We start from the raw sequence: 55362 nt of genomic DNA, 5'->3' as shown, positions 1-55362 counted from the left end.
TGAGGTGAAGACCGAGTGCGGCAGCCAATTTCGCGAGCAGCGCATCCTCAGAGGCTCTGGCCGTTAGACCATTGGTTTTACCGCGCATCCCGTGAACCGGAGGCAAACCGGCGTATTGACACGCGCCGGCCTATGGGTCACCGGAGACGCACTTCGCCTTCCCGCCAACAGACCTGACGCATTCTCCGGACTGAATTCAATGAACCATGATCCGGGTCGTTCCAAGCCTGCCGTGGTCGAGCGGACACATTGGCGCTCCATTTCGGCGGCGGTAGCCTCGATCAGCGTCGTCGGCATCGCCATCGGCCTGGGCACACCGCTGCTCAGCGTAATCCTGGAATCGCGCGGTCATTCGGCGAGCATGATCGGGCTGAACACAGCGATCGCCGGCATCGCCTCGATCGTGGCGGCGCCACTCGCCACCCCGCTTGCTATACGCCTGGGCGTGGTCTGGACCATGCTCGGCATGATCCTTGCCGGCGCGGTCGCTTTCCTCGGCTTCTATTTCGCGCCATTCTGGGCCTGGTTCCCGCTGCGCGCGATCCTGCATGTCGCGCTTACGATCCTTTTCATCCTCTCCGAGTTCTGGATCAGCATGTCGGCTCCGCCCCATCGGCGCGGCTTCGTGCTTGGCATCTATGCCACCGTGCTCTCGCTCGGCTTCGCCTTCGGCCCGTGGCTCTTCTCGAAAATGGGCAGCGGCGGCTTCCTGCCCTTCGGCGTGACGTTCGCGATCGTTCTCCTCGCGGCGATTCCGGTGCTGATCGCGGCCGGCGAAAACCCGGAGATCCATTCGCCCGAGGAAGAGCCGGTGGGCTTCTGGCGCTATATCTGGCTGGTGCCGACGGCGACGGCGGCGGTCTTCATCTTCGGCGCCGTGGAGACCGGCGGGTTCGCGTTGTTTCCGGTCTATGGCAACCGCATCGGCTATTCGGAATCCGCGGCGGCCTTGCTGCTTTCGATGATCGGTCTCGGCAACGTCATCCTGCAGATACCACTCGGTCTGGTCAGCGACCGGGTCCGCGATCGGCGCGGCCTGCTTTTGGGCTGTGCAATCGTCGGACTGGCCGGCATGCTGGCGCTGCCTCTTTATGTCTCGAACTGGTACTTCACCGCGGCGGTGCTATTCGTCTGGGGCGGCGTGGTGGCCGCGCTCTACACGATCGGGCTCGCCCATCTCGGCTCGCGACTTACGGGTCGAGAACTTGCGTCGGCGAATGCCGCATTCGTTTTCTGTTACGGCTTCGGAATGCTGATCGGTCCGCAGGTAATCGGCATCGGCATGGACATGCTCGGGCCGCCTGGGTTCAGCTACACGCTGGCGATGTTCTTCGCGCTTTACATCGTGCTTTCGGCAATTCGCATCTGGCGCGTGCCCAAGCGGGGTTGACTTTCCAGGCACGATCTTTATCTGTCGCGCCAGTTTTCCGCTCAAGAGTGCCGCCTGCCGGCATCATACGGCGGCACCATCAGCCTGACAACGGACCCGAACAATGGCCAAAGCAGCCAACATCAAGATCAAGCTCCTATCGAGCGCCGATACCGGCTTCTTCTATGTGACCAGCAAGAACAGCCGTACCAAGACCGAGAAGCTGTCGTTCCGCAAGTACGACCCGATCGCCAAGAAGCACGTCGAATTCAAAGAGACGAAGATCAAGTGATCTTTGCCGGCTTGCGAAGGTGACTCGCCGCCTTCGGGCGGCGATCGCATTTCTGCGCCCGATTCAGCCAATTGTACAACTGATTTAGGAAATCGGGGCCCTAAAGGGGGCCGGTCGGCAATCTGGCAGCGGTACGAGGAGGCCACTGTGCGCCAGCGCCGGCCGGCCGACCCCACGGACCCAGGAGATGCGGCGGACCTGAGCATCATGGGGTATATCGGGCCACCTGGCGAGAGCACCTCGCGCCGGGCAGCACCTGAGTTTCCACACGCACAGTTGCGCAAGAGCGATTGAAAATCAACCGTTTCTTAACCACGGCGGGCGAATCGCGTGAGTTAAGGTAAACGGCGCTTGCGTTTCGTCAGTCGGCTAAAGCACGGCAAATCATCAGGCCGCCTTCGCAACGACGCGGTTACGGCCGCCGGTTTTGGCCTCATAGAGAGCTACGTCGGCCCGCTTCATCAGCTCTGAAACCGAGTCCGGCCCGTGCTTGACCGACGACACGCCCACGCTGACCGTCACCTGGATCGTCGCGCCATTCTTCCCGACGGCAAAGGGCGTCTTCTCGATCTCGGCACGAATGCGCTCGGCCACCTTCTCGGCAATATGGGCCTCCGTGTCGGGCATGACGACGACGAATTCCTCGCCACCATAGCGGCAGGCAAGGTCGATGCCGCGCACGTTCTTGCGCAGGCGGCGAGCGAACTCGCGAAGCACGTCGTCGCCGCCATCATGGCCGTGCTCGTCGTTGATCGACTTGAAACGATCAAGGTCGGTGATCATCACCGAGAGCGGGCGGCGGCGTGAGACGGCGCGATCGAACAGCGTCTGCAGATGACTGTCGAGATAGCGCCGATTGTGCAGCCCGGTCAGCCCATCGGTGACGGCCATCTCGATGGTTTCGGCCACGCTCGCGCGAAGCTGGTCGTTGTAGCGCTTGCGGCGGACTTGCGTGCGCAGCCTCGCAATCAGTTCCTGCTGGTCGATCGGACGCACCAGAAAGTCGTTGATGCCGAGTTCCAGCCCCCGGATAACGCGATCGTCCTCTCCCTGGTTTACGACGAGGATGATCGGGAGGAATCGGGTGCGATCAAGTGAACGCATCTGCGAACAAAGCCGAAGCGGATCGAGATTGGCGAAGTCCGCCGAGACGATGACGCATTCATAGGGTGTCTCGGCCGCCTGAAAAAGGCCGGCATGCGGGTCCGTCGAAACGTCGAGCTCAGCGACCTGTCGCAGCATCTTCTGGATTCGCTGATAAGAACTCTCGCGCTCGTCGATCAGGAGCACCCGCGGCGGCGTCTTCTCGTCGGCAAGCTTACGGCTCAACAGCTCCTCGATGCCGATGTTGCGAGTCGTCGCGGCGCGCAGGCGAAGCTCGTCCGTCAAGGTTTTCAGCCGTACCAGGCTTTTCACCCGCGTCATCAACTGCAGGTCGTTCACAGGCTTGGTAAGGAAATCGTCGGCCCCGGCCTCAAGTCCCTTCACGCGGTCCGAAACCTGATCGAGGGCCGTGATCATTATCACCGGAATGTGCGAGGTCGAGGGATCGGCTTTCAGCCGGCGACACACCTCGAAGCCGTCCATGCCGGGCATCATCACGTCCAGAAGCACCACGTCGACCTTGCCGTTCTCGCAGGCTTCGATCGCATCGGGTCCGGTCGTTGCCGTGAGAACGTCGAAATACTCGGCAAGCAGCCGCACTTCGAGCAGCTTCACATTTGCCGGGACGTCGTCGACGACGAGGATTCGGGCAGTCATGGCTTGTTGTTCCCCCGGGGCATTCGTCTACATCAGGCGTCGCCGAGATAGGATTTGATGGTCTCGATGAAGCGCGGGACCGAGATCGGCTTGGAGATGTAGGCCTCACAGCCCCCTTGGCGGATGCGCTCCTCATCGCCCTTCATGGCAAACGCAGTGACGGCGATGACGGGGATAGTGTGGAGTTCGTCATCCTCCTTCAGCCATTTGGTGACTTCGAGCCCCGACACCTCGGGAAGCTGGATGTCCATCAGGATGAGGTCCGGATGGTGCGCACGCGCAAGATCGAGCGCTTCGAGCCCGTTGCGCGTGCGCACCGTCTCGTAACCGCTCGCCTCGATGAGATCGCGGAAGAGCTTCATGTTGAGCTCGTTATCCTCGACGATCATCACTTTCTTCGGCATTTTCTTCCGCCCGGCATGCACCTGTTCAGGGTTGTAACGCCTTCACGCCTGCCCTGCGCCCATGAATCCCGTTCTAGATACTAGCGTAACTTAATTTATGAAACGGTAATCGATTTACGCGGGCTTTCCGTATTCGGGTGCCCGCAGCGCCACGCGCCGACGCGGCTTTCGCCGGCGGGCAGTAGGCGGTACTGATGAACCACACGAATTGTAACACTGAAATCTCGGTAAGGTCATGGTAAATCCAAGTGAGACGCGCGAGGGCGCAGAGGAAATAGCGGTCGCCGCGCTTGGTTTCGTCGCGGCAGATCCCGCCCTGCTCGGTCGCTTCCTGTCGATCACCGGCATCGAGCCGGAGGCGATCCGCTTGGCAGCACGCGAGCCGGGGTTCCTGGCCGGCGTGCTACAATTCATCATCGCTCATGAGCCGACGCTGATCGCCTTTGCCCAAACCGCCGGGATAGATCCCGCCTCCGTTGCCGAAGCGATGCGCAACCTCCCGCAGGGCGACGACCGCTACGAAGCCTCGACCTGAGCCGGCAGAGAGCTGCAGATCATGAGCGAAGATCCCGAAACCGCACGCCAGATCGCCGAGCTTTCGCGTGACACCCGCCCGCTTCTCGTGCTCGACGTCGATGAGGTGCTGCTCGAATTCGTGCGCCCCTTCATCGGCTTTCTCGGCTCGCAAGGGCTGCGGTTCGATGCAATGGCGTTTCGCCTCAACGGCAACATATCCGAGATCGAGACCGGCGCCGTTGTCGGCAACGACCGGGTAGCTGCACTGCTCGACGGCTTCTTCGCGGCCCAGGCCGATTGGCAAATCGCGGCGACCGGCGCAGGCGAGGCAGTCGAAATGCTAGCCGGAGGTGCCGAAATCGTCATGCTGACGGCGATGCCGCATCGCCACAGGTCAACGCGACGGGCCCTTCTCGATGCGCTCGGGTTCCCCTACCCTCTCATCACCACGGAAGCCGCAAAGGGCCCGGCAATTCGCCGACTTCGAGGCGAGCACCCTCGCCCCGTCGCCTTCGTCGACGATATCCCGCTCAACCTCGTCTCGGTGCGCGATTCGATGGCCGACACGCATCTGTTCCACGTCATGGCACATGCCGAGATGCGCAAACTTTTGCCGCCGCTGCCGGACGGAATCGTGATCGCCAAGGATTGGCCCGACGCCGGTCCGAAGATCGCTGCGGCGCTAGGAATCTAGGTCGAAGTCAGTTCAGCGCGTCCGACCCAATCGCCATCGGCTGCTTCTGGAGCGAGAGCGCATATTGGCCGCGCATTCCCTCCAACACGCGAAAGCACACACGGGGCGTCCAGAGGCAGTAACGCTGCCTCTGGCCTACTGATCGATGTGGTCTTGCTACCAGGCAGTAAAGCCGCCATCGACGGTGACGTTCGAGCCGGTCATGTAGGACGAGGCGTCCGAGGCGAGAAAGCGGATGACGCCGTTGTATTCGTCGATCTCCGCTTGCCGGTTCATCGGAACGCGCTGCAGGAACGCGTCGATAAACTCCTTGTCGAAGTTCGCGGTCTTCACGCCCCCGAACGAAATCAAGTTCACCCGCACCTTCTTGGGAGCCCAATAGGTCCCCAGGTAACGGGTGAGGTTCACGAGGCCGGACTTCGAGGCGGCGTAGGAAATGGCCTTGACGAAGGGCACGCCGTCGCGCTTCTCGCGATAGGCGTAGAGCGCCTGGTTGGGCGAGACCACGCCATAGATCGAACCGACATTGATGATCGAGCCTCGCTGCTCGTTCGCCATGTAGGTGCCCACCACCTGGCTGGTGAGCATTACGCCGGTGAGGTTGGTATCAATGATCTCGTCCCAGTACTTCTGGGGATAGACCTCGAATGGCGCGTTCTGCTCGGCCGAGCCGCTCGGCTTGGAGTCGATGCCGGCATTATTGACCAGGATGTGCGGCACGCCCCAGTCGGCGATCAGCTGGTTCGTCGCAGCTTCGAGCTGAGCCTTGTCGGTGACGCTCGCCTCATAGACGCGGATATTGTCAGCGAGGCCGGGGAATTTCTCCTCAACCTGCGCGCGGCTGAACGGTCGGCGCGAATAGATCGCGACCTTGGCGCCCGCCTCGGCGAGCGACTTGGAAAATTGCGTGCCGAGTTGGCCAAGCCCACCGGTCACGACCGCGACGCGGCCTTCTACGCTGAAGGGATCCTTCATTTCATAACTCCCAAAATGATTGATTCAGGCGCTCTTGGCGGCGGTGTCGATGGCTTCGCGGACTCGCTGGTAGCCCTGGTTGAGGAACATCACGTCGTTGCCCATGATGATCATGTCGACGCCCTTCTTCTGGAGCGCCGTGACGCTCTCCGCGACGGGCGGGATGCAAGGAGCCATCACCTTTATGCCGCGTGCATGGCATTTCTCGATGAGCTCCGAGAGCTTCTCGTCGACCTCGGCATTCTTCATCGAATAATCGATCGGGATCTGCCGCGAGATCGAGTAATCAGCCGGGCCAAAATTGATCACGTCAATGCCCTCGACCTCCAGGATCTCGTCGATGTTGTCGAAGAACTCGAAGCTCTCCGCCATCGGGATGACCAACTTGGTTGCGTTCTCGTGTTCCATGTATTTGGACCACTGAAAGCCTGGACCCGCGAAGCCGGCGGCTCGACAACCCGCATCACCGCCGCGGCGGCCGATCGGCATGAATTTGGCCGCGCTGACACAGGCCCGCGCCTCTTCGGCCGTCTTCACGTAAGGGATGATGACGCCGGTCGCGCCCATTTCGAGCGACTTGCGAATGTCCCACTGGTTGACCCCGCGCACGCGCACCAGGGGCGCGATGCCGCACAGCAGCGAGGCCATGACGAGCTTTTCCATGTCACGATCGACATTTGTAGGAGTGTGCTCGGCGTCGATGAAAGCGAAGTCGAGCCCCCAATTACCGGCGATCTCGAGCGGAACGGTCGATCCGGAATAGAAAGTCGAACCGAAGACGGATTGGCCGCGTTTCATCTTTTCGACGAGTGTGCGGTTCTCGGGTACTGCCAATTGAAGCTCCTCTATCTGGCGATGCTTGACTATTTGAGGTTGGGCGCGACAAAGCTCCTGAGCTCCGGCGTCCGCGGATTGGTGAACAGCTCTTCGGAGGGGCCTTCCTCCCAGATGCGGCCTTCGTTCATGAACACCGTGCGGTTGGCGACCTTGCGGGCAAATCCCATCTCGTGCGTCACGAGAACCATGGTCATCCCGGCCTTGGCGAGCTCGGCAATGGTCTTGAGCACTTCGCCGGTAAGTTCGGGGTCGAGGGCCGAGGTCACCTCATCGAACAGCATCACCTTGGGCTTCATGGCGAGCGAGCGCGCAATGGCGACACGCTGCTGCTGGCCGCCGGAAAGCTCGTCGGGATAGGCGCCCGCCTTTTCTGCCAAGCCAACCCGGCTCAGCACGTCATGCACCAGCCCGGCCATCTCGGTGCGCGGCAGGTTCTTCACCACCCGCGGGGCAAGGGTGATGTTCTCTGCCACGTTCAGATGTGGAAACAGGTTGTAGCTCTGGAAGACCATGCCGACTTCCTTGCGCAAAGCGCGCAGGGCAGCGGTCGATGCACTGACCTTGTGGCCGACGACTTCGATCGAGCCGGACTCGAAGTGCTCGAGCCCGTTGATGCAGCGCAGCATGGTGCTCTTGCCTGAGCCGGAACGGCCGATGACGGCCACGACGTCGCCTTGCTCTACGCTCAGGTCGATGCCCTTGAGCACCGGCACCGCGCCATAGGACTTCTTGAGGTTTTCAATTCGCAACGCGGCCGGCACTTTTCTTCTCCTTGAGCTGCTCGCTCCACCACGACAGCGGAAAGCACACGAGGAAGTACATCGCGGCCACCGTCAGGAAGACGTGGAAGGGTTGGAAAGTCATGTTGTTCAGCAACTGCCCGGCGCGCGTCAGTTCGACAAAGCCGATGAGCGCTGTGACAGACGTGTTCTTCACGATCTGCACCATGAAGCCGACCGTCGGTCCCGATGCGATGCGCAGTGCCTGCGGCAGGATCACGTAGCGCAGCTTCTGTATGCCGCTCAGTGCGAGGGCATCGGCCGCTTCCCACTGCGTGCGCGGAATCGCCTCGATACAACCGCGCCAGATATCGGCAAGGAAGGCCGTGGCGTAGACGGTCAGCGCGATCGCCGCCGCCGCGAAGGGCGGGAAGTAGAGGCCGAAGAAGCTGAGCCCGTAAAAGAACAGGAACAGAAGGATGAGCAGTGGCGTAGCCTGCACCAGCTGGATGTAGCCGGCGATAGTGGCCTTGACCCAACTCGGGCCGAGCGAGCGACCAATTGCGAAAATCAGGCCGAAAATGCCGCCCGAGATGAACGTCATCACCGACAGTCCCACTGTCCACAACAGGCCCTGCAGCAGGAACTGGACGCTTTGCCAACCGAAAGACTGGATCATGCTTCCGCCTTTCCAGGAGCGAGCATCATGCTCTTGGAGGCATCGCCCGCAGGGACGCGGCGGTGAAACAGCCATAGGCCGATCGCCCAATAGAGCAGCCGAAACGCGAAGGCCATGGTGATGTAGAGCGCGGCGACGATCAGGAAGGTTTCGAGGCTGCGGAAGGTCTGCGACTCAATCATCGAGCCGGCGAGCGTCAGGTCGGTGGCCGATATCGCCGAGACCAGCGATGTGCCCAAAACGGTAAGCGTCAGCTGGCCGGTCAGCGCCGGGTAGATGACGCGCAGCGCTGGCACGATCACCACGTAGCGCATCACCTGCAGGCGCGACAGGCCGAGTGCCAGGCCCGCCTCGATCTGCGTCTTCGGAACGGCCATGAGGCCGGCGCGGAAAATCTCGGTGGAATAAGCCCCCAGGTTTACCGAGACGGCGATCACGGCTGCGTGGTTGGCACTCAGCCGCAGCCCGGCATAAGGCAAGCCAAAGAAAAGAAGGAAGAGCTGGACGAGCAGTGGCGTGTTGCGAAACGCCTCTACATAGATCGAGCCGAGCAGCTTGGCCCAGCGGGGGCCATTGACGCGGACGAGCGCCACGGCGAGTCCGATTGAAAGGCCGATGGCGATGGACTGCCCCGAAAGCGCCAGTGTGTCGACGGCGCCGTGGAGCAGTTCGGGAAGCCGGTTCAGCACCGGCCCGAAGGTCATTTCATAGGCCAATCTTGGTCTCCGAGATCTTCGTCAGATCCTGCTGGGCCGGCAGAGATGAATGCGCCGGTCCAGCCACTCGAGAGAGTCTGCGCGATCAGAAGGTCGGCAGTTTACCGCCGGGGATCGGGGTACCGATCCACTTCTCGTGCAGCTTGCCGAGATTGCCGGTGATCTCTTGGTAGTAGATGAAGTTGTTCAGCCACTGATGGAGCTCGGTGGCGTCATGACGCACCGCCATGGACCAGTACAACGTGAAGATCGGCAGCTCGGTTTTAACTTCCAGATTGCTGAGGTTCTGCTTGGCGATCACGTCGTTCGCGACAGCAGCTACGGCGGCGGTCGCGTCCACCTGGCCCGAGATCAGCGCCTGCATGGCCAGAGCATCGTCGTCGAAGCGCACCACCTCGAGACCTTCGATGCCATAGCCCGAGACAGCGATGTCCTGAGTCGAGCCCTTGGGCACCGACACGCGCTTGCCCTTGAGATCGTCGAGCGTGGTCAGCTTGAGGTCCTTGGCTGCCACGAAGCGCATGTCGTAGGCACCATACGGATTGGTCATCAAAAAGGTCTTGGCGCGGGCCGGTGTCGCCGTCATGTGGGCGATCAGCATGTCGACGCGCCCGGATTCGAGAGCGGCGGCGCGCGACGCATTGTTCACCGGCACGACCTCCAGTTCGACTTCGAGAGCCTTGGCGACTTCGCGGGCGAGGTCGACGAGGAAGCCGTCCGTATTGCCGTTGGCGTCCACGGTGTCATAGGGCGGGATGCCAGTGAGCACGCCAATGGCGATGCGGCCCTTGGCGCTAATGTCGCCGATCGTCTGCGCCATGGCGGCACCGGTAAGCACGGCCGAAACCGCCACCGCGGCGGCCACGCCGCGGACCAATTTTCCGATCATAGGTTTTCCTCCTTCGAATGCGTCCTCGGCGACCGTTCCGGTCCCCTGGGCGCTTCATTCTCCACTGCTGCACCCCTTGTTGCCCTCGGACTGGCCAAGGGCAGCAAAGCGCCTTGGAAACCAGCAGTGCACAACCCCGTCGATCCAGCTCTTGACATATGACTTATGACATAAGTAGGAGTCAAGCGTTGTCACGTCGATGAATTTGCACTGCCGACGAGCGTCGGAGGTGCTTGGATTGACAGCGAAAATGCGGCCTGCTGGTCTCGGCAACGAGGGGATGCCACGTCATGAAGACCACTATTCCACGGCAGCGCGACAAGCTTCGTGTGTCGGTAGCCGGCGACTTCGAGTCCCGTATCCTGTCGGGCGCACTGGGCGTCGGCGAGCAGCTTCCATCGGAAGCGGACATCGCCCGCGACTACGGTGTTTCGACACGCTCCGTGCGCGAGGCCATGCAGATCCTGGAGACCAAGGGCCTTGTGCGGCGCCGGCATGGGGGACGCACAACCGTCGTTCGCGACGATGTCGCGCAATATCTCGGTACCCTAACGGTCACCGTCCGGCAGCTTTTCTCTACCGACTCCGAGTATCTCGAGCAGCTGATGGCGGTGCGCCGGATGATCGAAACTGAGGTCGTCGAGCTTCTGACCGCTGGCGGCGGCGCCATGAACGACGACGTGCGGGTCGCCCTTGATGCCATGCGTGCCGCGCGCAATTCAGGCGACTTCTCGAGTTTCGTCGACGCGGACGCCGCCTTCCATCTGGCGCTCGTGCACTCGGCCGGCAATCAGATCCTCGCGGTATTCTACGACAACCTCTACGGGCTGATCACCGAAGTCATTCAGATCACCAGCCGCGTGCCAACCAAGTCGCTCGAGGATGCCTATGCCGAGCACGCCGATATCTACAACCGCATTGAGGCCCGCGACGAAGCCGGCGCCAAGGCACTGATGCGGGCTCAGATCGACAATAGTGCCGCGTATTTGCGCGTCGCGATCGACAAAGCCAAAACCAAGGATAAGGCTAATGATTAAGTTCGACTATTCCGATACCGACTGGGCGTCCATCGAGCGGCTCAAGAAGTGGTACTCGGGTGACGTGCATGACAGCATGGAGAGCCTCGGACTTTGGGGCCATCTCGATGGGATCTCGCTGCTTGGTGCGCTTGAACCGGGACAGGTGGTCTGCGGCCCTGCCGTCACCGTCCTCTTCGAGCAATCCGACCGCAAGGGTGAGCCGCAGGACGTCTATCACAACGCAATCGACAATGCTCCAAAGGGCGGCGTTCTCGTCTGCGACGCCTCCTGCGCACCAGGCTCGTGCTCGGGTGAACTGATGAGCTCTGGCGCCAAGACTCGTGGTGTAGCTGCGACGGTCGTTCATGGCACGGTCCGCGACCTCGCGCAGGTCAGGGCCCTCGGCTACGCACTGTTCGGCAGCTCAGCGAGCCCGGTGGGCGTCACCGGCAAGAAGGAGCCCAAGCAGTCCCAGGTACCCCTCACCATAGGCCGCGCTGTGGTGCGCCCGGGCGACGTCATTTTTGGTGACATCGATGGCGTGGTGGTGATCCCCAAGGAGCGCGTCAAGGACGTAGCCGATGCCGCCGACACTCTCGGCCGGCATGAGGCCGCTGCTCGAGACCGTATCCTCTCGGGCGAGAAACTGCAGTCCATCTGGCCTGCCTGAGGCATGAACTCAATGGCTGCGAGCATTCGGATCGATGTCACTTCGATATAGAAGGTGCCAAGCCCGCATCTGGCGTAAGCTCCTCGCTTCCGATCACGAGAGCATAGGGCAGGAAACTGCCTAGCGCGGCCCTCGGCTGGGTCTATGCTCAGAGCGATCGGGCCTGTACCGGCCTTGACGTCTGCACCCCGGAGACGGCAACCACCTGCGTGGGCAAGTAAGCTTGCGCTTAGGCAGCGGGCGGCTCGATCGCCCGCCGCCGGCCTGATTCGGGGCAAGAAGCAGCGACGATCGCACTTGGAATTCAGTTCGAAAGGAGCGTCCAATGGATGCTCCATCCGGTCCGTCCCGAGACTGGAGCGATCGCGCCAGGTAGCGCGGATATCCTCAAATCCGTCACACTAACATGCTCTATGGGTGCTTGCGGGAAATCGCGGCTAGCGAAAGGAACCCCTCGCATGGCTGCTGCTTGCACGAATGGTCTCGACACCGGATTCGTGGCGCTCGGCTACGGCAAAGTGGCACTTCTCGGGATCCTGCAAGGAATCACGGAACTCCTTCCGATCTCTTCGACGGCCCATATGCGCATCGTGCCGGCCTTTCTCGGCTGGCAGGACCCGGGCTCGGCCTTCTCCGCTGCCATGCAACTTGCCGCGCTTGCCGCGGTGGTCAGCTATTTCTGGCAGGACGTAAGGGACGTCACCTTTGGAGCGATTGCCTCGGCCGTAAAGGGCGACGTCGACTCGTTCGAATTTCGTTTCGCCGTCGGCATTGTCATCGCCACCATCCCGATTGCCATAGCCGGCATGCTGCTATCGCGGACACTGAATGCATGTGGGTCGCCACTGCGCGGCATCGGTGTGATCGGGATTGCTTGCGTCGTCATGGGCCTCCTTCTTGCCTGGGCGGAACTCGCCTCCCGCCATCGCCGAATTCTAAAGGAGGTCAGGCTGCGTGACGCGCTTATTGTTGGGCTCGCCCAAATAGGCGCTCTCATCCCCGGCGTATCGCGGTCTGGCTCGACCTTGACGGCGGCGCTTTTTCTCGGCTTGAAGCGCGAGGATGCGGCACGCTATTCCTTTCTTCTCGGCCTGCCGGCAATCGCACTTGCCGGCCTCAAGGAACTCTATGAGCTCCGGCATGCTGGACTAGACATGCACGGGTGGGGGGTACTGGCCATCGGGCTCATTACCGCCAGCCTCTCGGCCCTGGTCGCGATTTGGGGCCTGATGCGCATCCTCGAGCGCTTCTCCGCCTGGCCTTTTGTGATCTACCGGATCCTGCTCGGCGTCGTGCTCATCTGGGCGGCCTTCAATGGCACCTTCCAGTAACGCGCTGATCAAGCTAATCAAGATGAGGGAATCCGCGGATCGAGAACGAGATAGAACACGTGTTTCGGCATGAAATCCGTAACCAGAAACGAGAAGCTGACCGTTTCCAGCGGGTCGACCTTGCCGTGATGAAAGCGTAGCCGATCATACGGCTCGAACTCGCGGGTGAACTTCGCAAAGCCGTCGGAGGAAATCGCTTCCGGTCCTGCTGACTGCGTCTGGTCAAAGGACAGCCCGTCCCCGAAATCACTTGGTTCGCCACGGCGGGACTGCAGTTCGAACTCAAATTCGATCCACGCGAGCGCGCTGTTGTTGAGCGCTGAAACGCGAAAGTAGATCGACTGCATAGCATCGCCGGGAATGAGACGCACCGGAACCAGCGAGCGGATGGTCAAGGTCACCGGGCTGGCCGACTCCAATTCGACAGTCACCGACAAGGGATCGGATCTCGTTCCAGTTCCCGCGGCAGATATCAGCTTGAACCCGCCGAGTTCATCCGAAAGAGCGTAAATTCCAGCGTAAGCGATGCCCGTTTGCAAGTCGCCACACTCAGCTCCTGTCGTAAACAGGAACAGCAAGATGACCGCACTTGCGCATGCCGCAGCCACGCCGGCGCGCAGGAACAGCAGCTTCATGCATGGCAATATGAACGCAAATCTCACCCTCGGAAAGCCGGAGCTGGCTCGTCGCAGCCTGCGCGCCTTGTAGGGCGGGTTGATGCGTCGATCGGGAGCATAGGCAGACCGGCCGCCATCAAATAGGTGCAACGCGATGACACAGGCCAACCGACCCACAATTGCTGACGACCCTCAGCCAAAGACCGAGGCTTTCAGCCGGCCGCCATCCTGACACCTGTCTTCTGGCGAACACCAACATGCGTGCTGAACCCAATGCGATAACCGGAACCACTCATGTCAGTTGAACACTACGTGCAGCTTGTCATCGACTTCGTGCGTGCACAGCATGCCTGGGCTGCCCCTGTCGTTTTTGTGCTCGCCTTCCTGGAGTCGATCGTCTTCTTTTCCCTTCTCATTCCGGCCTGGAGCGCATTGGTCGGGATCGGTGCACTGATGGGGGCAAGCGGCATTTCGTTCTGGCCGGTCTGGATTGCAGGCGCAGTTGGCGCCGCTCTCGGCGACTGGGTTTCCTATTGGATCGGCTACAGATTCAAGGCCTCAATCGCCACGGTCTGGCCGCTGTCGCGCCGGCCCGATCTCCTGCCTCGAGGCCATCGGTTCATGAGCAGATGGGGAATGCCCGGCATTTTCATCGGCCGCTTCTTCGGACCGCTGCGGGCTTCGGTTCCCCTTATCGCCGGAATTGCGGAAATGCCCTATTGGAGCTTTCAGCTGGCGAATTTCACGTCGGCGTTTGTCTGGGCCTGGATGCTTCTGATGTTCGGAGACTTCGGATTCGGCCTTCTTGCCGGCCTCATCCGAACTTACTTTTGAAAACTTGCGTAGCTCAGAGAAGCAAAAGTTCAGCCGACCTGCGCTCGACATATAGCTGCAGCAGAACGCGGGTTCCCGCATTGTCGATCGCCCCACATCCTGACCTATAGTTCCGGTAGTTCCAGCCTCATCAGCGGCCGGCCAGGCTTGCGCCGCGTTGCCGGCTTGAAGCCGGCTTTCTCGAAGACCCGCGTCGAGCCGACATAGAGGCCGAGCGAGCGCGAATCGCGCGACTGGTCGATCGGGCAGGCTTCGAGCAGGCGCGCGCCGTTGCGGCGGGCGTGATCGATGCCGCTGGCGACCAAGCGATGAGTCAGCCCCTGCCCCCGTGCCTTGGTCTTCACGAAGAAGCATGAGATCGCCCAAACGGTGGGGTCGGACGCGTCGGCAGGGTCGAGCGGCGCCGAGGCACGGCCCTTGTTGTTGAACTCCGGCACATCGAATCGCGGGCCGATCTGCATCCAGCCTTCGGCAATGCCGTCGCGAATGGCGAGCAATCCGGGCGGCGGACCTTTATCGATACGCGCCTTGATATGATCCTTGTTGCGTTCGCGGTTGCTGTCGCGCCGCGCCGCCGGCGGCAGGCGGAAATAGGTGCACCAGCAGCCATAGCAGGCCCCTTGCTTACCGAAGAGCTCTTCGAAAACCGGCCAAAAATCCGGCGTCAGAGGGACGATCTCATGTGTCATCGTACAACCCTCTTCAGGTAGCGCGATTGCCAGCGCCGTGGCGCTGGAATACGATTTTGGATGTTCTCTTTATGTTCGCATCGATGCATGCATCTGTCAACGATCTGACGCACGGTTTCTGCAGGGACTGCCGTAAGGTGCAGAGCCGTGCCGGTTCACGTTGCGAAGCCTGCGGCAGCCCGCGCCTCACCCGGCATGCGGAGCTCGGCAAGCTGCACCTTGCCCATATCGACTGCGACGCCTTCTATGCGTCGATCGAGAAGCGCGACAATCCCGAGCTGAGGGACAAGCCGGTCATCGTCGGCGGCGGCAAACGCGGCGTCGTCTCGACGGCCTGCTACATCGCACGCATCCGGGGCGTGCGCTCGGCGATGCCCATGTTCAAGGCGCTCGAGGCCTGCCCCGACGCAGTCGTAATCCAGCCGGACATGGAGAAATATGTCCGTGTCGGACGCGAGGTGCGCGCCATGATGCAGGCTTTGACTCCACTGGTGGAACCGCTCTCCATAGACGAGGCATTCCTCGACCTTGCCGGGACGGAACGCCTGCACAAGCGTCCGCCCGCGCTGGTGCTTGCGGAATTCGCCCAAGACGTCGAGCGCAAGATCGGCATCACAGTCTCGGTCGGGCTTTCCTACTGCAAATTTCTTGCGAAGGTTGCATCGGACATGATGAAACCGCGCGGCTTTTCGGTGATCGGCGAGGCCGAGGCACCGAGCTTTCTCGCCGGCCAGCCGGTCACGCTGATCTGGGGCGTCGGCAAGGCGTTCGCCACGACGCTCGAATCGGACGGCATTCGCACGATCGGGCAGCTGCAGCGGATGGAACATGGCGAGTTGCTGCGCCGCTACGGGGCAATGGGCGGCCGCCTCTATCACCTGTCCCGCGGCCAAGACGACCGCGAGGTCGATCCGGACCGCGACACCAAGAGCATCTCGGCGGAAACCACGTTCGACACCGACCTCGCGTCGGGCGCCGATCTGGTGCCGATATTACGCGGCCTTTCCGAGAAGGTATCGACGAGGCTGAAGAAATCCGGCCTTGCCGGTCGAACAATCGTGCTCAAGCTCAAGACGCAGGACTTCAAGATCCGTACGCGAAACCGTCAACTCGGCAGCCCGACGAGGCTCGCCGACCGCATTTTCCAGACCGGGCTGCATCTGCTCGAAAAGGAAACCAACGGCACCTACTACCGGCTGCTCGGCATCGGCGTCAGCGATTTGACCGATGGCGGCAAAGCCGATCCGCCCGACCTCGTCGACGAGACGTCGCGCAAGCGCGCAGCTGCCGAAGGAGCGATCGATGTCCTGCGCGAGAAGTATGGGCGCAAGGCCGTCGAGACCGGCTACACCTTCGGCAAAGGCGGCAGCACACAACCGCCTGAACCTGTCGAAGAATAGACCGCGCTGTTCCGCAGTAGCGCCGTCCTCGTCGGCATAGCCCTCATCTGGCCCAGTCGAATGCGTGGACTAGCAATTGCGGCAGTGGCAGCCACCTGCGACAGAGCGCGATATGGATCGGGAACCATCTAATCTCAAAGCCGCGCTGTGGATGGGTGGGTCGATCACCTCGTTTCTCGTGATGTCCGTCGCGGGCCGCGCCACAACGTCGGTGCTGGACGTCTTCCAGGTTATGGAGATGCGCTCGGTGATCGGCTTCGTGATGCTGCTGCCGCTGGTCTTTCTGGCCGGCGGCTTCGCCGCCATGCGCACGCGGCGTCCGTGGCTGCATATCGGCCGCAACGCCGCCCACTATGCCGGCCAGTTCGCCTGGCTCTATGCCCTCACCATGATCCCCCTCGCCCAGCTGATCTCGATCGAGTTCACGACTCCGATCTGGACGGCACTGCTTGCGGTCTTTTTCCTCGATGAGAAGCTGACGCGGCCGAGACTGACGGCGATCCTGCTCGGGTTGATCGGTATCGTCATCATCGTGCGGCCGGGGCTCACGACTGTCCAACCCGGACATGTGATCGTGCTCGGCGCGGCAGTGGCCTTCGGCATTTCGCTCGTCATGGTGAAGTCGCTGACACGCACCGACAATGTCGTCAGGATCATTTTCTGGATGCTGATCATCCAGTCGGCAATCGGGCTCCTGCCGGCCATGTATGTGTGGCAGACACCTCCGGCAGGGCTCTGGCTCTGGATCCTGCTGATCGCCTTCACCGGCACCTTCTCGCATTACTGCCTGGCGCAGGCGCTGGCTCATGCCGACGCAACCCTCGTCTCGCCGATCGATTTCCTGCGCGTGCCGCTTTCGGCACTGATCGGCTGGCTCCTGTACCAGGAACAGATCGACATATGGACAGCTGCGGGCGCGATTCTGATACTTGCCGGCAATCTCCTCAACCTGCAGGTCAGGCCTTCGCGCGAAGCCGAGCCCGTAGTGCCATAGTTTGACTCGCGCCGTTGGCAGTGCACAGCTAATGACACTAGGTTGATGCTGCGACTGAGAAGGAGCGCATGATGGTCACTCGCGGATTTGGAGGTCGCCGCCCTTCTGCGGACGTTTCTGGCCGGCTGCCGCCTGGACAGTTTCTGACCGAGGATTTCCCCGTCCTCTCGGCGGGTCCAACGCCGCGCGTCGACACCGCCGGCTGGAAGTTCACGTTGAAGGTTCGCGCCAAACCGGTGGCGGAGTGGTCGTGGGCCGAGTTCAATGCGTTGCCCCAATCGAAGATGACCCGCGACATCCACTGCGTGACGGCATGGTCGAAGTTCGAAACAGCCTGGGAGGGCGTGCTGGTCGACGACATTCTAGCCGCGGCCGGCATCGAGGCGCCGACCGGCTTCACGCTCGCGCATTCCTATGACGGCTACACCACCAACGTGCCGACTGCAGACCTCACGGGCGGCAAAGCGATGGTCGCGCTGAAATATGAGGGCAAACCGATTCCGGCGGACCATGGCGGGCCTGCGCGGCTGCTCGTGCCGCACCTCTATTTCTGGAAGTCGGCCAAGTGGATCAACGGCTTACAGTTCACCGACACCGACACGCTCGGCTTCTGGGAACTGCGCGGCTACCACGCTTATGGCGACCCATGGCGCGAACAGCGCTACACGGATGACTGATATCTCAACGCCGGAGCCTGCTTATGGGCGGCCGGCGCGCTGGCAGCCGGCGACGATAACCGGCATTACCCGGCTCACGCCCCGCGTAATGAGCTTCCGCTTCCTGCCCAGCCAACCCTTCGCCTATCGCGCCGGCCAGCATGTCGATGTGCGGCTGACCGCGCCGGACGGCTATACCGCCCAACGCAGTTATTCGATTGCCTCCGCGCCGGAAGCCGGCGAGGAGATCGAGCTGACCATCGAGAAGCTCGAAAATGGCGAAGTGTCGCCCTTCTTCCACGATGTGGCCGCCATTGGCGACGAGATCGAGATCAAAGGGCCGCTCGGAGGGCATTTCGTCTGGAGCGTCGACCAGTCCGGACCGCTGGTGCTGATCGGCGGCGGCTCGGGCGTCGTGCCCCTTATGAGCATGGTTCGCCATCGCCACGCCAGCGGGTCGCAGGTGCGGCTTGCGCTGCTCTACTCTTCCCGCGAATGGAACGAGGTCATCTTTCGCGAAGAGCTGCTCGCGCTCGATGATCTACGCGACGGCTTCGACTTGATCCTGACGCTTACCCGTGAGGCGCCGAAGCGGCGCAAGGATTTCGGGCGTCGTATAGACCCGGCGATGATCGAACGCACCCTGTCGACGCTGCCCCGGCGCCCTGCCCTCGCCTATGTCTGCGGCGCGAATGCCTTCGTCAGCGCAGCCTCTGACGCGCTGATTGCTGCGGGCGTCGCAGCGGAGCGGATAAGAACGGAGCGCTACGGGGTTTAAGCGAGGCCTATTGCAGGCCGAGCCCGATCACAGTTCCCGCACATTGTCTCACGTTCCCGCGAACGGCCTTGCCGGGCCACAGCGCACGCCCAAGTTCGCAAATGGTTTGCGCTGGTACCATGCGTTCGCAGCCAAGCGTGGGCGCGGGGGTGCTAATCATGAAGGAGAGCTAAGCAGATGGCCGCTTTCACCCTCAACGGCGAGGCGCGAACCCTCGACGTCGACCCTGACATGCCCCTGCTTTGGGCGATCCGCGACGTGATCGGCTTGACCGGAACCAAATTCGGTTGCGGCATGGCGCAGTGCGGCGCCTGCACCGTTCACATGGACGGCACGCCGATACGTTCATGCCAGACTTCCGTCGGCGACGCGGAAGGCTCAAAGATAGTCACAATCGAAGGACTGTCGGGCAAGGTCGCCGAAACCGTGCAAGCCGTTTGGATCGAGCTCGATGTGCCGCAATGCGGCTATTGCCAGTCCGGGCAGATCATGTCGGCCACGGCTCTGCTGACAGACACGCCGAAACCCACTGACGACGACATCGATTCAGCGATGACCGGCAATCTTTGCCGCTGCGCCACCTATCATCGCATCCGCGCAGCGATCCACGAAGCTGCCCATCGGCTGGAGATCTGATCATGCTGTCGCATCGAATCGAATTGTATGCGAGCCGGCCATCCCGCCGCCAGTTCCTGATCGGCGCGGCTTCCGCTGCGGGGCTGGTGATCGGCTACCGGTTGATCGCAACCGAACCGGTAGACGCCCGGGCCGCCCCGGCTGGGCCTCAAACCAACCCGTTCCAAGCCTATGTCGAAGTCACCCCGGCGAACCGGATCGTGATTCACTCTTCCCAGTTCGAGATGGGGCAAGGCTCCTATTTCGGTATAGCGACGCTCGTCATGGAAGAGCTCGAGGGCGACTGGGGCCAGGTCGACGTCGTCGGCGCTTCGGGCAATCCGGCTCTCTACGGCAATCTGGCCTGGGGCGGTGCCGCACAAGGGACGGGCGGCTCGACCTCGATGGCATCGTCCTGGGAGCGCTATCGCAAGGCCGGCGCCGCCGCTCGCGAAATGCTGATATCAGCTGCGGCTCGGGCCTGGGGCGTAGCGGCAGGCGAAATCACGGTTGCGTCGGGAATCCTTTCCCACCCGTCCGGGAAACGAGCGAGTTTTGGGGAATTGGCCGAAGCTGCGGCAAGGATTCCCATTCCGGATGATGTGCCGCTGAAGTCGAGTGACGAGTGGAAGCAGATCGGATCGGAAACGCTCAAACGCTTCGACACCGCCGCCAAAACGAACGGCACCCAGACCTACACCATCGACCTGAAGATGGACGGGATGCTGACAGCGGTCATGATCCATTCGCCCAAATTCGGCGCAGCCCTCAAGGCCTTCGATGCGGCCAAGGCAAAGGCGCTCGACGGGATCGTCGACGTCGTGGAGACGCCACGTGGTGTCGCGGTCGTCGGTCGGAACATGTGGGCAGCGCTGAAGGGCCGCGACCTTGTGAACGTCCAGTGGGACGAAGCGAAGGCTGAGCAGCGCGGGACCGATGAGATCATCGCCGAATACAGGAAAATCGCGGCAGGTCCGGCCAAGGCCACCGCTCGCGATGACGGCGACGTCCAGCGGGCGCTTGCCACCTCGGCCCAGACGGTCGAGGCGCTGTATGAGTTCCCGTATCTTGCCCATGCGTCTCTGGAGCCGCTCAACGCGGTCGCGCGAATGAGCGATGACGGTGTGGTCGAGGTCTGGGGCGGACATCAGGCTCCCGACCTCTATCAGGCCGCCGCGGCCAAGGCGGCCGGCGTTACGCCCGACAAAGTTCGGCTGCATGTCATGAAAACTGGCGGCAGTTTCGGCCGGCGGGCTGTCCCGGATGCGGATCTGGTGGTCGAAGCGGTGGCGACCGCGAAGGCGCTTGGCTGGAAGGCGCCGGTCAAGGTGCAGTGGACGCGCGAGAACGACATGCGTGGCGGTCGCTATCGGCCTGCCTATGTGCATGCCTTAAAAGCCGGCCTCGACGAGCAGGGCAAGGTGGTGGCGCTCTACGATCACATTGTCGGCCAGCCTATCAGCGAATCGGGCGGCGCCAAGGGAGGGATCGATCGGTCTTCGGTCGAAGGCGCGGCGAACCTGCCCTACGCCATACCGAACCTGAAGGTCGACTTGACCTCGACCCATGTGAACATTCCCGTGCTCTGGTGGCGATCGGTTGGTTCGACCCATACCGCCTATGCGATGGAGACATTCATTGATGAACTCGCCGCGGCCGCCAAGCGGGACCCGGTCGAGTTCCGCCTATCGATGCTCAACGACCATCGCCGGCACGCCACAGTGCTGAGGCTCGCCGCCGAAAAGGCGGGTTGGAATGAGCCGCTGCCGGACGGCCGCTTCCGCGGCGTGGCCCTGCACGAAAGCTTCAACACCTATGTTGCAGAGGTGGTCGAGATCACTACCAAGGGTAGCAGTGACTTTACGGTCGACCGGGTCGTCTGCGCGGTCGATTGCGGCACCGCGACCAATCCCGACCAGGTCCGCGCCCAGATGGAGGGCGGGATCGGTTTCGGCCTCGGGGCGATCCTGCAGGAAGAACTGACATTGACGAAAGGCGCGGTGGACCAGGGCAATTACGACAGCTACACGCCGCTGCGCATCGAGCAGATGCCCAAAGTCGAGGTCTACATCGTCGATTCCGACGAGCTACCGACCGGTGTCGGCGAACCGGGAGTGCCGCCGATCGGACCCGCCGTCGCCAATGCGCTCAGGGCAGCGACCGGCAAGACCATCCAAAGGCTGCCCATCAAGAAAGGCCTGTCGGCGTGACATGCGACGACCCTATCGGATGTGAGGCGCGACAATCCGCCCGCGCCTCGCGCCAGTATATTGGACCAAATCTCAATTCGTGTTATATATGACCAAATAGTTGGTCACATGGTCATGAGAACCGTCAATCTAGCCGAAGCCAAAGCCCATTTGAGCGAGTTGGTGGAGCAGGCAGCCGCCGGTGAAACGGTGCAAATCTTGCGCCGCGGCAAGCCGGTAGCGCACCTTGTGCCTGCCGAGCGGAAGCGGAAGCCAATCGATCTGGAAGAGTTACGAAAACTCACCGCGAAGATGCCGTATCAAGAGCAGTCCGCAGGTGATTTCATCCGCGAAATGCGCGATAGCGAGCGCTATTGACATTTTACATCGACACATCGGTGCTCGTATCGGCTCTGACGTCGGAGGCCGCAACCGACCGGGCACAACGATGGCTCGCTGGACAGCAACCCGAGAATTTGGCTGTCAGCCATTGGACTGTCACAGAATTTTCGTCTGCGCTATCGATCAAGCTGCGCACCAGGCAAATCGATGAAGCAACCCGGGCTGCCTCCCTAAGCGCCTTCGGACGTTATGCGAAGGATGCGCTGAAGACACTTCCGGTCCCGGCGAAGACATTTCAAGCGGCTGCTCAGTTCGCCGATCAGTACAGGTTGGGGATAAAATCGTCAGACGCCCTCCATCTGGCGGTTGCTGCGGAATTTGGAACGACCATCGTCACATTGGACAAGCGGTTTTGCAGTGCGGCGCTGGAGTTAGGAGTCGCAGCCGAGCTGCTGTAGCTTGCCTTAGACCAGCTCCACCTCCACAACGCCGGGAACGGCGCGCATAGCCGAGGCGACGCGAGGGGAGATGGCGTAACGGTCGGGCAGCGCGATCTCGACTTCGCCCTGGCCGCCTTCCTTGATCAGCACGAAACTCACCTGCCCTTCACCCTTCGTTCCGAGCTGGGTGGCCAGCGTGTTCACCGGGCCGGCGTCGCGCAGGAAGATGCGCAGTGACTTCTGCACGCGGCTCGCCTCGTGCTCCAGCGACTGCACAGTCTGAATTCGCAGGTTGATGCCTTCCGGCCTGTCCTCGGCCGCCACCGTGATGACGACCGATTTGCCGGGCTCCAGCATGTCGCGATATTGCGCGAGCCCTTCGGAGAAGAGCACTGCCTCGTATTGTCCAGAGGTGTCCGAAAACTGCACGACGCCCATTTTGTTGCCGGTGCGCGTCTTACGCTCCTGCTTGGCCGTCACGGTGCCGGCGAGCCGGCCGGCCGCCGCGCCACGCTTCACGGCAGCCGAGAATTCGCCCCAGGTCTGCACCCGCATCTTCGCCAGCGCCGTCTTATACTCGTCGAGCGGATGGGCGGAGAGATAGAAGCCAACCACCTGGAACTCGCGGTGCAGCCGGTCGGCCGGCAGCCACACTTCCGTCGTGGGGAGACGTATGGCTTCGGGACGGCGCGTCGCAGTTCCGGCGCCGAAGATATCGATCTGGTCGCTGGTCGCGCTCGCATGCGCGAAGGCAGCTGCCGCCATGATCGCTTCGACACCCGCCATCATCGCGGCGCGGTCCCTGCCGAAGCAATCGAGGGCGCCAGCCATGATCAGGCTCTCGAGAACACGCTTGCCTACAATCTTCGGATCGATGCGTTGCGCGAAATCTTCCAGGCTTTCGAAGGGCTTGTCCGCCCGCTTCTCGACGATGTGCTCCACCGCCGCGTCGCCGACGCCCTTGATGGCGGCGAGAGAATAGAAAATGCGATTCTCGCCGACTTCGAAATCGCGGTAGGAGGTGTTCACGGACGGCGCCACGACATCGATGCCGAGACGCATCGCATCCGCGCGGAAATCGGCAAGCTTGTCCGTATTCGACATGTCGAGCGTCATCGACGCGGCCAGGAACTCGACCGGGTAATGCGCCTTCAGATAGGCGGTCTGGTAGGAAACGAATGCGTAGGCCGCCGCATGGCTCTTGTTGAAGCCGTAGTCGGCGAATTTCGCCAGAAGGTCGAAGATGAACTCGGCCTGCGGCTTCGTCAGTCCGTTCTTCAGTGAGCCATCGACGAAACGCGTCCGCTGCGCGTCCATCTCGGCCCTGATCTTCTTGCCCATGGCTCGGCGCAGAAGGTCTGCTTCGCCGAGCGAGTAGCCGGCAAGCTCCTGCGCGATCTGCATCACCTGCTCCTGATAGACGATGACGCCTTGAGTCTCGGCCACCAGATGATCGATCTTCGGATGGATCGAGGCGACTTCTTCTTCCTTGTGCTTGCGGGCGTTGTAGGTCGGGATGTTCTCCATCGGCCCCGGGCGATAGAGCGCGACCAGTGCGATGATGTCCTCGATACGGTCAGGCTTCATGCCGATCAGCGCCTTGCGCATGCCCGCACTTTCAACCTGGAACACGCCGACGACCTCGCCGCGCGACAGCATCGAATAGGTCTTCTCATCGTCGAGCGGGATCTGCGCGAGGTCGATGTCGATTCCGCGCCGGCGGATGAGCTTCACTGCACGGTCAAGCGTGGTGAGCGTCTTGAGGCCGAGGAAGTCGAACTTCACCAGCCCGGCCTGCTCGACATATTTCATGTTGAACTGCGTGACCGGCATGTCGGAGCGTGGATCGCGATACATCGGAACCAGCTCGGGCAGTGGCCGGTCGCCGATCACGATGCCCGCCGCGTGCGTCGAAGCGTGACGGAAAAGGCCCTCGAGCTTCTGCGCCGTGTCGAGCAGCGTCTGGACGATCGGCTCCTTCTCGGCTTCTTCCGCGAAGCGCGGCTCGCCTTCGATCGCCTTGGCAAGGCTCACAGGGTTAGCCGGGTTCTGCGGGACCATTTTGCAGAGCCTGTCGACCTGGCTGTAGGGCATCTGCAGCACACGGCCGACATCGCGCAGCACGGCGCGGGCCTGCAGCGTTCCAAAGGTGATGATCTGCGCGACCTGGTCGCGGCCGTATTTCTCCTGGACGTAGCGGATCACCTCCTCACGGCGATCCTGGCAGAAGTCGATATCGAAGTCCGGCATCGACACGCGTTCGGGATTGAGGAAGCGCTCGAAAAGCAGCGAGAAGCGCAGCGGATCGATGTCGGTGATGGTGAGAGCATAGGCGACGAGGGAGCCGGCGCCCGACCCGCGCCCAGGGCCGACCGGAATGTCATGAGCCTTGGCCCATTTAATGAAGTCGGAAACGATCAGAAAGTAGCCGGGAAATTTCATCCTCTCGATGATCGAGAGCTCGTAATCGAGCCGCTTGCGGTAGTCGTCCTCGGTGTAGCCCGGCGAGAGGCCACGTGTGGCGATACGCATCGCCAGGCCTTCGCGGGCCTGGCGGGTCAACTCCTCGGCTTCGGCCCTGACGGCGGCCTCCGCATCGGCAGCGTCGCGCGCGGCAAAGCGCGGCAGGATCGGGCTGCGGTTCTTCGGATAGAAGGAGCAGCGGCGGGCGATCTCGACGGTGCTGTCCAGCGCCTCAGGCAAATCGGCAAAAAGCACTGCCATTTCCGCCTGGCTTTTCAGATAGTTGTCCGGCGTGAGCCTGCGGCGATTGTCTACGGCAATGACCGTGCCTTCCGCGATCGCGATCAGGGCGTCGTGCGCCTCGTAATCCTCTCGCTTCAGAAAGAATGCCTCGTTGGTGGCGACCAGCGGCAGGTCGTGGCGATAGGCCAAATCGATAGTAGCGGCCTCGAGCGCTCGGTCATAGCCAGCCAGACGCTCGATCTCGACATAGAGTCGGTCACCGAACAGGTCGATCAGCGACAGCAACCGCTCTTCGGCCTGTGATGGATGATCGCCCTTCAGCGCGCGGCCGATCGGCCCGCGCGGGCCGCCGGTTAGGCAGATGATCCCCTCGGCGTAGCCGTCGAGGATTTCCAGCGGCAGGTGCACAGGGGAATCGTTTGGCGTGCCCAGATAGGCCCGGCTGACGAGCTTGGTCAGGTTGCTGTAGCCGACCTGGTTCTGCGCGATCAGGACCAGCGGGAAAAGCTCGGGACCGTGACTCCGCGCGGTGTGGCGCGCGCCCTCGTCGCGACTGTCGTTGAAGGCGAAATCGAGCTGGCAGCCGATGACGGGCTGCACGCCTTCCTTGACGGCCTTCTGAGAGAATTCCAGCGCGCCGAACAGGTTGTTGGTGTCGGTCACCGCAATCGCCGGCGTGGACTCCTTCGCGGCCCAGCTGACGATCTTCGAAAGCTGCAGCGCGCCTTCGAGCAGCGAATAGGCGGAGTGGACGCGCAGATGAATGAAGTTCCGAGCCTGAGCCGCAGGTGCTGCTCCTTGCCGGGCCGCGTTCAGGATCGGATCGCGCGTAGAGCTGTCGCTTGCCATCAGTCCGCCTGTTGCCACTCTGTATCTTTATTGGCGCTTCGGGCTGTCCGAAGACCGCTGCGCAGTTTTCGCTGATGCGGTCCCTCGGTTCGGTCCGATGCTCGCGTTGAGTCTCTCGCCCGAATCTATTGTCTGGAGCGACATGGTTCCAGCGTGCATCGGCGAAACACACAGGGACTGCCACAAAGGCAGGGAGTGCCATGGCTCGAATCAGGCTGGACCGAGCACCGCTCGAACGAGATGCGGCAGCTCCTCAGGCCGGTTTGCGATCCGCGCCGCACCGGCGCCTTCAAGCTCGGACCGATCGCCATAGCCCCACAGCACCCCAATGGCTGCAACGCCGTTGGCGCTGGCTCCCACAACGTCATGCGATCGATCGCCGATCATGACGGTGCTCGTTGCATCGATCTGTTCGGTTGCAAGGATGTGCCGCACGAGGTCGCCCTTTGCCGCGTTGCGGCCGTCGAGCTCGGATCCATGCAGGACATGAAAGTATCGGCGCAGCTCGAAGTGATCGATGATGTCGCCCGCGTAGGTCTTGAGCTTGGAAGTAGCGATCGACAGGAAGTATCCCTCGCCGGCCAGTGTCGCCAGCATCTCTGGAATGCCTTGAATGAGGCTGTTCTCGAATTTTCCGACCACAGAATAGCGCTCCCGATAGAGCCGCACGGCGGCGTCCGTCGCCGTATCGTCATCCGTGTCTAGAAGCGTCCTGAACGCCGATTTGAGGGGCGGGCCGATACACCAGCGAAGGTCGTCCGCGGCAGGCACCAGTCGCCCGAGCTTCTCCATCGCGTATTGGATGAAGCGGGTGATGCCGACGAACGGATCGGTCAACGTTCCGTCGAGGTCGAACAGTAGTGCAGGTCGCGGCGCTGGGATAGACACTTCAGGCAAACTCCATGATGACCGCGTCGAGGGCCTGGCTGTCGCTGGCCCGGCGTACACGACTAGTCGGGCGGGAACACAAGGTGTTCGCCTTCAGCTCCGGGCTTAAGAAGCCGCCAGCACTCTCTCGACACGCCGTCCGGGAAAACAAGGAGTGTCCGGTTGTTGGCGAACGCAATCGTCAAATCTCCCGTCGTCTTTTGGTCAACCGACAAAACAACATAGTTATCGTCGTCGACCGTCTAGCCGTATTTGCCTTCTCCTCTCCGAAAGAGCCGATCGAAGGAATCATCCTGCACGCTTTCGCCGTCTTCATATCTCCAGCCTTCCGGCTGAGGATGAGTTCCCCCGTATTCCCAAAGATCATCTCGGCCGACGATCGTGTTGTTCAGGTCTTCCAGCCGCCACGGCCCCTGAATATGAAGTGCAATTTGTCCAACATCGCCCTTACCTGATCGATGCAGGACGACTTCGCCAAAGTGAAGAATAAGCATGTCTGCCGCACGGCGAACAATGGAAAGGCGAAGTCCAACAATTTCGTCAAAGGTTGGCGGCTGAGGCAAGCTTACTTCGTCTGCCATTCACGCGAACTCCATGATCACCGCATCGACCGCCAAGCTATCACCGGGCTTGGCGTTGATCTTGGCGACGATCAGGTCGCGCTCAGCGCGCAGCACGTTCTCCATCTTCATGGCTTCGACGATCGCCAGCGTCTCGCCTGCCTTCACTTCCTGTCCGACGGCGACCATTACGGAGATGACCAGCCCCGGCATCGGGCAGAGCAGCAGCTTCGAGGTATCAGGCGGCTGCTTCAGAGGCATCCGTCGGTCCAGCTCCGCCGTGTTCGGCAGCATGGGAAGCGCTGTTATCGCGATCCCGCGCCAGTCGATGCGAATGCCGTTCAGCACAGGCCTGATCTGGGCCGATATCTTCTGACCGCCAATAGTGCCGCGCCAGACAGGGTCGCCTTGCTGCCAGTCGGAAGAGAGCTCCAGAGCTGCTCCGCCGTTAACGGAGAAGCCGATTCGCATCGGGATGGAGGCATCTCCTTCCACGATCGAGACGGGAAGATAATCGCCCTCCAGCTTCACCACCCAGTCGCGCTTGGGCAGGCCGGAATGCGGCGCAAGCCGGCCCGCGAGTCTATCCAGCCGGTCGCGGCGAACGAGCTCGATCGCCGTGGCAACCGCCGCCAATACTGCCTTCTGGCCGTCGTCCGGCCTGACCGGCTTGAAGCCTTCCGGAAACTCTTCTGCAATGAAGGCGGTCGACAGCCGGCCGTCGCGCCAGCGCGGATGCTGCATCAGCGCCGACAGGAATGGGATATTGTGCGCAATGCCGTCGATAACGAACTCGTCCAGCGCATCCGCCATTGCCTCGATCGCCGCAGGGCGGGTCGGCGCCCAGGTGCAGAGCTTGGCGATCAGCGGATCGTAGAACATCGAGATTTCCGAGCCTTCCGTGACCCCGGTATCGTTGCGCACGACGACACTGTCGAAGCGCCCCTCCGCCGGCGGCCGGTAGCGCGTCAGCCGGCCGATCGAAGGCAGGAAATTGCGGTAAGGATCCTCGGCGTAAATCCTGCTTTCGACCGCCCAGCCCTCGAGCTTCACCTCCTTCTGGCGGATGCCGAGCTTCTCGCCGGCGGCGATACGGATCATTTGCTCGACCAGATCGATCCCTGTCACCAGCTCCGTCACAGGGTGCTCGACCTGAAGCCGCGTGTTCATCTCCAGGAAGTAGAAATTGCGGTCCTTGTCGACGATGAACTCGACCGTGCCGGCACTCTGGTAATCGACGGCCTTGGCCAGCGCCACCGCCTGCTCGCCCATCGCCTTGCGAGTCTTCTCGTCGAGGAAGGACGACGGAGCCTCTTCGACGACCTTCTGGTTGCGGCGCTGGATTGAGCATTCGCGCTCGCCGAGATGGATCGCGGTACCATGCGCGTCGGCGAGTACCTGGATTTCGATATGGCGGGGGTCGATGATGAATTTCTCTATGAAGACGCGGTCGTCGCCGAACGAGCTCAAGGCCTCGGAGCGTGCCCGTTCCAAGCCCTCCCCGAGCTCGGCTGCATCCCAGGCAATCCGCATCCCCTTGCCACCCCCGCCGGCGGAGGCCTTGATCATCACGGGGTAGCCGACCTCGGCGGCGATCTTTTCGGCATGCTTGGTGCTCTCGATCACACCAAGGAAGCCGGGCACGGTGCTCACCTTGGCAGCATTGGCGAACCTCTTCGATTCGATCTTGTCGCCCATGGCTTCGATCGCCTTGGGTTTCGGGCCGATGAAGACGATGCCTTCCGCTTCCAGTGCAGCGCAGAAGGAAGCACGCTCCGAAAGGAAGCCGTAACCAGGGTGGACGGCCTCTGCACCGGTCGCCTTGCAGGCCTCGACAATCCTTTCGGCGACGAGATAGCTCTGGGCGGCGGGCGGCGGGCCGATATGCACGGCTTCGTCGGCCATCTCGACATGAACCGCATCGCGGTCGGCATCGGAATAGACCGCGACCGTCGCGATCCCCATCTTCTTCGCCGTCCTGATCACGCGACAGGCGATCTCGCCGCGATTGGCGACAAGGATCTTATTGAACATGCGCGGAACGGCCCTCCAGACGTGCAGTTTCGTTTTATGTGCTCGCCAGCGTGGGTCAAGACACATGCTTCGAACGACATGCTTTAGGCCTCCTTGATCAAGCGGGGAAAGTCTGAAAGTTTGCCGCGCTAATCATTGGGAGAATGCTGACGATGAAAACCCGTGCCGCAGTCGCCGTCGCTGCCGGAAAACCGCTCGAGATCATGGAAGTCGACCTCGACGGGCCGAGGGCAGGCGAGGTTCTGGTCGAGATCAAGGCGACGGGAATCTGCCACACGGATGAATTCACGCTGTCGGGCGCCGACCCCGAGGGCATCTTCCCGGCGATTCTGGGTCATGAAGGCGCTGGCGTGGTGGTCGACGTCGGTCCCGGCGTGACCAGCGTCAGGAAAGGCGACCACGTCATCCCACTCTACACGCCGGAGTGCCGGCAGTGCCCGTCCTGCCTGTCGCGCAAGACCAATCTCTGCACCGCGATCCGCGCTACCCAAGGCCAGGGCCTCATGCCGGACGGCACGAGCCGCTTCTCGATGGGTAAGGACAAGATCTTCCACTACATGGGCTGCTCGACTTTCTCGAACTTTACGGTTCTGCCGGAGATCGCAGTGGCGAAGGTCAACCCGGACGCACCCTTCGACAAGATCTGCTATATCGGCTGCGGCGTCACGACCGGCATCGGCGCAGTGATCAACACGGCCAAGGTCGAGGAAGGCGCGACGGCGATCGTTTTCGGCCTCGGCGGCATCGGGCTCAACGTGATCCAGGGGCTGCGGCTCGCCGGCGCCGACATGATCATCGGCGTCGACATCAACAACGACAAGAAGGCTTGGGGCGAGCGCTTCGGGATGACGCATTTCGTCAACCCCAAGGAGATCGACGGCGACATCGTTGCCTACCTCGTCAACATGACCAAGCGCGGCGCAGACCAGATTGGCGGGGCTGACTACACCTTCGACTGCACCGGTAACGTGAGGATCATGCGCCAGGCCCTTGAATCTTCGCACAGAGGCTGGGGCCAGTCGATCATCATCGGCGTTGCCGGCGCCGGCCAGGAGATCTCGACACGGCCGTTCCAGGTGGTCACCGGCCGAGTATGGAAGGGCACAGCCTTCGGCGGTGCCAGAGGTCGCACCGACGTGCCGAAGATCGTCGACTGGTACATGTCGGGTAAGATCGAGATCGATCCGATGATCACCCACACGCTCAAGCTTGAAGAGATCAACAAGGGCTTCGACCTCATGCATGAGGGCAAGTCGATCAGAAGCGTGGTAGTCTACTGATAGCTGCGGTGTCGAAGCACGCCTGCGCCCGGCGCATTCAGCCGTGCACCAACGGTGGCATGGCGCCCTTGCCGGCAAGGTCGGCAGCGCCAGACCGAGAGGCGGCGCCCGGCTGGCGTGCAAACGTCGCTCCTGACCATTTGCCCCAAAGATGACTTTGCCCAGCATTTATGTCGATGCCGATGCCTGCCCGGTGAAGGACGAGGTGGTCAAAGTGGCGGAGCGGCTGGGTCTCACCGTCACCTTCGTCTCGAATGGCGGGCTGCGCCCTTCCCGCGATCCCATGATCCGCAACGTCGTGGTCTCGAAAGGCGCCGACGCCGCGGACGACTGGATCGTCGAGAATGCGAAAGCGAACGATATCATCGTCACGGCTGACATACCGCTCGCGGCCAGAGCGGTCACGCTCGCCGCGCATGTGCTCGGACCGACCGGGCGGCCATTCACCGAAGAGACGATCGGGATGGCTGTTGCAATGCGTGACCTCAAGCAACATTTGCGTGAAACGGGCGAAAGCAAGGGCTACAATGCGAGTTTCGCTCGTGCCGACCGTTCGAGGTTCCTCGGTGCGCTGGATATGATGGCAAGAAAGGCGATCCGGGCCAGCAGGCTCGACCCTGGAAGCGATCGCACCGAACTCTCATGAATCTCTCTCGCCACAAGCGCCACGCTCCCTTCTACATCGCAGTGCTGTGCGCGCTCGCAACCGCGCCGATCGCATTGTGGCTGCGGCCGAAATTGGCGATCGAGGCCACTGCGAATATCTTCTTCCTGGTCTACCTGGTGCTGACCGGCATTAAGATTACGCGGCTCAGTGCTGCCTTCCTGAAGAAACACGCCGCCCGCACCGACGAGCCGGCCTGGGCGATCCTCGCCGTCACGTTTGGTGCAGTCATAGTTGCCGTCATCTCGCTATTCATCGTGATCAACAGCCACGACAAGCACGATATCCTGACCGTCAGCCTGTCGCTCGCTTCAGTGGCGTTGGGCTGGCTCACCATCCATACGATGGCTGCAATCCATTACGCGCACCGCTATTGGCAGCCAAACGTTGGCACCGACGGTCGGGGATCCAGCAAGAACGAACCTCGTGGCGGGCTCGAATTCCCGGGCACGGAAGAGCCAGAGGGCTTCGATTTTCTCTACTTCTCCTTCGTTATCGGGATGACCGCCCAGACCTCAGACGTCCAGATCACAACGACCGCAATGCGCAGGGTTAACCTCCTGCATGCCGTCATATCGTTTATGTTCAACACGGTGCTTGTCGCAGCCGCAGTGAACGTCGCGGTATCGCTGGGGCCATCCTGAGCCAGGAGCTCGCGTCGAAATCACGCGATCGTCAAGCAACCGGGTGTAACGAACTCTCGTGGCTCTGCGTAAACTGAGGAAGTGCAGCTGGCGCGCAAAGCTCAGTGGAAACAGAGGGTGTGGCGATGGATGCGAGATCGGCAGAAGCGGCGCCCGATACGGGCGCCTCATGCGGAACGCTCGTCTACAGGCAGTACGCCTGGACGCGCATCACTCACTGGATCTGGGCGGTGAGCCTGTTCTTTCTGCTGCTCTCCGGGTTGCAGATATTCAACGCCCATCCGGCGCTCTACATCGGCGACCAGTCCGGCTTCCAGTTCCAGAACCACGTGCTCGCGATCGGTGCCGAAAACACCAATGCCGGGCCGCGCGGTTACACCGATATTCTGGGCAGGAAATTCGACACGAGCGGCGTGCTGGGCATGTCTGGCCCAGCGGAGCAGCCGAACTATGTCGCCTTCCCGCGCTGGGCAACGATCCCTTCATATTACGATCTCGCGACAGGGCGCGTGATCCATTTCTTCTTTGCCTGGATCCTGGTCGGAACCTTGCTCGTCTGGCTCGTCGCCAGCGCGATCAACGGGCACCTTCGCGAACTGGTCCCCACCGTTGCCGACATCAGGCGTCTGCCGCGCGACATCGCCAATCATGCGCGGCTGAGGTTCCATCACATGCGCGACTACAACACGCTGCAGAAGCTTACCTATGCGATCGTGCTCTTCATCTTTTTTCCGCTGATGATCCTGACCGGGCTGTCCATGTCACCGAGCGCCGACGCGCTGCTGCCCTTCCTTCCCGAGGCCTTCGGCGGACGCCAGACGGCGCGCACCATTCATTTTACAGTCATGGCGCTGCTCGTGCTGTTCTTCGTGGTGCATATCGTGATGGTGCTCGCCGCCGGTCCCATCAACGAGCTGCGCTCGATCGTCACCGGCTGGTATCGGACAGATCCGTCGTCGGACCGAGCCGCCGAGGAACCGAGGGCCTGACAATGTCCAAGTTCCGGATTAACCGCCGCGCATTCATCACTTCCGCCACCATCGGCGGATCGGGTCTTGTCCTGTCCGGCTGCGATGCGTTCGACAGTGTGGGCGACCCAGATAGTGGACTGCGTCACGTCATCGAGAGCGCCAATAATCTCACCTATCGGGTCCAGCGGCTGCTCGGCGGCGGCCACACGATGGCGCAGGAATTCACGGAGGCCGACATCCGCCAACCGCAGCGCCCGAACGGCTCGACGGCGCCGGACGACGACTACTATCAAGGCCTGCTCTCGAAGAATTTCGCCGACTGGCGGCTGGAAGTCACAGGGTCGGTTGAGAAGCCGCTGTCGCTCACGCGCGAACAGCTGATCGCCATGCCGAGCCGGACCCAGATCACCCGCCATGATTGCGTCGAGGGCTGGAGCTGCATCGCCAAATGGACAGGCACACCACTGTCGCTGGTGCTCGACGAAGCCAAGGTGAAGCCCGAGGCGCGGTACGTCGTCTTTCACTGCCTCGACACGATGGAGCGCAGCCTGTCAGGCGACATCAAATATTACGGCTCGATCGACCTGATCGACGCCTACCATCCGCAGACGATCTTGGCCTACGGGCTGAACGGCAAACCATTGCCTGTCGAGAACGGCGCGCCGCTGCGGGTGCGTGTCGAAAGGCAGCTAGGCTACAAGATGCCGAAATACCTCCAGAAAATCGAAGTCGTCGACAGCTTTACCACTATGGGCCTCGGCAAGGGCGGCTATTGGGAGGACCGGGGCTACGACTGGTTCGGCGGGATCTAGCCCGGGAGTGGGTGGTGACAAAGCCACCGGCTTCGGGTAGCCTCCGACTCGCTTGGGGCTCCGGCTCCGTCCGTTTGCGGGAGAGAGCAGCGTTGCTGCCGCCGAAGGGGAAATCGCCCGAAATCTCTCAGGCAAAAGAACCGTAGACGGAAAGCACTCTGGAAAGTCGGGAAGAATTCCCGCGCCGAAGGTGTAAGCGCAGCTGACAGGGTTCCAGTTGCGCGAGTCTCTCAGGCTTCAGACAGAGGGGCGCGAGCTGGCCGCGAAGAGCGGTCGAGAACGTGCGCCTCTGGAGAAGCAATGACCGCCTCGGATTTGAAAAGGCTGCCCCTCGAAGACTTGCATATTGCAGCGAGCGCCCGTTTTGGACCGTTCGCCGGCTGGTCGATGCCTATCCAGTATCCGGCAGGGGTCATGCGGGAACACCAGCATACGCGCGAGCATGTTGGGCTGTTCGACATTTCGCATATGCAGTTGTTCGAAGTGTCCGGTCCCGGAGCAGCGGACCTGCTGGCAAAGGCTTGCCCCCTGGATGCGGCAGGACTCGCGGCTTCGCAGTCAAAATACACTTTCCTCCTCAACGACAAGGCCGGCATCATCGATGACCTGATCGTGACCAGGCTGGCGCCCGAGCGTTTCATGGTGGTGGCGAATGCCGGCAACGCCGCGAGCGACGAGGCGCAGCTCAGGGAACTCGCTGCCGATTTCGATGGCAAGGTCGAGCCGCTCGACCGCGTCTTCCTGGCCATCCAGGGCCCGCAAGCCGCCGAGGCGCTCTCTCGGGTCGGCATCGATACCGAAGCCCTGACCTTCATGACTGGAGTGGAGCCGAAGCCCGGCTGGTTCATGAGCCGCTCAGGCTATACCGGCGAGGACGGCTTCGAAATCGGCCTGCCGGAAAGTGACGCACAGGCACTGGTCAACCGGCTTCTTGAGGATGACTGCGTCATCTGGGTGGGGCTCGCCGCCCGCGATAGCCTGCGGCTCGAAGCCGGGCTTTGCCTGCACGGACAGGACATCACGCCGGAGATCGACCCGGTTTCCGCCGGGCTGATGTGGGCGATCGCGAAGCCGGTGCGCGAGGCGGGGCGTTTCATCGGCGCTGAGGCGCTGAAGTCGCTGGTCGCCGCTGGGCCCTCCGAGAAGCGCGTCGGGTTGAAGCCCGACGGCCGTCAGCCGGTGCGGGCTGGCGCAATGCTAATCGACGGTGCTGGCAAGCAAGTCGGCCGCGTCACTTCCGGCGGCTTCGGCCCTTCGGTCCAGCATCCGGTCGCCATGGGCTATGTGGCAACCGCCCTCGCCCAGCCCGGAACCCGCATTTTTGCCGAGGTGCGCGGTACGCGCATTTCAGTGGACGTCCATCCCCTTCCCTTCACGCCGCATCGCTATCGAAAAGGATGATCTCATGGCGACGACCTATTTTACCGAAGACCACGAATGGATCCGCGTCGAGGGCGGCGTGGCCACCGTCGGCATCACCGGCTACGCGCAGGAACAGCTGGGCGACCTCGTCTTCGTCGAGCTGCCTGAGGTCGGACGTGTGCTGAAAAAGGGCGATGCGGCCGTCGTAGTTGAATCCGTCAAGGCGGCATCCGATGTCTATGCACCCGTGGACGGCGAAATCACCGACGTGAATTCCGCCCTTTCGTCCGAACCCGCACTCGTCAATTCGGCGCCCACCGGCGACGGCTGGCTCTGGAAGATGAGGCTCGCAGACCAAGCCCAGCTTTCCGACCTGCTCGACGAGCCAGGTTACAACGCGCTGATCGATTGAAGATCGAGGAACGAAAATGAGCAATCCCATCACTGCCTTCGCGGAGCGCCATATCGGTCCGAATGTCGCCGAAAGGCGGGCCATGCTCGCCACGCTCGGCGTTCCTTCAGTCGAGACGCTGATCGCCCAGGCCGTACCGAAGTCGATCCGGCTCGATCGTCCGCTCGATTTGCCCGCGCCGGCCAGCGAGGCCGAGGCGCTCCAGGAGCTTTCCGCGAAGATGGCGGCGAACAAGGCGCTGAAAAGCTTCATCGGGGCCGGCTACCACGGCACGATTGTACCGCCCGTAACCCAGCGCAACCTTTTCGAGAACCCGGCCTGGTATACGGCCTACACGCCCTATCAGTCAGAGATAAGCCAGGGGCGGCTGGAAATGCTGTTCCACTTCCAGACGCTGGTCGCAGAGCTGACTGGCTTGCCCGTCGCCTCGGCCTCGCTTCTCGACGAGGCTACGGCAGTGGCCGAAGCCGTTGGAATCGCCTTCAGGCATCATCGCGAGAAGCGCAACCGCGTCGTGCTCGCCGGCGCCCTGCACGACCAGATCCGCGACGTGGTCGAGACGCGTGCCGAACCGCTCGGCATCGTCGTCGACGAGGGCACGCTCGATGAGAGTGTGGCGGCGCTGATCGTACCTTGGCCGGATACAGTCGGGGTCTATCGCGATCATCACGCGGCGATCGAACAGGCCAAAGCGCTGGGCGCGCTGGTCATCTTCGTCGCCGACCCGCTGGCGCTTGTGCTCACCGAGCCGCCGGCGAAGCTCGGCGCCGACATTGCCGTCGGCTCGATGCAGCGCTTCGGCGTGCCGATGGGTTTTGGGGGACCGCACGCAGCCTACTGCGCGGTGGCCGACAGGCTGACACGGTTGATGCCCGGGCGGCTCGTCGGCCAGTCGGTCGACGCCAAAGGCCGGCCTGGTTACCGGCTTGCCCTGCAGACGCGCGAGCAGCATATCCGCCGCGACAAGGCGACCTCGAACATCTGCACTGCGCAGGCTCTGCTCGCCAACATGGCGACAGCCTATGCGATCTGGCACGGCCCCGAGGGCCTGCAGGCGATTGCCACAAATGTCCATGGTTTCGCATCGCGTTTTGCCGCTGCGCTGACGTCAAAGGGCCTGACCGTCGCCGGGGCCGAGTTTTTCGATGCGGTGACCGTCGAAATAAAAGGCCAGGCGAAGTCGATTGCCGGAGATGCCGAAAAAGTCGGACGTCTGCTTCGCGTCATCGACGCGGATCGCATCGCAATCAATTTCGACGAGACTTCGACCGAGGTCGACCTCCAGGCGATCGCGGGGCTCTTCGGCGCAACAGTTCCGGCAGAAGCGCCGGCCGCCTTGCCCGGCAAGCCGCGCGGCAAGAATTTCCTGACCCAGCCCGTTTTCCACGAAAACCGCTCCGAGACGGAGATGATGCGCTTTCTGCGACGTCTGGCGGACAAGGACCTGGCGCTCGATCGCGCCATGATCCCGCTTGGCTCCTGCACGATGAAGCTCAACGCCGCGGCCGAGATGATGCCGGTGAGCTGGCCTGATGTGGCCAACATGCATCCGCTTGCACCTGCCGCGCATGCCACCGGCTACAAGGCAATGACCGACGAATTGGAACGCTGGCTCGCTGAGATCACCGGTTTCGATGCCGTCTCGCTGCAGCCCAATGCCGGCAGCCAGGGCGAATATGCCGGGCTGCTGGCAATCAGGCGCTACCATGCCGCCCGTGGCGAGGCACATCGTAACGTCTGCCTGATCCCCTCTTCCGCGCATGGCACCAATCCGGCGAGCGCCTCGATGGCGGGCATGCGCGTGGTCGTCGTCGCATGCACGGAAGCGGGCGACATCGACGAGGCCGATCTCAAGGCGAAGGCGGCCGAACACGCCGCCAATCTTGCCGCGCTGATGATCACCTACCCGTCGACGCATGGCGTGTTCGAAGAGGGCGCACGCGAGATCTGCTCGCTCGTGCATGAGCATGGCGGGCAGGTCTATCTCGACGGCGCCAACCTCAACGCGCTGGTCGGACTGGCGCGGCCCGGCGACATAGGGGCCGATGTCTGCCACATGAACCTGCACAAGACGTTCTGTATCCCACATGGCGGCGGCGGCCCCGGCGTCGGACCGATCGGCGTGAAGGAGCACCTCAGGCCGTTCCTGCCCGGTCATGTAGCGGAAGGTTCGGGACATGCCGTCGCAGCGGCACAGTTCGGCAGCGCATCGATCCTGCCGATCACCTGGATGTACATCCGCATGATGGGTGCAGCTGGCCTGAAGCAGGCGACCGAGACGGCAATCCTCAACGCCAACTACATCGCGGCGCGGCTCGAGAAGCACTTCCCGGTGCTCTACAAGGGCCGCAACGGACGCGTGGCGCATGAATGCATCATCGACACGCGTTTCCTGAAGGAGACGGCGGGCATCAGCGTGGAGGATGTCGCCAAGCGGTTGATCGATTACGGCTTCCACGCGCCGACCATGTCGTGGCCGGTCGCCGGTACGCTGATGGTCGAGCCGACCGAGTCCGAACCGAAGCGCGAGCTCGACCGCTTCTGCGAGGCGATGATCTCGATTGCCAACGAGGCGGAGCGCGTCGCAAAGGGCGAATGGCCGCGCGACGACAATCCGCTGGTCAACGCGCCTCACACGGCCGCGGAGACGCTCGCGGATGAGTGGAAGCATCCCTATTCGCGCCTGGAGGCTGCCTACCCGGCCGGCGACACCGATAGCCAGGCCAAGTACTGGCCGCCGGTCTCGCGCGTCGACAACGTCGCCGGCGACCGCAACCTCGTCTGCTCATGCCCGCCAATCGAAGCGCTAGCGAGTTGAAAGAATGTCGCTTATAGGCTACATTTATGATCGAGGTCAGGGAAACTCCGACCTATGCAAACTGGTTCGCCAAATTGGCGGACCGGAACGCAAGGGCGCGAATCGATGTCCGCATCAGACGTTTGTCATTGGGCAACTTCGGTGACGTCAGACCAGTTGGGGATGGTGTTGCCGAGCTTCGTATCGACTATGGTCCCGGCTATCGTGTCTATTTTCTGAGGCGTGGAAGCTCGGTGGTCATACTGCTCGCAGGTGGAGACAAGCGGACTCAGGATCGCGACATCGCCTCAGCGAAGAAGCTTGCTGCAGATTGGAAATAGAGATGGTTCTCGAGACGACACGTTGGGACCCTTCAGAGCATCTGGACAGCGATGAAGCGATCGCTGCTTATCTTGAGGCAGCGTTCGAAGACGGCGATCCCAAGCTCATAGCAGCAGTGCTCGGCGATGTGGCCAAGGCTCGTGGCATGACCGAAATCTCAAAGAAGGCGGGAGTCTCTAGGGAAAGTCTCTATCGTGCTTTGAGTAAAGAGGGGAACCCCGAGTTCGCCACGGTTCTGAAGGTTGTCCGAGCGCTGGGGCTTACGGTCTCGATCAAATTGTTGGCTGATCGGGACGAGACACCAGTTTCCGCCGCATAGTGACGAGGCAAGCGGAGCCGGTTTTGCTTACCCCTTGCTGAGCAGCGCCAGGTTGGCGTCGACCACAGTCTTATCGGCCATGCCTGCCCTGGCTTCGAGCAGCAGCTCCCTGGCCTTCGTCCTGTTGCCGCGCAGGTATTGCGAATAGCCGATGTTGTTGACGACCTGCGGCACGCGCCCGGTCAATTTGAGGAGCTGGTCGTAGGCACGGTCGGCGAAGTCGAAGCGGCCGAGCTGGTCATAGGAGGCTGCAAGCCCCATCCAGGCTTCGGCATTATCGGCTCGAAGCTCGACCGCTTTGCGGAAATGCATCTCGGCAAGTCCATAATTGGCGGCGCGGAACTGCTGCTTGCCCTCGTTCAGATCGGCGGCACTGATGTCGGTGGACGGCGGCGTGATCGCCGTCGTCTTAGTGCCGTCGACCGGTGCCGTGGTGCAGCCAGCCAAGGCGACCGCGGCTGCCAACGCAGCAAATGCCAGTGTAGTCCGTAGCATTCTATCCCCGCCCCTGCCCGTTTACCGGGTCTTCACGGCGGAGACTAAACCTAAACCAATTAAGCTTCGGTGCCGATTTGCCGCTAATTCGCTTGAGTGCAGGCAAATGTTTCTTAACAGGTGGCGAGATTCACCCGGCGAGCCGGAGATCTGCGGTTGCGATGCGATTGCGGCCATCGCGCTTTGCCCGATAGAGAGCCTTGTCCGCGTCGCTCAGCACCTGTTCGAAGGTGAATCTTTCCGCGGTCGGAAAGGCTATACCGACGCTCACAGTGCAATGAAGGTCGCCTTGATCAGTGTCGATGGCGAGCTCGGCCAATTCCTTGCGTATGCGCTCCGCCACCTGCCTTGCGCGATCTTCGGTCGAACGCGGAAGGACCGCTGCGAACTCCTCGCCCCCAAGCCGTGCGGCCGTATCTGTCGCGCGCAGGCAGGCTGACGTGACGGCCGCGAAGCGGCGCAGCACCTCGTCGCCCACCCCATGTCCGTGGCGATCATTGATGTTTTTGAACTGGTCGAGGTCGAATACAAGCACACCCGTGAAGCGGTCGAGCGGATCCGCCTCGAAGCGATCGAACAATGCGCGGCGGTTGAGCAGCCCGGTAAGCGCGTCAGTCATGGCTTCGCGGCGATGATTGCGAGCCATTCGGGCCTGATTAAGCGAGAGCGACAATGCCCCGATGCCGCTCATGCCGGCGATCGAAACGGCGAGATTGAGGTTCTCGGCCCAGCCCGCCGGCGGGTGACCGAGCACCAGACTGCCGTCGACGATCAGCACGATTGCGCAAAGTGCAAAAGAGATACCGATCGCACTATAGAGAGTCGAAAGCGCTATGATCGGTGTCGGCGCCTCAGTGCGGGCGAGCCAATACTGATGGGCAACAGCGAACAGGACGGCTGCGGCTGCTGTGTTATAGAGGATAAAGCCTGCGCCATCATAGCCGGAGAACATCAACAAGGAAAAACCAAGCACCACCGCGCTTGTCAGCGCCAAGACCAGGCCGGCAGGCATGGACACCGTGCGGAATTGATACGCGGCGGCAAGAACCGCGGCAAAGCCGAACATCATAAGCGCAAAGTTGAGAGCGGCGAGAAGCGGTGCCACCGTTTGCACAAAGGCGCTATAGGCGAAGACGCTTGCAACGATCAAAGCGGCGCCGCAGGACCAGGTCAGCAGCGAACTCTCGCTGCGTGCCGAAAGCCAGGTACAGTACATGGTGACGGACAAGCAGGCTCCGGCGAATCCGATCGCCAAAAGCAGCGAGTTGTAGTCAAGCGGCATATGGGCCTTCCGAGCGGCGCTGCCGCATCGGCAGGTTAGCCACCATAGCGCCTGCACGGTTACCGGGGCGTTTAATCCGTTCAATTATTGCGATGTCATCTTCACGATGATCGGGATGATCGCAATCATCAGCACTACCGGCAGAATGCATACCGTGACCGGAACCGACATCTTGGCCGGCAGCGCATGTGCCTTTTCCTCGGCAAGCGACATGCGCTTGTGGCGCATCTCGTCGGAGAAGACGCGCAGCGCCCCGGAGAGGCTGGTGCCGAGCTCCTTCGACTGCTGCAACAGCGTTGCGAAGGAGCGCACCTCGTCGAGGCTCAGCCGGTCCGCGAGCGATTTCAGCGCGTCGTCCAGGCTGCGGCCTGCCCTCAATTCCAGGGAGACGAGCTGCAGATTCTGGGCAAGCGACGGATAGGTCCTGTCCAGTTCCTTCGAGACACGCTCGATACCCGCCTCCATGCTCATACCGGCGTCCGAGCAGACGATCATCAGGTCCATGAAGTCGGGAAAGCCGTTGCGGTATTCGCGCATCTTGGCTTGCACCATTCGGCCCAGCAGCAGGTTGGGGAGAAAATAGCCGAGCGCGCCTGCCATTACGATGAAGGTCATGCGCGCGGTAGCAGAGGCCTCGCCGCCGGCGAGCTTCTCGGCGAGCACTGCAATCACCGCAATGCCGATGAAGGCCCCGAAGCGGATGATGAAAAAGGTGCCAACCGCCCGCGGGTCGAAATAGCCCGCCTGGATCAGCTTCATGCGTAGCCGCGCAACATTCTCCGGATCGCTCTTGGCATAGAATTCCTGGGCGGTACGCACCGCCTTCTCGCGTACGGCGTTGGTGTTCTTCCTCGGTTGCGCTTCCGTCTTCTCGACAGTCAGGCCGGTATCGACCTTGAGCCGCCGCTTGACGTCGCCCCTCGCGCCGGCGCCCGCCAGCAATGGCCAGCCGACCGCCGCAGCACCGGCAACCAGCATAAGGACTGCGATCGGCATCAATGAACCCGGCCGTATCGAGAGAAGCAGTTCGACGAACGATTCCATGAGCTAGAACCGGAAATTCGACATCTTGAACATGACAACATTGCCGATCGTCAGCCACGCGACCGAGCCGCCGATCAGGTACCAGGTCATCGATTTGTCCCATACGTCCGCGTAGAATTGCGGCATCAGCACCATGACCGCCACCGCAAACAGCGCCGGCACCGCGGTCAGGATATAGGCTGACATGCGGCCTTCCGTCGAAATCGCCTTCACCTTGCGGCGCAGCTTGCCGCGCTCGCGAATAATCTTTGCCAGGCCGTCCAGTATCTCGCGCAGGTTGCCGCCCGAGGTGTTCTGGATCGAGACCGCGGTGACGAAGAGCGGCAGGTCGTCGTGGCCGACGCGCGAATACATGGCATGCAGCGCTGTAACGAGATCCGAGCCATAAGTGATCTCGTCGGCGACCACACCGAACTCTGTGCCGATCGGGTCCGGCATCTCGCGAGCCACCATGGTGATCGCAACCGGCACCGGATGGCCGGCCTTCAGGCTGCGGGTGATCAGCTCCAGCGCCTCCGGGAGCTGGATACCGAACAGCTTGTGACGGCGTTTGCGCAGAAACCGCAGCGTCATCAGCGGGATCACGAAGGCGAGCACCAGCAGCAGCACCGTCGCGTGGAGCATCGGCAGCCCGTACCAGACGGCGAGCATCGCAATACCCGCCGCGACGGCGGAGGTGGTCATCAGGAATCTCGGCAGCGGCATGATCAAGCCGGACTGGGCACGCAACGCGCGGAAGCGTTCGAGCGAGAACAGCGACGAGCCGCCATCCAGCCCGCGCTCCTTGCGCAGCTGTATCAGCACCTGCTCCTGGCTGATCTTGCGCTCCTGCAGTTTCATGCGCCGGTTGATCGCCGCTCGGCGGTCACTGCGGCTGGCATAGAGCAGATAGACCGCCTCTGCGACCATGATCCCGGTCAGCGCAGCGCCCGCATAGACCAGATAGAGCATGCTAACTTCAGGCACGGTACTACTCCTGAGGCTTCCCCGGCTCGAAATAGCGGCCGGGGAACTCGATCCCCATCGCCTTCAGGTCCTCGAGGAAGCGCGGGCGCAGGCCCGTCGCCTCGAAGTGGCCGATGATCGAGCCATCGGCCTCCATGCCCGTCCGCACGAAGCGGAAGATCTCCTGCATCTGAATGACGTCGCCTTCCATGCCGGTCACCTCAGCGACGCTGGTCACCTTGCGCTTGCCATCGGATAGGCGGGTGAGCTGCACAATAATGTCGATTGCGCTGGCGATCTGGCTTCTGATCGACTGCACAGTCATCGGCATTCCGGTCATGCCGAGCATCTGCTCCAGGCGAGCGATCGCATCGCGCGGCGTGTTGGCGTGGATCGTTGCCATGGAGCCCTCATGGCCTGTGTTCATCGCCTGCAGCATGTCGAAGGCTTCCTCGCCGCGGCACTCGCCGAGGATGACGCGGTCGGGCCGCATACGCAGCGCGTTCTTGACCAGGTCGCGCTGTTTCAACTCACCATGGCCTTCAATGTTGGCCGGACGTGTCTCCATGCGCGCGACATGCGGTTGCTGGAGCTGCAGTTCCGCAGCGTCCTCGATGGTGATCAGGCGCTCGTCCTCCGGAATGAAGGCAGAGAGCGCATTCAGCATCGTCGTCTTGCCGGTGCCGGTGCCGCCCGAAATGATGGTCGTCTTGCGGGCATGCACGGCCGCGGCAAGCACTTCGGCCATGGTCTGTGTGATCGCGCCGAATTCGACCAGCCTGTGCAGGGCGAGCTTGTTCTTGGAGAATTTGCGGATCGAGACCAACGGCCCGTCCACGGCGATCGGGCGGATCGCCGCGTTGAAGCGCGAGCCATCGAGCATGCGTGCGTCGACCATAGGCTGCGACTCGTCGACCCGGCGGCCGACCGCGGCGACGATCTTGTTGATGATCCTGAGGAGATGCGCCTCGTCCTTGAACGGAATGTGAACCTTCTGCAGCTTACCCTTGCGCTCGACGAAGCAGTTCTCGTGACCGTTGATCAGGATGTCGTTGATCTCCGGATCCTTGAGCAGCGGCTCCAGCGGGCCGAGGCCGACCATCTCATCGACGATGTCGTCGACCAGCGCATCCAGCTCGGCAACATTGATCGCCATCCGCTCTTCGCGCGTCTTTTCGGACACGAACTCATGCACCTGGCGGCGCATCTCGTCCTTCGGCAGCCGCTCCAGCGCAACGAGGTTGATCTCGTCCAGCAGCATGCGGTGAATGCGGATGCGCGCATCGAGCACGCGATTGCTGGCCTTTGCCGCCCCGTTTACATCAGGCAGAGGCGCTGGCGCCGGCTTGCGTGTGGTGGGAATGAAGACGCCGTGATCGGCCGGCCGCATCGGCTCGACGGGCCTGGCCGGAGCGTCGACGCGTTTGTGGAGCGTCGAAAAACGGCTGGTCACGACGCTTTCCTCAGGAAGCCGGGCAGCGAGAAGAGCGAGCGCGACTTCCTGCTTGCGGCTATCGTCTCTTCGGGCAGGATGATCTTCTTCAGGTCTTTGACCACATTGGCGTTCGGATCGATCTCGTGCAGCGGCACGCCGCGGTCGACCGCCTGACGCACCAGCTTGTAGTTGTTCGAAACGCCCCCGACGAAATTTTCGCCAAGGATCTCTGTCAGGTCGGAGCCGCGCACGCCGTTCTCGAAGGCGCGCTGGTCGAAGCGGTTGACGATAACGTTCGGCTTCACTTCCTTTCCAACCGTCTCATAGATTGCCTGGACCAGGCGCTGTGTGTGGCGCAGGCAAGGCACGGTCATCTCCGAGACGATGTAGAGCTTGTTCGAGCCGAGAAGCACCGTTTCCGTCCATGGAAACCAGGTGCGCGGCATATCGATCACGACATTGTCGAAGTAGGCCGAGACGAGGTCGAGCATCCGCACAACCAGATCGGTGTTGAAGGAGCGCATCTCCGACGGTTTGGCGGGAGCCGCGAGCACGCAGAGCCCGCTGGGATGCTTGGACAGCATCACATCCAGCAGCTGCCGGTCCAGGCGCTCGGGCTGGTTCTCGATCTCGGTAATGTCGAAGCGCGGCTCGAGGTCGAGATATTCGGCGCAGGAGCCTTGCTGGAAATTGAGATCGACGACACAGGTCGAGGCGCCCCGCGTCACCGAGTTTTGGAGCTCGAATGCCGTCTGGAGCGTCAGAGTTGTCGTGCCGACCCCGCCGGCGGCCGGGATGAATGTGTAGATCTGTGACTCGGTATTGTCCTCGCGCCCCGGTCCTTGGACGGCGCGAATGCAGGAGCGGACGAGGTCGGCCGTGGTGAGGGGCTTAACGAGGAAGTCTGCGACCTTGAGCTGCACGAGGATGCGTACGGCTGCGGCGTTGAATGCCTGGGTCACGACGACGATCGGCGCCCTGCCTTCGAGCCGGCGGGTGATGCGCTGTAGCGCCTCGATCTCCTCGAGGCGAGCGGCGTCCATATCGATGATGACGGCGCCACAATCGGCTTCCTGTATCTCGCCGCGCAGCTCCGCGACGTTCTTCTCGACCGTGACGAGCTCGATCGCGTCCGAGGCGGCGAAGGCGGACCGCGTGTCTTGTGCGAACGCCTTGTCCGTCGATACAAGCACCACCTTTTTGGAGTTGCCGTTGGCAGCCATGGCCGGATCCCGTCAGTTGCCCGATGAACCACTGTCGGCAGAGGCAGCGCTATAGCCGCCCGCAGAGGGACCGGGCGCGGCCCGGCCCGGCCTTTCTCCGCGGTCGGCGGGTACGACCAGGTTAGTGTTCTGCACCCCGTACTGCCACGGATCGACCATCTGTATTGCCGTGTTTGCGGCGAGCGCATTGCCGGCGCCCGGCGTCAGACCGTCCAGACGCTGGAAGGTCTCGTTGCAGCCAGCAAGCCCGCCGACAAGCACGGCGATACCTATGGGAAAGCCCAATCTCGGCATGTCCTATTCCTTCGGCAGATCGAGGAAGTGTCCGGACGTCGCAACGGGTCCCCCCGTGGTTACGCCGCTGGCGTAGGCGAGCGCGCCCCTGCCTCTCGCCCTTGTCTCCTCGACGCCCCCGAGGAAGTAGTCTGCCGCGCTTGCCGGATAGGTTCCGTCCGCCGGCGTACGCGGCTTCTTCGTCGGGTCCATAGGTTTCACGAGATAGGGCGTTATGATGATGACGAGATCGGTCTCGCGCCGCTGGTAGGCTTTGGAGCTGAATAGCGCGCCGAGCACGGGTATCCTGCCGAGCCCGGGAATCTGCTGCGCATTGAGGTTGTTCTGGGTCTGCAGCAGGCCGGCGATCATGAAACTCTGTCCGCTCTTGAGGTCGACGGAGGTGTGGGCTCGCCGCACGATGAATCCGGGGATCGAGATGTTGCCGATGTTGTAGGAGGCGGAGGTGTCGACAGACGAGACCTCCGGCTGGATTTCGAGGCTGATCAGCCCGTCATTCAGCACAGTTGGCGTGAAGTCGAGGCTGACGCCATACTTCTTGTAGTCCACTGTGATTTGGTTGTTTTCTTCCGCCACCGGTATCGGGAATTCGCCGCCGGCAAGGAAGCTCGCCGTCTCGCCCGATCGCGCAATCAAATTGGGCTCGGCCAGGCTGCGGGCGATGCCTCGATCTTCCAGCGCCTTGAGCGCGACATCGATGGCAAAGTTGCCGGAAAGCAGGCCGCCGAGGAGCGTCGCTGCTGGCGGCGATGTCGAGGCGGCCGGGTTGGAATTGAACGTGAAGCCTCCCCCTCCCGTGATGTAGCTTGCCGCGATCTTCGTGCCGAGCTCCTGGCCGGCCTGGCGGTTGATCTCGACGAAGCGGACGTTGAGCTGGACCTGCTGCGAGGAAGAGATCTTGACCGAATTGATGACCTTTTCCTCGCCGGAGAATTCGGAGGCGATCTTGGTCGCCTTTTCGGCGGCGAGCGCATCATTCGCCGAGCCGGACAATACCAGCCGGCCGTTTGCCGACTTCACCTCGATATCTGCCCCCGGAACCGTGTCGCGGATCGTGCTTGCCAGGCGATCGGTGTCGAGGGTCACCTCGATGTCGACGCTGCCGACCAGCTGCTTATTCTCGTCGAACAGCGCAATGCCCGTGGTGCCGAGATTGTTGCCCAGCACATAGAAGGAACGGTCGGTGAGCGGATTGACATTGGCGATCTCCGGATCGCCGATCACGATCTGGTAGAACGGGACGCTGGTCTTGATCGTCTTGGGCTTGCCCTTGGCGATCTTGAGCGAGCTCGTCCTGTTCGACGATATCTGAATGATATTGCCATCAGCGCTGGCCGAGACCGGCGGCAACGCAAGCAGCGTTGTCGCGACGATGGCGAGCATCGCTCGTCCGCAAAGTCTCAACTTCCTCTCACGCCCGCACATCATTGTCCCCTCGCCGATCCACCCACCCGGCATATTCATTCGTTCGGCGCCACCACCTGATAGGATTCAGCCTTGAGCCCGCGCGTGACGATCACGGTCTTGAACTTCGGTCCCTCGGGTTCCTTGATGATGGAGTCGGTCACGGTCACGGCGGCATTGGCGGCAGCCTCTGTAACCGAACCGCCGAAAGCGGAGATCGTCGTCAGTCCCTTTTCCGCTGCCATGCCTTCGCCGGCCGCCCTGAGCTGCAGCGACAGCGTGCCGATATTGCGGGCAAGCGCGATCTTGCCTGCCCCCTCGACCGTGACCTCGATGGTCACCGAGCTTGCGACCTGCGGCTCGATGTGCCGCTCGTCGGCACCCTGCCCCACGGAAAGCACCTTGGCGTTCTCGACAACGATCTCGGTGGCGATCGTCGAGCCCGCAGCGCCCTGAGCGTTCTTTTTTACTTCGTCGATCTCGCCCGCATCGCGCGTCAGCACGACGTCGACCCGGTCGCCAGGCGTGATGAACCCGCCGACGCCTGCGATCTCGTCGGTCTTGATGGCAACCGCCCGCATGCCGGGCGTGAGCAGGTTGGACAGCGAGGCGCGGCCGTTCGGTCCGGAGAGTTTGGCGAGAAGCACCGGCTCGTTCGCCTCGATCGGCGAGAGCACGACTCGGCTGCCTTCGGCCATCAGTGCATCGATTGTCGGCAATGCGCCCTGCGGCAATGCATCCTCAGGCCATGGAATTTCGACGAGTTTCGCGCGGTCGAGTTGCATGCCATAACGGAGCGGCTGAGAGGCAACCACGATCTTCTTGAATTCGACCTTCGGGCCGGCGGGTGCAGTGACTTCGATCGTCCGCGTTTGGACGCTCGCTTCACTTTTCAGCCAGAAATCGGCGGCAAAGATCGACACGGCGCCGAACACCGCGGCGATGCCGATCATCGTGATTGCCCTGTTTCTCACGCCCCGATGCCCCTGCCGGCTCTTCTTCTTTTTGCCAGACTGAGAAACTATCTATGAATCCTGAAAAATCCGGGTGCACGGTCCGGACAATTCACAAAATGCCGGTAACCTCCGGTTAATTATCAGGCGGATACGAACGACGATGCCGTCCTACATGAACGGATCGAGAACCTCTGTGCGAAGGGGGGCAAAGCGTGGCAGTATCCGCCGTGATTCGCAGTAGGCTTCGATAGGTATCAATGGACGACAGCAACGACCTCTTTTCGAAACTGGAAAAGACGACGCCGGCGCGCGGCCCATCGCGACCGGCCGACCCGATCGTTCAGTCGGCACGCCGTGCCGCCACGGTTAAGGACGGCAGCGAAAGTTACACCGCCTCCGACATCGAAGTGCTCGAAGGATTGGAGCCGGTGCGGCGCCGGCCGGGCATGTACATCGGCGGCACCGATGACAAGGCGCTGCACCATCTTTTCGCCGAGGTGATCGACAATTCCATGGACGAGGCGGTCGCCGGGCATGCGACCTTCATCGACGTCGAGCTTTCGGCCGACGGATTCTTAACCGTCACGGACAACGGCCGCGGCATTCCCGTGGAACCGCATCCGAAGTTCAAGAACAAGTCCGCGCTCGAAGTGATCATGACGACGCTTCATTCGGGCGGCAAGTTCGACTCCAAGGTCTACGAGACTTCCGGGGGCCTGCACGGCGTTGGCGTCTCGGTCGTCAATGCACTGTCGGATCACCTGGAAGTCGAGGTCGCGCGGGGCCGGCAGCTCTATCGCCAGCGTTTCTCGCGCGGGATTCCACTAGGGAAGCTGGAACACCTTGGCGAGGTGCACAACCGACGGGGCACCAGAACCCGGTTCCGCCCCGACGAACAGATTTTCGGCAAAGGGGCGACGTTCGACCCGGCGCGCCTCTACCGGATGACGCGCTCGAAAGCCTATCTGTTCGGCGGCGTCGAGATCCGCTGGTCGTGCGATCCCTCGCTCATCAAGGCGAACGATAAGACACCGACAAAGGCAGAATTCCACTTCCCCGGCGGGCTCAAGGATTACCTTGCTGCCACGCTCGGCGACGAGTTCCAGGTCACCCGTGAAATCTTCGCGGGAAAGAGCGAGAAGCAGGGCGGCCACGGTTCCCTCGAATGGGCGGTGACCTGGTACGGCGGCGATGGCTTCATCAATTCCTATTGCAACACGATCCCCACCGGCGACGGCGGTACGCACGAAACCGGCTTCCGAAATGCGCTGATGCGAGGGTTGAAGGCCTATGCCGAACTCACCGGCAACAAGCGCGCGGCCATCGTCACCTCCGAGGACGTGATGATCTCCGCGGCCGGCATGCTCTCCGTCTTCATCCGCGAGCCGGAATTCGTCGGCCAGACCAAGGACCGGCTTGCCACTGTCGAGGCACAGCGCATCGTCGAGACCGCGATCCGTGATCCCTTCGATCACTGGCTGGCCGACAACCCGCAAGAGGCCTCCAAGCTGCTGGACTGGGTGATCGCGCGCGCCGACGAGCGGGTGCGGCGGCGGCAGGAGAAGGAAGTCGCGCGCAAGAGCGCGGTGCGCAAGCTGCGCCTCCCAGGCAAGCTGGCCGACTGCACGCAGAATGCGGCGGCGGGAGCGGAAATCTTCATCGTCGAGGGAGACTCGGCCGGCGGCTCCGCCAAGCAGGCGCGCGACCGCGCCATGCAGGCCGTTCTGCCGCTGCGCGGCAAAATTCTGAACGTCGCCAGTGCCGGTCACGAGAAGCTCAGCGGCAACCAGCTGATCGGTGATCTGGTCCAGGCGCTCGGCTGCGGCACGCGCTCGAAATATCGCGAGGACGACCTCCGCTACGACCGCGTCATCATCATGACCGATGCCGACGTCGACGGGGCGCACATAGCGTCGCTGCTCATCACCTTCTTTTTCCAGGAGATGCCCGAGCTGATCAAAGGAGGACATCTCTATCTGGCCGTGCCGCCACTCTACCGCATCAGCCAGGGCGGGAAGGTTCTCTACGCGCGCGACGACGCGCACAAGGACGAACTGCTGAGAAAAGAGTTTACCGGCCGCGGCAAGGTCGAGATCGGGCGCTTCAAGGGCCTTGGCGAGATGATGGCCGCGCAGCTCAAGGAAACGACCATGGACCCGAAGAAGCGTACGTTGCTGCGCGTTGAGGTCCTGGACGACACGGAGATCACAAAGTCCTCGGTCGAGGCGCTGATGGGAACGAAGCCGGAAGCTCGCTTCCGCTTCATCCAGGAACGCGCCGAGTTCGCGCAGGCCGAAGCGCTGGATATCTAGCGCATCGGAGTGAAAGATGCGCGGCGTTTTCGGATAATCCGATGCGCAAACAAAGAGATGGAGCGGCGTAGCGATCCAAATTGCTTGCACGCCGCTCCAGAGGCGGAGCAGCCGCGATCTGGAATATCCTGAAAGCGCTCCTGATCGTCGTCGCCATCGCCTATGCGTTGGCCGTGGCGGTCATGTATTTCGCGCAGCGCACCCTGCTCTATCCGGGAGCATTGAATGCCGCAGCTGCATTGCCCGCAATAGCGCCGTGGGGTTCGCGCGCGACCATAGCGACGCCGGACGGAGAGAGGCTTGCCGCACTCTATATTGCCGCAGCCAAGCAGCGGCCCACGGTTCTGCTTTTTCCAGGCAATGGCGACGACATCGCCAGTTACGGTTTTCTCGGCGACTGGCTGTCCGCGCACGGGTACGGTTTGCTGGCAATATCCTATCGCGGCTATCCGGGGTCGACGGGATCACCGACCGAAGCCGGTCTGCTGACGGATGGACTTGCCGCTTTCGACTGGCTCGCAGCTCGAGATCCCTCATCACCGATCGTCATCCTGGGTCGCTCGCTGGGTACCGGAGTCGCAATCAACACGGCCGCGGAGCGCCACCCTGCAGCGGTAGTGCTGGTTTCCGCTTATCAATCGATCGTGGCGCTGGCGCGCGCCATGTACCCATTCCTCCCGGTCGGTGCGCTGATGAAAGACAGCTTTCGCTCCGACCTCAGGATCGCCCGGGTCACTGAGCCGAAGCTGTTTCTTCATGGCGATCTCGACAACTCGGTCCCGTTGAGCTCCGGCAAGGCCCTGTTCAATGCAGCGCCGGAGCCCAAGGAGTTCAGAATCCTGCACGGCTATGGCCACAACGACATCTGGAGCCAGGCGCTGTTCGAGGAGATGGTCGCCTTCATCGATTCGGCAACCTCACATGCGCCGGACTGACTTCAGTTCGTTTTGGGCGTCTCGGGCGGCGGCACGTCGGACTTCTGCTTGCAGGCCTTCAGCCAAACATCATAGACGGCATGCTCGACGGCATTGAGACCCGGACTTTCGGCGAACATCCAGCCGGTGAAGATGCGGCGAATCTTGCGGTCGAGCGTGATCTCGTCGACCTCGACGAAGGAATCGGTCTTGGGCTCCTGGTCCTGGGGCGCCGAATAGCAGACGCGCGGCGTCACCTGCAGCGCGCCGAATTGCACCGTCTCGTTGATGTAGACGTCGAAAGTGATGATGCGGCCGGTGATCTTGTCGATACCGGTGAACTCGGCGACCGGATTGCTGATACGTTCGGCCGCTGTTGCTGACGTGGCGGCAAGAAGCCCGGCGGCAAGCAAGGCGGCGCGGGCAAATTTCGTCTTGGTCATCCGGCTACCGGTAAAGATCCCCGTCATTCCCACGAGCAAGCCGGCATGTGGAACGTTTGCCGGCGCGTGGCGCGTATCATCAAGCGGGTACTTTGCGATTGTGGCGAGAAATGTCCGGCCGGCGTTCAACCGCCCGGCGTCCAGGCATCGTAGTCGCCGGTCACCCGCGGACGCTTCTCGTTGCCGAGCACCGAACCCTTCGGCCGGTATGCTTTGGCCGTCCCGGTCAAATTCGGCCGATGCGGCTTCTGCCATTCGCGCGCCTTGTAGTTTTCCTTTGAAGGCGGCGTGTCGACGCGATGGTGCATCCACCCATGCCAGCCAGGCGGAATTGCGGAGGCTTCCGAATAGCCGTTGTAAATCACCCAGCGCCGCGTGCGGCCTTCCGAATCCGTGCCTCCCTGGTAATACAGGTTGCCGAACTCGTCCTCGCCGACAGGCGTCCCGTACCGCCAGGTATGGAAGCGCGTGCCCAGCGTCTGACCGTTCCACCATGTGAAAAACTGCAGCAGAAACTTCTTCATCGTGGTCCTCGTCGCCTGCGAGCCTTATGGCGTCGCCGGCGAACAAAAACAAGTGCGATGCGGCTAGTCGAACCTCATCTTGAAGCCGACATGGCTCTTCACAAAGCCGAGACGCTCGTAAAAGCGGTGCGCGTCGACGCGTTTGGCATTTGAGGTCAGCTGCACAAGGCGTACCCCGGCGCGGCGCGCCTCCTCGATCGCAAAACGCATCATCGCAGCGCCCACGCCCTTGCCACGGGCCTTGGCCCGGACATGCACGGCCTCGATCGTCATGTCGGGCCGTCCGTGCAGGTTCATAACCGTGATCAGCGTCGTCTGAAAGGTGCCGACCACCTCGCCCTCCAACTCGGCAACGTAGAGCCGATCATTGGGGCTCGCCGCAATCCGCGCGAAGGCCGCCAGATAGCGGGGTCGTGCGGCTTCGTCGGTGGTGTTGCCGTGTCCGCCGACGGTATCATCGGCCAGGCACTCGACGATCCCGTCGATGTCCCCCTCACAGGCTTCGCGGATCAGCAGTTCCATCAGCTCGGCGGCCACGGCCTCTCAGTCCCGATTCTTCGTGATCTCAGTGCCAAGCGCCGAGCGGCCGCTCGAAAACGAGCGCCGGAATGCCGGAACCTGCTACGCCGCAATGGCCGGTGCGGCCGGCCTCCGCGAATCCATATGCCTTGTAGAAGGCGATGGCCCGGTCGTTCGCCTCCTCGACCTCGAGCCTTATCATTTCAGCGTCGGGGAAGCAGTCCAGAATTTCGTCGAGCAGCATCCCGCCAATGCCGCGACCCTGAAATCCGGGGCGGACATAGAGTTGGTAAAGCTTCACGACCTTTCCATCAGAATCGGCTGCCGCGAAAGCCATGGCCGATATCTCTTTGCCATCGTCAGCCACGAGAAACTCGGAATGGGGCTTGGTCAGCCGACTGCCGAGAGAAGCGATGGAGTGCCAGTCGTTCGTGATCGCCGTCACGCGTTCCACACCGTAGATGTGATCATAAGTGGCGTGCCACGTCTCGACGAGAAGCTCGCGCACGGCAGCGAGGTCGCGTTCGCTGGCTGTGCGCACGAACATCGTCATTGGATTCCGAGCTTCGCCTTGACCAGCTCGTTGACCGACTGCGGGTTGGCCTTGCCGGCGGTCGCCTTCATGACCTGCCCGACGAACCAGCCGGCAAGCGTTGGCTTCGCCTTGGCCTGCTCGACCTTGTCCGGGTTGGCCGCGATCACGTCGTCGACAGCCTTCTCGATCGCCCCCGTATCGGTGACCTGCTTCATGCCGTGAGTCTCGACGATCACACGTGGGTCGCCGCCCTCTTTCCAGACGATTTCGAACAGATCCTTGGCGATCTTGCCGGAAATCACGCCTTCCTTGATGAGATCGATGATCGTGCCAAGCTGAGCCGGCGAAACGGGCGAATCTTCAATGACATGGCCCGCTTTGTTCAAAGCGCCGAGCAGGTCGTTGATGACCCAGTTCGCGGCCATTTTGCCGTCCCGGCCCTCCGCCACCTGCTCGAAATAGTCGGCTATTGACTTCTCGGACACGAGCACGGACGCGTCATAGGCTGAAAGTCCGAGGCTCTCGACAAGCCGCATCCTCTTTTGGTCGGGAAGCTCGGGCAGATGGACAGCGAGCGCGTCGACATAGGCCTGGTCGAATTCAAGCGGCAGCAGATCCGGATCAGGGAAATAGCGGTAGTCATGCGCCTCTTCCTTGGTGCGCATCGACCGCGTCTCACCCTTGTTGGGATCGAACAGCCGTGTCTCCTGCTCGACCTTGCCGCCATCCTCGATGAGGGCGATCTGGCGCCGCGCCTCGTATTCGATCGCCTGACCGACGAAGCGGATCGAGTTGACGTTCTTGATCTCGCAGCGCGTGCCGAACTGCCCTCCCGGTCGCCGCACGGACACGTTCACGTCGGCGCGCATCGAGCCCTCGTCCATGTTGCCATCGCAGGTGCCGAGATAGCGCACGATGGTGCGCAGCTTGGTCAGATAGGCCTTGGCCTCCTCCGAAGAGCGCATGTCGGGCTTCGACACGATCTCCATCAGCGCCACGCCGGAACGGTTCAAATCCACATAGGACATCGTCGGGTGCTGATCGTGGAGCGACTTGCCGGCATCCTGCTCGAGGTGCAGGCGCTCGATGCCGACCTCGATGTCCTCGAACTTGCCCTCGCGATCCGGGCCGACCGAGACGATTATCGTTCCCTCGCCCACGATCGGCTGCTTGTACTGGGATATCTGATAGCCCTGCGGCAGATCCGGATAGAAGTAGTTCTTGCGGTCGAAAACCGACTTCAGGTTGATCTTGGCCTTCAGCCCCAGCCCCGTGCGGATCGCCTGCTTGACGCATTCCTCGTTGATGACCGGCAGCATGCCGGGCATAGCCGCATCGACCAGGCTGACATTGGCGTTGGGGGCCGCGCCGAACGCTGTCGAGGCGCCGGAGAAGAGCTTGGCCTCGGACTTCACCTGCGCATGCACCTCCATGCCGACGATCACCTCCCAGTCGCCGGTGGCGCCGGGGATAAAGCGTTTCGGTTCTGGCGTGCGAGTGTCGATGATGGTCATGAAGCGTCCGTCTGCGATCTCTCAGGTTTGCCGGGCGCTGGTGCCCGGCAAACCCAACACAGTCCGCTAGATCAAACGCTGCGCTGTTGCAACCGCTCTCGCGTTCATCAACTGCCTGTGCTATGGCGCAGGCATCCCGCTGGAGTGTGGATGTTCAACTCGTCTGAATCCCGTTGAAGCCCTGATCGTCGAGATCAGGGCCTGAAAACCTGAACCGCCGCACCGAGCCTTCGGTTGCGGCTTTCTCCGTTGGCCGCAGGCCAGGTTTTCACGGGAACTTCAATGGACATATCGCGCACAGAACAGCGCATTCTGCACCTGCTCGCCCAAGGCGGTCGGATCGAAGTCAAGAAAGACGACCGCAGGCGCATCATCACCGTCGACTGCCTCACGCGCGACGGCTGGCGCTTTCAGGGAATCGACCTCGACCTGTTCAGGAAATTGAAGAGGAAGAAGGC

The 55362-nt window shown here is 62.1% G+C and carries 57 protein-coding genes and 2 riboswitches (1 of these 59 cut by a window edge); of the genes, 29 read left to right on the top strand and 28 right to left on the bottom strand.

Translation table 11 applies throughout. The features are described from left to right. The first annotated feature begins 199 nt into the window (after positions 1 to 199). The gene (locus tag SAZ10_RS13540; RefSeq protein WP_318609766.1) at positions 200 to 1390 is read left to right on the top strand and encodes an MFS transporter; all 1191 of its coding nucleotides are present in this window, start codon (positions 200 to 202) and stop codon (positions 1388 to 1390) included. A gap of 103 nt (positions 1391 to 1493) precedes the next feature. Next, the gene (gene rpmG / locus SAZ10_RS13535; RefSeq protein ID WP_192690101.1) at positions 1494 to 1661 is read left to right on the top strand and encodes a 50S ribosomal protein L33; all 168 of its coding nucleotides are present in this window, start codon (positions 1494 to 1496) and stop codon (positions 1659 to 1661) included. A gap of 387 nt (positions 1662 to 2048) precedes the next feature. On the opposite strand, the gene SAZ10_RS13530 is transcribed toward rpmG, so the two are convergent. Further along, positions 2049 to 3422 carry a PleD family two-component system response regulator gene (locus SAZ10_RS13530; protein WP_318609764.1) on the bottom strand — a complete coding sequence of 458 codons (1374 nt, stop codon included), beginning with the start codon at positions 3420 to 3422 and terminating at the stop codon, positions 2049 to 2051. 32 nt (positions 3423 to 3454) lie between these two features. Beyond that, positions 3455 to 3811 carry a response regulator gene (locus SAZ10_RS13525; protein ID WP_318610121.1) on the bottom strand — a complete coding sequence of 119 codons (357 nt, stop codon included), beginning with the start codon at positions 3809 to 3811 and terminating at the stop codon, positions 3455 to 3457. A gap of 250 nt (positions 3812 to 4061) precedes the next feature. On the opposite strand from SAZ10_RS13525, the gene SAZ10_RS13520 reads away from it, so the two are divergent. Beyond that, positions 4062 to 4361 (top strand): DUF3572 domain-containing protein, encoded by a 300-nt coding sequence (locus SAZ10_RS13520; protein WP_318609763.1) that lies wholly within the window; start codon positions 4062 to 4064, stop codon positions 4359 to 4361. A 21-nt stretch (positions 4362 to 4382) separates the two neighbouring features. Then, on the top strand, positions 4383 to 5036 hold the full coding sequence (locus SAZ10_RS13515) for a hypothetical protein (RefSeq protein ID WP_318609762.1): 654 nt from the start codon (positions 4383 to 4385) through the stop codon (positions 5034 to 5036). 156 nt (positions 5037 to 5192) lie between these two features. On the opposite strand, the gene SAZ10_RS13510 is transcribed toward SAZ10_RS13515, so the two are convergent. The 6 genes from SAZ10_RS13510 to SAZ10_RS13485 all read right to left on the bottom strand — a co-directional run bounded on the left by SAZ10_RS13510 (position 5193) and on the right by SAZ10_RS13485 (position 9851). Beyond that, a complete protein-coding gene (locus SAZ10_RS13510; RefSeq protein ID WP_318609761.1) occupies positions 5193 to 6011 on the bottom strand; it encodes an SDR family oxidoreductase in 819 nt (272 codons plus the stop codon). Positions 6012 to 6035: 24 nt separating this feature from the next. Beyond that, positions 6036 to 6845 (bottom strand): HpcH/HpaI aldolase family protein, encoded by an 810-nt coding sequence (locus SAZ10_RS13505; RefSeq protein ID WP_318609760.1) that lies wholly within the window; start codon positions 6843 to 6845, stop codon positions 6036 to 6038. Between the two features lie 29 nt (positions 6846 to 6874). Then, positions 6875 to 7609, bottom strand: coding sequence for an amino acid ABC transporter ATP-binding protein (locus SAZ10_RS13500; protein ID WP_318609759.1), 735 nt, complete (start codon positions 7607 to 7609; stop codon positions 6875 to 6877). Continuing rightward, positions 7587 to 8246 carry an amino acid ABC transporter permease gene (locus SAZ10_RS13495; RefSeq protein ID WP_318609758.1) on the bottom strand — a complete coding sequence of 220 codons (660 nt, stop codon included), beginning with the start codon at positions 8244 to 8246 and terminating at the stop codon, positions 7587 to 7589. The genes SAZ10_RS13500 and SAZ10_RS13495 overlap by 23 nt, the downstream gene beginning before the upstream one ends. Beyond that, complete coding sequence (locus SAZ10_RS13490; protein ID WP_318609757.1) at positions 8243 to 8962, bottom strand: amino acid ABC transporter permease; 720 nt, start codon at positions 8960 to 8962, stop codon at positions 8243 to 8245. Before SAZ10_RS13490 ends, SAZ10_RS13495 begins: the two co-directional genes overlap by 4 nt. 85 nt (positions 8963 to 9047) lie before the next feature. Continuing rightward, positions 9048 to 9851 (bottom strand): transporter substrate-binding domain-containing protein, encoded by an 804-nt coding sequence (locus SAZ10_RS13485; RefSeq protein WP_318609756.1) that lies wholly within the window; start codon positions 9849 to 9851, stop codon positions 9048 to 9050. Positions 9852 to 10141: 290 nt separating this feature from the next. Between SAZ10_RS13485 and SAZ10_RS13480 the strand changes: the two genes are divergently transcribed. From SAZ10_RS13480 to uppP, 3 genes are all read left to right on the top strand, one after another. Then, positions 10142 to 10888 carry a FadR/GntR family transcriptional regulator gene (locus SAZ10_RS13480; RefSeq protein WP_318609755.1) on the top strand — a complete coding sequence of 249 codons (747 nt, stop codon included), beginning with the start codon at positions 10142 to 10144 and terminating at the stop codon, positions 10886 to 10888. Further along, complete coding sequence (locus tag SAZ10_RS13475) at positions 10881 to 11540, top strand: RraA family protein (protein ID WP_318609754.1); 660 nt, start codon at positions 10881 to 10883, stop codon at positions 11538 to 11540. The genes SAZ10_RS13480 and SAZ10_RS13475 overlap by 8 nt, the downstream gene beginning before the upstream one ends. 458 nt (positions 11541 to 11998) lie before the next feature. Further along, on the top strand, positions 11999 to 12871 hold the full coding sequence (gene uppP, locus SAZ10_RS13470; RefSeq protein WP_318609753.1) for an undecaprenyl-diphosphatase UppP: 873 nt from the start codon (positions 11999 to 12001) through the stop codon (positions 12869 to 12871). Positions 12872 to 12888: 17 nt separating this feature from the next. Here the strand turns inward: uppP and SAZ10_RS13465 are convergent, their stop codons facing one another. Beyond that, the gene (locus tag SAZ10_RS13465) at positions 12889 to 13506 is read right to left on the bottom strand and encodes a hypothetical protein (protein WP_318609752.1); all 618 of its coding nucleotides are present in this window, start codon (positions 13504 to 13506) and stop codon (positions 12889 to 12891) included. A gap of 276 nt (positions 13507 to 13782) precedes the next feature. On the opposite strand from SAZ10_RS13465, the gene SAZ10_RS13460 reads away from it, so the two are divergent. Continuing rightward, positions 13783 to 14322, top strand: coding sequence for a DedA family protein (locus SAZ10_RS13460; protein ID WP_318609751.1), 540 nt, complete (start codon positions 13783 to 13785; stop codon positions 14320 to 14322). Positions 14323 to 14426: 104 nt separating this feature from the next. On the opposite strand, the gene SAZ10_RS13455 is transcribed toward SAZ10_RS13460, so the two are convergent. After that, complete coding sequence (locus tag SAZ10_RS13455) at positions 14427 to 15011, bottom strand: GNAT family N-acetyltransferase (RefSeq protein ID WP_318609750.1); 585 nt, start codon at positions 15009 to 15011, stop codon at positions 14427 to 14429. 71 nt (positions 15012 to 15082) lie between these two features. On the opposite strand from SAZ10_RS13455, the gene SAZ10_RS13450 reads away from it, so the two are divergent. The 8 genes from SAZ10_RS13450 (at position 15083) to SAZ10_RS13415 (ending at position 22443) form a co-directional block, all read left to right on the top strand. Next, on the top strand, positions 15083 to 16411 hold the full coding sequence (locus SAZ10_RS13450; RefSeq protein ID WP_318609749.1) for a DNA polymerase IV: 1329 nt from the start codon (positions 15083 to 15085) through the stop codon (positions 16409 to 16411). 112 nt (positions 16412 to 16523) lie between these two features. Next, positions 16524 to 17405, top strand: coding sequence for a DMT family transporter (locus tag SAZ10_RS13445; protein WP_318609748.1), 882 nt, complete (start codon positions 16524 to 16526; stop codon positions 17403 to 17405). 71 nt (positions 17406 to 17476) lie between these two features. Next, a complete protein-coding gene (locus tag SAZ10_RS13440) occupies positions 17477 to 18082 on the top strand; it encodes a sulfite oxidase-like oxidoreductase (RefSeq protein WP_318610120.1) in 606 nt (201 codons plus the stop codon). Continuing rightward, entirely contained in the window at positions 18075 to 18839 is a 765-nt protein-coding gene (locus tag SAZ10_RS13435; RefSeq protein ID WP_318609747.1) for a ferredoxin reductase, read from the top strand. The genes SAZ10_RS13440 and SAZ10_RS13435 overlap by 8 nt, the downstream gene beginning before the upstream one ends. 177 nt (positions 18840 to 19016) lie before the next feature. Next, a complete protein-coding gene (locus SAZ10_RS13430; protein WP_318609746.1) occupies positions 19017 to 19475 on the top strand; it encodes a (2Fe-2S)-binding protein in 459 nt (152 codons plus the stop codon). Between the two features lie 2 nt (positions 19476 to 19477). Next, positions 19478 to 21664, top strand: a complete 2187-nt coding sequence (locus SAZ10_RS13425; protein WP_318609745.1) for a xanthine dehydrogenase family protein molybdopterin-binding subunit — start codon at positions 19478 to 19480, stop codon at positions 21662 to 21664. 114 nt (positions 21665 to 21778) lie between these two features. Next, positions 21779 to 22021, top strand: coding sequence for a type II toxin-antitoxin system prevent-host-death family antitoxin (locus SAZ10_RS13420; protein ID WP_318609744.1), 243 nt, complete (start codon positions 21779 to 21781; stop codon positions 22019 to 22021). After that, the gene (locus SAZ10_RS13415) at positions 22018 to 22443 is read left to right on the top strand and encodes a type II toxin-antitoxin system VapC family toxin (protein ID WP_318609743.1); all 426 of its coding nucleotides are present in this window, start codon (positions 22018 to 22020) and stop codon (positions 22441 to 22443) included. Before SAZ10_RS13420 ends, SAZ10_RS13415 begins: the two co-directional genes overlap by 4 nt. Before the next feature lie 6 nt (positions 22444 to 22449). Here the strand turns inward: SAZ10_RS13415 and dnaE are convergent, their stop codons facing one another. The 4 genes from dnaE to SAZ10_RS13395 all read right to left on the bottom strand — a co-directional run bounded on the left by dnaE (position 22450) and on the right by SAZ10_RS13395 (position 29462). Further along, entirely contained in the window at positions 22450 to 25980 is a 3531-nt protein-coding gene (dnaE, locus tag SAZ10_RS13410; protein WP_318609742.1) for a DNA polymerase III subunit alpha, read from the bottom strand. Between the two features lie 210 nt (positions 25981 to 26190). Then, positions 26191 to 26868 carry an HAD hydrolase-like protein gene (locus tag SAZ10_RS13405; protein WP_318609741.1) on the bottom strand — a complete coding sequence of 226 codons (678 nt, stop codon included), beginning with the start codon at positions 26866 to 26868 and terminating at the stop codon, positions 26191 to 26193. A gap of 242 nt (positions 26869 to 27110) precedes the next feature. Next, positions 27111 to 27449 carry a hypothetical protein gene (locus SAZ10_RS13400; RefSeq protein ID WP_318609740.1) on the bottom strand — a complete coding sequence of 113 codons (339 nt, stop codon included), beginning with the start codon at positions 27447 to 27449 and terminating at the stop codon, positions 27111 to 27113. Continuing rightward, positions 27450 to 29462 (bottom strand): acetyl/propionyl/methylcrotonyl-CoA carboxylase subunit alpha, encoded by a 2013-nt coding sequence (locus tag SAZ10_RS13395; RefSeq protein WP_318609739.1) that lies wholly within the window; start codon positions 29460 to 29462, stop codon positions 27450 to 27452. A gap of 152 nt (positions 29463 to 29614) precedes the next feature. Here SAZ10_RS13395 and SAZ10_RS13390 point away from each other — a divergent pair, with 152 nt between their 5' ends. The 10 genes from SAZ10_RS13390 to SAZ10_RS13345 all read left to right on the top strand — a co-directional run bounded on the left by SAZ10_RS13390 (position 29615) and on the right by SAZ10_RS13345 (position 39065). Further along, positions 29615 to 30742: an S-(hydroxymethyl)glutathione dehydrogenase/class III alcohol dehydrogenase gene (locus SAZ10_RS13390; protein WP_318609738.1), complete on the top strand. Its 1128-nt coding sequence runs from the start codon at positions 29615 to 29617 to the stop codon at positions 30740 to 30742. A gap of 151 nt (positions 30743 to 30893) precedes the next feature. Further along, entirely contained in the window at positions 30894 to 31388 is a 495-nt protein-coding gene (locus tag SAZ10_RS13385) for a YaiI/YqxD family protein (protein ID WP_318609737.1), read from the top strand. Beyond that, positions 31385 to 32050, top strand: a complete 666-nt coding sequence (locus SAZ10_RS13380) for a DUF1345 domain-containing protein (RefSeq protein ID WP_318609736.1) — start codon at positions 31385 to 31387, stop codon at positions 32048 to 32050. The genes SAZ10_RS13385 and SAZ10_RS13380 overlap by 4 nt, the downstream gene beginning before the upstream one ends. Positions 32051 to 32175: 125 nt before the next feature. Further along, positions 32176 to 33039, top strand: a complete 864-nt coding sequence (locus tag SAZ10_RS13375; protein WP_318609735.1) for a cytochrome b/b6 domain-containing protein — start codon at positions 32176 to 32178, stop codon at positions 33037 to 33039. 2 nt (positions 33040 to 33041) lie between these two features. Further along, positions 33042 to 33833 carry a molybdopterin-binding protein gene (locus tag SAZ10_RS13370; protein WP_318609734.1) on the top strand — a complete coding sequence of 264 codons (792 nt, stop codon included), beginning with the start codon at positions 33042 to 33044 and terminating at the stop codon, positions 33831 to 33833. A 67-nt stretch (positions 33834 to 33900) separates the two neighbouring features. After that, a riboswitch (glycine riboswitch) is annotated at positions 33901 to 33986 on the top strand. 1 nt (position 33987) lies between these two features. Further along, a riboswitch (glycine riboswitch) is annotated at positions 33988 to 34082 on the top strand. 51 nt (positions 34083 to 34133) lie between these two features. Then, positions 34134 to 35234 carry a glycine cleavage system aminomethyltransferase GcvT gene (gcvT, locus tag SAZ10_RS13365; protein ID WP_318609733.1) on the top strand — a complete coding sequence of 367 codons (1101 nt, stop codon included), beginning with the start codon at positions 34134 to 34136 and terminating at the stop codon, positions 35232 to 35234. Between the two features lie 4 nt (positions 35235 to 35238). Further along, positions 35239 to 35607 (top strand): glycine cleavage system protein GcvH, encoded by a 369-nt coding sequence (gene gcvH, locus SAZ10_RS13360; RefSeq protein ID WP_318609732.1) that lies wholly within the window; start codon positions 35239 to 35241, stop codon positions 35605 to 35607. Between the two features lie 16 nt (positions 35608 to 35623). Further along, entirely contained in the window at positions 35624 to 38425 is a 2802-nt protein-coding gene (gcvP, locus tag SAZ10_RS13355; RefSeq protein ID WP_318609731.1) for an aminomethyl-transferring glycine dehydrogenase, read from the top strand. Between the two features lie 26 nt (positions 38426 to 38451). Continuing rightward, on the top strand, positions 38452 to 38745 hold the full coding sequence (locus tag SAZ10_RS13350) for a type II toxin-antitoxin system RelE/ParE family toxin (protein WP_318609730.1): 294 nt from the start codon (positions 38452 to 38454) through the stop codon (positions 38743 to 38745). A 2-nt stretch (positions 38746 to 38747) separates the two neighbouring features. Further along, the gene (locus SAZ10_RS13345; RefSeq protein ID WP_318609728.1) at positions 38748 to 39065 is read left to right on the top strand and encodes an addiction module antidote protein; all 318 of its coding nucleotides are present in this window, start codon (positions 38748 to 38750) and stop codon (positions 39063 to 39065) included. Positions 39066 to 39092: 27 nt separating this feature from the next. Here SAZ10_RS13345 and SAZ10_RS13340 read toward each other — a convergent pair whose 3' ends face one another. The 9 genes from SAZ10_RS13340 to cpaB all read right to left on the bottom strand — a co-directional run bounded on the left by SAZ10_RS13340 (position 39093) and on the right by cpaB (position 48161). Further along, a complete protein-coding gene (locus tag SAZ10_RS13340) occupies positions 39093 to 39560 on the bottom strand; it encodes a hypothetical protein (protein WP_318609726.1) in 468 nt (155 codons plus the stop codon). Positions 39561 to 39690: 130 nt separating this feature from the next. After that, positions 39691 to 40842 (bottom strand): GGDEF domain-containing protein, encoded by a 1152-nt coding sequence (locus tag SAZ10_RS13335; protein ID WP_318609724.1) that lies wholly within the window; start codon positions 40840 to 40842, stop codon positions 39691 to 39693. 84 nt (positions 40843 to 40926) lie between these two features. After that, on the bottom strand, positions 40927 to 41886 hold the full coding sequence (locus SAZ10_RS13330; protein ID WP_318609722.1) for a type II secretion system F family protein: 960 nt from the start codon (positions 41884 to 41886) through the stop codon (positions 40927 to 40929). 3 nt (positions 41887 to 41889) lie between these two features. Continuing rightward, positions 41890 to 42837 carry a type II secretion system F family protein gene (locus SAZ10_RS13325; protein ID WP_318610119.1) on the bottom strand — a complete coding sequence of 316 codons (948 nt, stop codon included), beginning with the start codon at positions 42835 to 42837 and terminating at the stop codon, positions 41890 to 41892. A 19-nt stretch (positions 42838 to 42856) separates the two neighbouring features. Continuing rightward, positions 42857 to 44284 carry a CpaF family protein gene (locus SAZ10_RS13320; protein WP_412535212.1) on the bottom strand — a complete coding sequence of 476 codons (1428 nt, stop codon included), beginning with the start codon at positions 44282 to 44284 and terminating at the stop codon, positions 42857 to 42859. Beyond that, positions 44281 to 45489, bottom strand: coding sequence for an AAA family ATPase (locus SAZ10_RS13315; RefSeq protein ID WP_318609721.1), 1209 nt, complete (start codon positions 45487 to 45489; stop codon positions 44281 to 44283). Before SAZ10_RS13315 ends, SAZ10_RS13320 begins: the two co-directional genes overlap by 4 nt. Positions 45490 to 45501: 12 nt before the next feature. Continuing rightward, on the bottom strand, positions 45502 to 45783 hold the full coding sequence (locus tag SAZ10_RS13310; RefSeq protein ID WP_318609720.1) for a hypothetical protein: 282 nt from the start codon (positions 45781 to 45783) through the stop codon (positions 45502 to 45504). A 3-nt stretch (positions 45784 to 45786) separates the two neighbouring features. Further along, entirely contained in the window at positions 45787 to 47166 is a 1380-nt protein-coding gene (locus tag SAZ10_RS13305; protein ID WP_318609719.1) for a type II and III secretion system protein family protein, read from the bottom strand. A 77-nt stretch (positions 47167 to 47243) separates the two neighbouring features. Beyond that, positions 47244 to 48161 carry a Flp pilus assembly protein CpaB gene (gene cpaB, locus SAZ10_RS13300; protein WP_318609718.1) on the bottom strand — a complete coding sequence of 306 codons (918 nt, stop codon included), beginning with the start codon at positions 48159 to 48161 and terminating at the stop codon, positions 47244 to 47246. Positions 48162 to 48400: 239 nt separating this feature from the next. Here cpaB and parE point away from each other — a divergent pair, with 239 nt between their 5' ends. Continuing rightward, positions 48401 to 50455, top strand: a complete 2055-nt coding sequence (gene parE / locus SAZ10_RS13295) for a DNA topoisomerase IV subunit B (protein WP_318609717.1) — start codon at positions 48401 to 48403, stop codon at positions 50453 to 50455. An 80-nt stretch (positions 50456 to 50535) separates the two neighbouring features. Beyond that, positions 50536 to 51390: an alpha/beta hydrolase gene (locus SAZ10_RS13290; protein WP_318609716.1), complete on the top strand. Its 855-nt coding sequence runs from the start codon at positions 50536 to 50538 to the stop codon at positions 51388 to 51390. A gap of 2 nt (positions 51391 to 51392) precedes the next feature. Here SAZ10_RS13290 and SAZ10_RS13285 read toward each other — a convergent pair whose 3' ends face one another. From SAZ10_RS13285 to gatB, 5 genes are all read right to left on the bottom strand, one after another. Beyond that, complete coding sequence (locus SAZ10_RS13285; RefSeq protein ID WP_318609715.1) at positions 51393 to 51812, bottom strand: DUF2155 domain-containing protein; 420 nt, start codon at positions 51810 to 51812, stop codon at positions 51393 to 51395. A 125-nt stretch (positions 51813 to 51937) separates the two neighbouring features. Then, positions 51938 to 52336, bottom strand: a complete 399-nt coding sequence (locus SAZ10_RS13280) for an NADH:ubiquinone oxidoreductase subunit NDUFA12 (protein ID WP_318609714.1) — start codon at positions 52334 to 52336, stop codon at positions 51938 to 51940. Positions 52337 to 52399: 63 nt separating this feature from the next. Continuing rightward, on the bottom strand, positions 52400 to 52858 hold the full coding sequence (locus SAZ10_RS13275; RefSeq protein ID WP_412535225.1) for a GNAT family N-acetyltransferase: 459 nt from the start codon (positions 52856 to 52858) through the stop codon (positions 52400 to 52402). 43 nt (positions 52859 to 52901) lie between these two features. Then, a complete protein-coding gene (locus SAZ10_RS13270; RefSeq protein ID WP_318610116.1) occupies positions 52902 to 53402 on the bottom strand; it encodes a GNAT family N-acetyltransferase in 501 nt (166 codons plus the stop codon). Positions 53403 to 53404: 2 nt separating this feature from the next. Next, entirely contained in the window at positions 53405 to 54904 is a 1500-nt protein-coding gene (gene gatB / locus SAZ10_RS13265) for an Asp-tRNA(Asn)/Glu-tRNA(Gln) amidotransferase subunit GatB (protein WP_318609712.1), read from the bottom strand. 282 nt (positions 54905 to 55186) lie between these two features. Here gatB and SAZ10_RS13260 point away from each other — a divergent pair, with 282 nt between their 5' ends. Continuing rightward, positions 55187 to 55362: the 5' portion of a YjhX family toxin gene (locus tag SAZ10_RS13260; protein WP_318609711.1), read on the top strand. Its footprint extends 82 nt past the window's final position; the window shows 176 of its 258 coding nt (coding positions 1–176); it begins with the start codon at positions 55187 to 55189; its stop codon lies beyond the right edge, outside the window.

The organism is Mesorhizobium sp. BAC0120 (genome assembly GCF_033542235.1).
In the GTDB taxonomy this organism is placed as follows: domain Bacteria; phylum Pseudomonadota; class Alphaproteobacteria; order Rhizobiales; family Rhizobiaceae; genus JAWRCU01.
Note: the sequence above shows the minus strand (reverse complement) of the source record. Positions and strands in the feature narration are given on the sequence as shown.

What these genes read in the sequence shown, in the direction of transcription:
- SAZ10_RS13540 (WP_318609766.1), top strand. Translation starts at nt 200, where the DNA reads ATGAACCATGATCCGGGTCGTTCCAAGCCTGCCGTGGTCGAGCGGACA.
- rpmG (WP_192690101.1), top strand. Translation starts at nt 1,494, where the DNA reads ATGGCCAAAGCAGCCAACATCAAGATCAAGCTCCTATCGAGCGCCGAT.
- SAZ10_RS13530 (WP_318609764.1), bottom strand. Translation starts at nt 3,422, where the DNA reads ATGACTGCCCGAATCCTCGTCGTCGACGACGTCCCGGCAAATGTGAAG.
- SAZ10_RS13525 (WP_318610121.1), bottom strand. Translation starts at nt 3,811, where the DNA reads ATGATCGTCGAGGATAACGAGCTCAACATGAAGCTCTTCCGCGATCTC.
- SAZ10_RS13520 (WP_318609763.1), top strand. Translation starts at nt 4,062, where the DNA reads ATGGTAAATCCAAGTGAGACGCGCGAGGGCGCAGAGGAAATAGCGGTC.
- SAZ10_RS13515 (WP_318609762.1), top strand. Translation starts at nt 4,383, where the DNA reads ATGAGCGAAGATCCCGAAACCGCACGCCAGATCGCCGAGCTTTCGCGT.
- SAZ10_RS13510 (WP_318609761.1), bottom strand. Translation starts at nt 6,011, where the DNA reads ATGAAGGATCCCTTCAGCGTAGAAGGCCGCGTCGCGGTCGTGACCGGT.
- SAZ10_RS13495 (WP_318609758.1), bottom strand. Translation starts at nt 8,246, where the DNA reads ATGATCCAGTCTTTCGGTTGGCAAAGCGTCCAGTTCCTGCTGCAGGGC.
- SAZ10_RS13485 (WP_318609756.1), bottom strand. Translation starts at nt 9,851, where the DNA reads ATGATCGGAAAATTGGTCCGCGGCGTGGCCGCCGCGGTGGCGGTTTCG.
- SAZ10_RS13480 (WP_318609755.1), top strand. Translation starts at nt 10,142, where the DNA reads ATGAAGACCACTATTCCACGGCAGCGCGACAAGCTTCGTGTGTCGGTA.
- SAZ10_RS13475 (WP_318609754.1), top strand. Translation starts at nt 10,881, where the DNA reads ATGATTAAGTTCGACTATTCCGATACCGACTGGGCGTCCATCGAGCGG.
- uppP (WP_318609753.1), top strand. Translation starts at nt 11,999, where the DNA reads ATGGCTGCTGCTTGCACGAATGGTCTCGACACCGGATTCGTGGCGCTC.
- SAZ10_RS13465 (WP_318609752.1), bottom strand. Translation starts at nt 13,506, where the DNA reads ATGAAGCTGCTGTTCCTGCGCGCCGGCGTGGCTGCGGCATGCGCAAGT.
- SAZ10_RS13460 (WP_318609751.1), top strand. Translation starts at nt 13,783, where the DNA reads ATGTCAGTTGAACACTACGTGCAGCTTGTCATCGACTTCGTGCGTGCA.
- SAZ10_RS13455 (WP_318609750.1), bottom strand. Translation starts at nt 15,011, where the DNA reads ATGACACATGAGATCGTCCCTCTGACGCCGGATTTTTGGCCGGTTTTC.
- SAZ10_RS13450 (WP_318609749.1), top strand. Translation starts at nt 15,083, where the DNA reads ATGTTCGCATCGATGCATGCATCTGTCAACGATCTGACGCACGGTTTC.
- SAZ10_RS13445 (WP_318609748.1), top strand. Translation starts at nt 16,524, where the DNA reads ATGGATCGGGAACCATCTAATCTCAAAGCCGCGCTGTGGATGGGTGGG.
- SAZ10_RS13440 (WP_318610120.1), top strand. Translation starts at nt 17,477, where the DNA reads ATGGTCACTCGCGGATTTGGAGGTCGCCGCCCTTCTGCGGACGTTTCT.
- SAZ10_RS13435 (WP_318609747.1), top strand. Translation starts at nt 18,075, where the DNA reads ATGACTGATATCTCAACGCCGGAGCCTGCTTATGGGCGGCCGGCGCGC.
- SAZ10_RS13430 (WP_318609746.1), top strand. Translation starts at nt 19,017, where the DNA reads ATGGCCGCTTTCACCCTCAACGGCGAGGCGCGAACCCTCGACGTCGAC.
- SAZ10_RS13425 (WP_318609745.1), top strand. Translation starts at nt 19,478, where the DNA reads ATGCTGTCGCATCGAATCGAATTGTATGCGAGCCGGCCATCCCGCCGC.
- SAZ10_RS13420 (WP_318609744.1), top strand. Translation starts at nt 21,779, where the DNA reads ATGAGAACCGTCAATCTAGCCGAAGCCAAAGCCCATTTGAGCGAGTTG.
- dnaE (WP_318609742.1), bottom strand. Translation starts at nt 25,980, where the DNA reads ATGGCAAGCGACAGCTCTACGCGCGATCCGATCCTGAACGCGGCCCGG.
- SAZ10_RS13400 (WP_318609740.1), bottom strand. Translation starts at nt 27,449, where the DNA reads ATGGCAGACGAAGTAAGCTTGCCTCAGCCGCCAACCTTTGACGAAATT.
- SAZ10_RS13395 (WP_318609739.1), bottom strand. Translation starts at nt 29,462, where the DNA reads ATGTTCAATAAGATCCTTGTCGCCAATCGCGGCGAGATCGCCTGTCGC.
- SAZ10_RS13390 (WP_318609738.1), top strand. Translation starts at nt 29,615, where the DNA reads ATGAAAACCCGTGCCGCAGTCGCCGTCGCTGCCGGAAAACCGCTCGAG.
- SAZ10_RS13385 (WP_318609737.1), top strand. Translation starts at nt 30,894, where the DNA reads ATGACTTTGCCCAGCATTTATGTCGATGCCGATGCCTGCCCGGTGAAG.
- SAZ10_RS13380 (WP_318609736.1), top strand. Translation starts at nt 31,385, where the DNA reads ATGAATCTCTCTCGCCACAAGCGCCACGCTCCCTTCTACATCGCAGTG.
- SAZ10_RS13375 (WP_318609735.1), top strand. Translation starts at nt 32,176, where the DNA reads ATGGATGCGAGATCGGCAGAAGCGGCGCCCGATACGGGCGCCTCATGC.
- SAZ10_RS13370 (WP_318609734.1), top strand. Translation starts at nt 33,042, where the DNA reads ATGTCCAAGTTCCGGATTAACCGCCGCGCATTCATCACTTCCGCCACC.
- gcvT (WP_318609733.1), top strand. Translation starts at nt 34,134, where the DNA reads ATGACCGCCTCGGATTTGAAAAGGCTGCCCCTCGAAGACTTGCATATT.
- gcvH (WP_318609732.1), top strand. Translation starts at nt 35,239, where the DNA reads ATGGCGACGACCTATTTTACCGAAGACCACGAATGGATCCGCGTCGAG.
- gcvP (WP_318609731.1), top strand. Translation starts at nt 35,624, where the DNA reads ATGAGCAATCCCATCACTGCCTTCGCGGAGCGCCATATCGGTCCGAAT.
- SAZ10_RS13350 (WP_318609730.1), top strand. Translation starts at nt 38,452, where the DNA reads ATGATCGAGGTCAGGGAAACTCCGACCTATGCAAACTGGTTCGCCAAA.
- SAZ10_RS13345 (WP_318609728.1), top strand. Translation starts at nt 38,748, where the DNA reads ATGGTTCTCGAGACGACACGTTGGGACCCTTCAGAGCATCTGGACAGC.
- SAZ10_RS13340 (WP_318609726.1), bottom strand. Translation starts at nt 39,560, where the DNA reads ATGCTACGGACTACACTGGCATTTGCTGCGTTGGCAGCCGCGGTCGCC.
- SAZ10_RS13335 (WP_318609724.1), bottom strand. Translation starts at nt 40,842, where the DNA reads ATGCCGCTTGACTACAACTCGCTGCTTTTGGCGATCGGATTCGCCGGA.
- SAZ10_RS13330 (WP_318609722.1), bottom strand. Translation starts at nt 41,886, where the DNA reads ATGGAATCGTTCGTCGAACTGCTTCTCTCGATACGGCCGGGTTCATTG.
- SAZ10_RS13325 (WP_318610119.1), bottom strand. Translation starts at nt 42,837, where the DNA reads ATGCTCTATCTGGTCTATGCGGGCGCTGCGCTGACCGGGATCATGGTC.
- SAZ10_RS13315 (WP_318609721.1), bottom strand. Translation starts at nt 45,489, where the DNA reads ATGGCTGCCAACGGCAACTCCAAAAAGGTGGTGCTTGTATCGACGGAC.
- SAZ10_RS13310 (WP_318609720.1), bottom strand. Translation starts at nt 45,783, where the DNA reads ATGCCGAGATTGGGCTTTCCCATAGGTATCGCCGTGCTTGTCGGCGGG.
- SAZ10_RS13305 (WP_318609719.1), bottom strand. Translation starts at nt 47,166, where the DNA reads ATGCTCGCCATCGTCGCGACAACGCTGCTTGCGTTGCCGCCGGTCTCG.
- parE (WP_318609717.1), top strand. Translation starts at nt 48,401, where the DNA reads ATGGACGACAGCAACGACCTCTTTTCGAAACTGGAAAAGACGACGCCG.
- SAZ10_RS13285 (WP_318609715.1), bottom strand. Translation starts at nt 51,812, where the DNA reads ATGACCAAGACGAAATTTGCCCGCGCCGCCTTGCTTGCCGCCGGGCTT.
- SAZ10_RS13280 (WP_318609714.1), bottom strand. Translation starts at nt 52,336, where the DNA reads ATGAAGAAGTTTCTGCTGCAGTTTTTCACATGGTGGAACGGTCAGACG.
- SAZ10_RS13275 (WP_412535225.1), bottom strand. Translation starts at nt 52,858, where the DNA reads ATGGAACTGCTGATCCGCGAAGCCTGTGAGGGGGACATCGACGGGATC.
- SAZ10_RS13270 (WP_318610116.1), bottom strand. Translation starts at nt 53,402, where the DNA reads ATGTTCGTGCGCACAGCCAGCGAACGCGACCTCGCTGCCGTGCGCGAG.
- gatB (WP_318609712.1), bottom strand. Translation starts at nt 54,904, where the DNA reads ATGACCATCATCGACACTCGCACGCCAGAACCGAAACGCTTTATCCCC.